The organism is Nostoc mirabile CHAB5784 (assembly GCF_020829645.1).
GTDB lineage: Bacteria > Cyanobacteriota > Cyanobacteriia > Cyanobacteriales > Nostocaceae > Nostoc > Nostoc mirabile.
The window spans coordinates 57,672-112,995 of sequence record NZ_JAIVFS010000020.1 but is presented as its reverse complement, the minus strand read 5'-3'; the positions used below and the strand labels follow the sequence as shown (position 1 = coordinate 112,995).

The following is a 55,324-nucleotide window of genomic DNA, read 5'->3' as shown; positions in this document are numbered from 1 at the left end:
CAAGTTAGCCAAACTCAAGCTAAATAAACTTGAAGTTATGGCTGATTCCTACCTGCGGGCATTGGCTTTCGATTTCGTAGAAATCTAACAAGCCTGCTTTCACAGTTTTGGAATCAACGGAGCGCACAACTGGTATCTCGTCTTGATCCCAAAAACTTGCAATACTTGTATAGCTTTCTTCATTAACAATTACCTTTATTCCAGTTAGCTCTGCTTTATAGGTAATTTGATCAATAAACCTTGTGTGAGGTACTTGTACAAAATTTTGGTTATTTCGATTACCTATAGCAATTTTTTGTTTCCAGTTGTCGTTTTTACCAATAACTAAAATACCAATATTTAACTCAACTAGCTTGTTGATTAGATAACGACTTGCTTTGTGTAAATAGTCGTCAACTTTCAAGTTACGTTTAGTGCAAAGTTTTTTCAGTCTCTTAGATGTGCCAGTTTTAAGGATTGCTTGTAACTCAGCTTTTTTCTTGTTAAAAAATTGGTTGATAGATTTTAAAGGTCTGCCATTTATCAAGAACGGGACTAGTCCGGCTTGATTGAAAGTTACAGCCGCTAAATTATTCAACCCTAAGTCAACACTCGCAATTCTTGTGGTTTCTAATTGCTTTTCTTCAATTTCTTTGTGATAAACAACCTCAACAACGTAGTGGTCAAGTTTTGGCACTATCCTAACTTGGGCAATATCTTTTGCATTAGTAGGTATAAAAATATTTGTTTGACTTGGGTTGACAAAACCTTTTGCCAGAGCAGGTTTAGATAAAGCTTGGACTGTGTAGATTAGCAAATTCCTCCCATCAGTTTTGTGCTTGTATTTTGGTAATTTAGGTTTACCTAAAAACTTCGAGGGGTTTTTTAAATAAGACTTTGAAGCAGCTTGAAAAGCTTTCCAATTTTTATCTAAAACCATTAAAATCTGCTGACTTACTTTAGCTGGTATTGCTTTATAGTCAACGCTACCAGAAAATAGTTTTTGAACCTGATTGTAATTAAGAATTTCGCCTGATTGAAACAGCTTTTGTCTAATCAGATAGTTAGCTACGTTATAAAGATTTTTAGACAAAAAACATAGGTTGTCTATTTCTTGGTGATATTTGTGAGATTTCTTGATTACGTGCCTTTCAACTAGTTGCACTCGTCCTCCTTTAAGCATTTTACAATGCACTCAGTTTTACGAGTCCGTCTTATAATTGAATAAAGCGCAAAGTGCGGTCTTGGGGTCTCCCCAAGAGGAGCAACTTTGTAAGAGAGTCTTGCACAAAAAGAGGTTATTATTGACACAAAAAGCTCTTTGTATACCTCACATTCTATTAGATATTCTGTAAAAAATCTTTGATCGAGCCATACTCTTTGACACTCCTATCCTTCCCTGCCCTAGAACGACAGGGTTTCTCGGAGGTTTGCGATGAAAATGTTCTGTTAAAAATATTAATTTATTATGGTAGTTTTTGTTAGATGTAATACGCCGTAGGGTAGCACAGCCGTGCTACCCTACTTCTGAAATTCTGAATTTTGCGATCGCGTACCCGTCCATCGTAGGCGATCGCACCTTCAAATTTTACGCCACATCAGCCTGTGTCGTTTCCGAATCCGCGCACTGTAACTGTTGTGTACTCTCCTGTGCCAGAATTGCTGTTGCGTCTAATACGAAGTTGCCAAAGATAGTATTGTTACATTTCGTTATATTGAACACAACCAAGAAAATCCGACTTCTCCTTTAACAGTGGTTGGATTGTTCATCAACCACTGACACCGTTCAATCAAGACAGTCTCTAAAGAATCGAGTGTATCAAATACTTGATTGGCTAATCGTTCTCTAAGTAATGGCCAGATACACTCGGTGGGGTTAAGTTGAGGAGTATATGGGGGAATAGAGTAGAATAGAATTGAGACAATCAAACCCTTCGGGATTACTTTTTCTGCCGATGTTAAATGCACCATTTACGTCGGCATGAATTTTAAAACCATTCTTACTCACATACCAGGCTCTTTTGACGCGCCTTCCTGAGAAGGTGTATTTTACCTTGTTGTCGGGGTCATAAGTTGGGATATTGTCCCAATCAATAAACGAAGCGCGACTAGTGTACGATTCTTCGTTTACCACAACGATAATGCCAACTCGTTGGAGTTTATAAGTCAGCATTTCGATAAATTTAGCATGGGGTATTTGAGTAAAACTTTGGTTGGTTCGCTTACCTAAATCAAGATGTGTTTTCCATTGTTCATTTTTACCTATTGATACATGAGTGACACCCAAGCGTAAAAATTCATCCACAATCCTAAATGTGGATTGATGCAAATATGAATCCACAAAATTGTTGCGATTGCGAACTATGTTTGCAATTCGATGTGATGTGCCAACTTTAATGAATCCTCTATACTTGGCAATCTGTTTGTTGTAGAATTGGTTGATTGATTTTAGAGGCTTGCCATTTACAACAATTGGTTGAATGGTCGGGTCGTTAAAAACAATGGTTGCTAGGTTATCTAACCCGATATCAATCGCCGCATTAAGTTGTGGATTTAAACTGCTGCATAACTGCGATTGGTCTGGTACTTCATAAACTACTTCAATTACAAAGTAACCAGTTTTCGGCACAATTCGTACCTCACATAAATCCTGAAACCTTAATTCGGGCTTGACTGGAATTTTGATTGGTGACATTGACGGGATTATCCAGCCCTTGTTAAATTCTCTTTTACCAATTGCTTGATTATTGAACTTGACTAAATTTTTATCATCAATATAGCCTGGGGGTTTTGGTTTCCCAGTGAATTTACTTGGCTCTAGCTTATATTCTTTCAATGCTTTGTAGTAAGCAAGCCAGGCATCGGCATTTTGTTTTAATACAAGTTGTGCAACTTTTGCGGGAAGTGCTTTGTAATTTTCGTCTTGTTTAAATAGTAAGTCTAGTTTTGCTTGAGATTGTGTACTCCAACCAAAGAAAAAACCCTGGCGTTGAGTGAATTGAGCCGTGTTGTAAAGCTTGCGGGAAATTGTAGTTATTTGACTGCAATAATCAAACCAAGCATCACCTCTTTTAATAACGTGCTTCTCAACTTGTCGCATAAAAAATTGCTGCCTCAATTGCTAAATCTTACCACTTTTCTTCAATAATAAATAGGCGACTATTCTTGACTATATTTGACTATAAATTGAGTGAAGTTTTCCAATACTTCATTTCCCAGACTTTGAGCAAAATCAGATATTCGTAGAATGCCTGCAATGTACACCAAACAAATCCGGCGTGTCCATCTAAGCAACCGCCTAAGAAAAAATACATATATACAAACCGTAGCAGAGGTCTGGCGGGTAAACGCAAAGACAAATCTTTCAGGGCGCGGCGTTTTTCGACTTCCGATTTGCCAAAGAATAAATCTTGCCAGTTGAGCTTTCCCTCTTCTAGTTGATATAGCGTTTCTTGAGCTTCGTCTGTAGAATAACGGTTATGCTTGTCAATCCAGCGACTCAAGCCTTTGCTACAAGTGTAGTGTGGGTATGTCTCTTTTAAAAAGCTAGTTGCACCCTCACAAACTTCCCGTTCAGTATGACCGTAGTCTGTAAACCAGACCTTACCGTGGCGGAAGAGGCGCATTTGGTAACGGGGATACTGTGTACTGTAGCGAATCCAACGATTCATGAACATGACACGTTCAGCCACGTAGTAACCGATGTAGTCTGGACTCTGACTTGCCTTTTCGCATTCCGCGAACAGTTCTGGTGTCATGCGCTCGTCAGCTTCGAGAATATAAACCCATTCGTGCTTTGGAGGGATAGACTGTAACATCCAGGTGCGTTGGCGACCGTGGCTTTCAAAAGCGTGTTGAATGACGCGGATGGGATAGCGACTGGCGATTTCCACAGTGCGATCGCTACTGCATGAATCGACAACAATAATGTCATCCGATAGCATCGCCGATTCGATACAAGCAGCAATATCTAACTCTTCGTTATATGTCAGTATGTAAATTGAGAACATTACCCAAGTTTTATAGCGATTTTACTAACTGATAATTGCCTTTTTATTGTTATTAGCTACTAGGCGCATGGCAGTATCAGCCGTCAAGAATTTTTGGATACGTTCTACTGCCATGCCGATAATGGATTAGCGTGCGGTAGCTCTAGGTTTACCACCTTGTACAGCACCCCTACCTCTTAAGCCTGTCCAGCCGATGATAATGTAACCAATGGACAACAGCAAACTGCTAATACCAATCCGCAGCCCAGACTTCCAAGCAGTATCTTTAGCTTGTTTCTCTGCTTCGTCTCTGCGCTGGCGAACTTGGCTCAGTTGTTGAGTTTGCAGCGTCTGAATATCTGTTTGTTGTTCGATAGCTTTGTCAAGTACTTGGGGATCTGTTTTAGCTTTCTTCAGTAACTCTTTGATATTTGCGGGAATTTGAGAGCTTTCAAGCGCTTGCTTATATTTTTGATCATCTTTGAGGATTTCACTAAACTGAGCTTTGGTTTGGTTTCGCAGTTGATTTAGTTGAGCTTTTCCTTGCTCAGTATTCAGTTGTGCTTGCAATTGCGATAACCGATTCTTCAGTTGAGTTTCTGCCTGATCTGCTTCTTGGGCGATGCGGTTAAGTGTTTGAGTCTTAGCTTGATTGACGTTATTAAGGTGCAGGGGAAAAATCAGCAAGAACATCAACCCTAAAATACTTGAGAGGATGACGGCGGGAAATCTTAAATCGATACCTTGGGGGCGATCTGCTGCATCAGCACTATCAATCCAATAGGCAGCAAACAGCAGCCCCAAACCTACGAGAGGCACAATTCCCCGATCAACTAGCGCTGTTGCTAAGTTGATTTGCCATACCCGATCTGTCGGTTGAAAGGGTAACAATAGAATAAAAAAGTCAACGAAAAACGACAAAATGCAAATTATTCCAACTACCTTAAGTGTGAGAGCAGTACTCACGGAAGTAAAACGGTTAACCATAATTTTTTGAACTGGCGGTGAATACGAGTGATTTTCATATTTCAACTTACTTGAATATTGTGCCCATGACTCTAACTGTTGTGTAGAAACATAAAGCAGATGCAGTACTGCTTAAGGCTCTCTGCCTCTTGGTTTTCAACTAGGCCACAGTAACATTTGTTATGTGCAGTGTCTTCAGGAAATTTGTGGTGTTTTAAGATACGAACATGATGCGGGGCTGTAAGAAAAGACTTATTAATTACCCGATTTACCTTATTACAGTTCTCAATGGGTCGTAATATAGGCATTTTGTAGGGGCGCACAAATATGCATTGGTGTCAACTTAACGTAAAAGTCATGTCTCGCAAGGAACTGAACTTCCTTGCTAATAGCGAAAGTTATCTGAGAGATGACTAAAATATAGCCAAAAATCTTTAGTCTACTTGAGTAGACTTTAGCTAAAAGCCAAAGAACTTTAGTTCGAGGCGGGTGAGTCAGCCCATGCGTGTCAACTTAACGTTAAAAGAGCGGTTATAAAACGCGTCTACACGAGACAAAACCTGCCTCCGTGGGTTAAGAATCAAAGATTTTGTATTAGTCCACGGAGGTGGACGAGAGTTTGTGTAGCCGCGAATTCCCTGAGCCAAGGCAAAAGTAGACACCAATGACAAATATGCGCCCCTAGTGGGTTTTGCATCCATATAAAAATCGCTATATCTCCCTCATTTTTCCATCTTTCTTGCAAGGGCTTGTTCCCAAATTGGCAGATCCTCCGGTCGGTCAACATCAGCTAAAGGCAACAAGTTCACGTATGATAAATTAAGTTTCTGGGCAATGTCCACGGTTTTCTGGAATACTTGAGCAGTTCCCCACTCGATGTTAACGAATAACTCCGGGATGGGTTGCCGCAACCCAATTAAGTAATATCCACCGTCGATCGCAGGGCCAAGTACGAGGTCAAAGGTGCGTAACTTTTCAAAGGCTGTCTCTAGAATCTGGGCATTGACTCCAGGACAATCTGTACCGATGATAATTACTTTTGTGGCATCAGATTGAAAAGCCTCGAAAAGCGATCGCGCCATCCGCGAACCTAAATCCCCTTCACCTTGAGACTGGTAAACCAAATCCAACCCCAGCCAGTTTTGCATAAGTTGCAAATCGCCACCTGCAAATCTCACTTCCACAGATATGGCAATGGCTTTTTGCAATTCTCGAACCTGAAATATTGTATGTTCAGTCATTTCCCGTTGAAGATTGGCAGCACCAACAGTTCCCAAAGCAGGTATCAGTCTGGTTTTAGTCTTCCCTGCTTCTGGATAGCGAGTGAAAATAATCAGGTGCTGTTTTGGGTTTGTTGGTAATTTCAGCATACAATACCTTATTTGAATAAACTAAAAATATCTTAATAGCAATACTTGTCGTTTTCGTTGGCTCTGAGATGAGATTTTCCAGTTTTTATTGCCCCTAAAATCGTAGAGACATAGACGCAACGCTTAGTCTTTACATTATTTTGGCTGTATAGAGTTATCTGTCCAAGTGTTCTTAGTGATGTGTTAATACACTCATCTCCAACTTCATAGATAGGACAACCTTGGTAGTTAAATAAAACTCGCCATACTTGCTGTGAAGTCTGTTTTCGTAAAGTTGTTTCTTTTTTTCCTTTATTATTTTCCTCTTCATCAATGCGAGTACTTGCGTCAAGGTTATACCATAGGCTGCTATTGTTTTTAACAGCATCAGGAATGAATTGTCCTGTTTCTGCTTGATGAACTGCCCATTGCACGACACCATTTTGTATGCGAAAACTGGCTTGCCTAGTTAATTTTTCCTTGGTGGCTTGGCTTCGAGCTTGGTGCATAGCAAGGTAAACTTGGTTTTGGGCAGTGTTGAGACGGCGAGTTTCCACAAAAGCCAGCCAGTTAGGTATTGCCAGCGTGGCTAATATACCAATTAATGAAACAACTACTAAAGTTTCTAATAGTGTAAAACCACTACTGGAATCCTTATTCAAGATATTTTTTGAATTAACTAGAAACGGTAACTGCACCCGGATATCCATTTTTGTCTTCTGATCGCTTTTCAACTACCCAGTCGTTGAGCAATGTTTCAGCTTTTTGCCTTCTTACTTCGCGCTGGTTAGTAATACTGTCTAGCAAGGTAGGTACTATAAGGACTATGACAATTTTCAATGACAGTTTTAAGGTGAAATTTATATTCTGAAGTCTTGAAGGGTCATAAAGAAAATACTTCCACAAAAATATAGCAGCTGCTAAACCTTTTTTTCTGTTAAATGGCTTTTGTAGCGCTTTGCAGGTCAAGTATTTGTATAAATTTGCTAGGCTCATATTCCAACTATGCTTTAGTGTCGTTCGCGTAGCATCTCCTAGAGAGGGTCTTTCCTTGTAAGCTTTTTCAAGCACTTGCAGGCAGGATTTTTCCTGTCTGACAAGATTGGAAGAAACAGAATTAGCACTTATACGATATAAGATTTGTACAGATGGCACACATATAAAATCAAACTTAGAAGCTAATCGCAGCCACATATCCCAATCCTGAGCCGCACTTAGAGATTCGTCAAAGCCACCTAATTTAATTAAAGCTTTTCTACAAATTAAAGGATTGGAACCATTCTCTAGGAAGTTATTTATTAACAAACTTTCATAAACATTTCCATTTAAATTAACGCGCTTGCCTGAAAGTATGAATTCACCATTTTCATCAATATAATCAGTCCAACTGTAAGCAACTTTCGCAGTAACATTTTCTTGCAGAGCCTTTAACTGAGACTGAAGTTTATCAGGTGTCCAAAGATCATCTGCATCTAAGAAACTAACAAATTCTCCAACTGCAAGGTGTAGACCTCGGTTACGGCTGACATTCCCGCCAGCATTAGGGTAAGAAAATACTTTTATTAGTGAGTCTTGAATTTCTGCAATAACTTCTATTGTTGAATCTTGCGAACCATCATTAATTACAATTAATTCTAGGTCAGAAAAAGTTTGATTTAAAACAGATTTAATTGTATGCTTAATAGTTTTTTCACTATTATAAGCAGGGATGATTACAGAAATTTTTGGCAATTTTCTGCTCGTAGATTTAATCATTCTATTGAGCTATTTTATTTTTTAATACTCTGTCTAAATTACATTTAAAGTAGTAAAAAGGACTCATCATACTAGCCAAATAAAACTCCATCTCAAAAATGGGAATTAGATTATTTTTAAATTGCCCTCTATACTGAATGAGATGCTGTAATACTCGGCGTAAATTCCCTAAGATAGTTTTCACAAAAACTATCGGTTTTTGCCACTTTTTAGTATTTATCAAGCGTAGCTGGAAAATACACAACCCACAGCCGCGGGCCAAAGTTAGGAGATAATCTCTCTCAAGTCGCCAATGTGGTATTTGATGATAAGTATGCATAGCAGGGTTATACCAAATTTGCCAGCCTGCATAATGTATATAAAGTAATGGTTCATAGTCATCACCCTGCACCAAAATACCGGGTAATTTACCACTTAAATTAGGTCGTTGTGGTACATTTTCACGCCATGCTTTTTTCCTGACAACAAGCGCTGCACCAGGAGGAAGCCTTAAATTATCTGCATCAAATAAATGTGGATTTGAGCCATGTTCTCTGATAGCTAAGAAAGCTTGAATTCTTTCAAAGTTTTCTGGCGGCTTTACTTCAAAATCACCATGAATCTGTCCACTCCAAGCACCTGCTTGAGGATGCTCTAATCCAAAGCTATATGCTTCTGATAACCAATCAGGAGCAGGTAAGTTATCATCATCTAAAAATGCGATTAGCTCCCCTCTTGCTTCACGTACTGCCCTCAGTCGTGCAAATGCTGCTCCCTGTTCGGTTTCTAAAAAATATCTTAAATGACAGTTTCCATCATATATTTTTTGGTATTTCTGGATGATTTCAGATGTGTTATCAGAACTATTGTTATCTACAATAATAATTTCCCAGCTAAGTTGTTCTACTCCTGTCTGGCTTAAGAGTTTATCTAAAATTTTAGGTAAGCGAGTTGCCCCATTATATGCAGGAATGGCTACGCTAACATCTAAATTTTTAACGGCTAATTCAGTCATAATATCTAATATTTTGATAATTTATTTCTTAAAATATCCATTTTTCCAAAGATAAAAAGGGCTAAGGAAACTACTTAAAAAAAGTTCCATTTCGCAAGCAAGTACTAAATCTTGCTTTAGCTTAGTTCGATATTTGAGTAAATGTAAAACAATTTTACGCAGGTCATTTATCATATAAGTTAAAAGAGCAACAGGTCTATAGACCTGTTTTATATTTACCATTCTAGTTACATAACGGCTAAGTCCAATACCTCTAAAAAATGGAATTAGATAGTCTTTTTGTAACCGGAAGCTTGGTATTTTATGAAAAACTTCCATTTCAGGGTTATACCAAATCTCCCATCCTGATTTTTGGATGTAAGACAACATTTCTAAGTCTTCACTGGTAAGCATATTGCCTTTAACTCTGCCAGTTAAAATAGGATTATCTGGTACACTTTCTAACCAGGCTTGTTTACGGACAACAAGTCCGGCAGATGGGGGTAGTAATTTTTTAGCTGCTTCATATAATAGCGGTAAATTACCTCGCTCTGTAATTGCCAAGAATGGAGCAATTCGCTGAAAGTTTTCTGGTGGTTCTACTTCCCAGTCAGGATGAATTTGGCTGGCATAAGCTCCCGCCTTGAGATACTTTTCACCAAAAGCATAAGCTGCGGATACCCAATTTGATACTGGGTAGTTGTCATCATCTAGAAAACCTATTAATCTACCTTTAGCTTCTGCAATTGCCCTTTTTCTAGCATAAGCTGCTCCTTGTTTTGCTTCAAAGCAATACTTTAAAGGGTAAGGACACTGCCAATTTTGTTGATAGGTTTCAACAACTTTAGCTGTGTTATCAGTGCTGTTGTTGTCTACAACTATAATTTCCCAAGATAAATTTTCGGTGTGAAGTTGTTTTTGTAGCCGTTCTAGTAGTTCAGGTAAACGACTTTCACCGTTATAAGTTGGGATAGCTACAGTAAAATCAAGGTTTTCAGTCATTTGACAAAAGGAATATTTTGATTAGGACGCTTTTAATATGTTCAGCCAATGGCTAATTTATCAGCGATTCTTAAATAAATTTATCAAACATTAAAACTGCACCTAATGTTTTAATTTTGCAATCAATGTGCAGTTTTATATACAGTACTATCACGTATCTTTAAATAAAGATTACTACATAAGCTTAACTGCATTCATTGTCTTTTGCTGTGAGCAATGATCCTAAAAGAGTTTTCACAATGACGCATCGTTTTACACTACTAGGCGATGTAGAATTTGCAGAACTTAGTACAGCTACCACTATTTTTAACCCAGGTGGCTCTGTCGAAGGGGCTATAGCTGTTCCAAAGCTTGCATTGGGTAAAGCCCCCATATAGTCAAAGGTAATTTTTTTTGATGCACTTAAAGTGTAGGATACAGATGAAGCAGCAGTGTTTTCGCCACTGAGATTTGTACCTAGCAAAAATTGATCAGAGCTAACGCCTACATCCGCCCCTAAAGGTTTCCATGTCCATGTGCTAATTACAGCATCGGTACGATAAATAGCAACCTCTACATTTTGGGTTGTGTTGTTTTTCTGAAAACTGACACTATAGCTAAGTTTTTTGTTTTTAGCTTCGCGCTGTGCTTCTTGCAGTGCGGCTAAAACGGCGTCGTTAGCTTTATTTACCTTCTGTCTATTTACAAAGGCAACCCAACTAGGTGCTGCGATCGCTGCTAAAATTCCGATCATTAGCGCTACTACGATCACTTCTATTAAAGTAAAACCAGCATCGTCTTGAAAATGAAATCGCTCTTTGGTATTTTTATTACACATCCTAGTGTGGAATAACTTTAAAGTTAGGTTGCCCATAATGCCCCACTATTAGTTGTGTTGTTTATTCTGAAGTTTATTTACTATATAAATATCCACGTCCCTGCACGCGGACACTTGCTGTCGGAAAGTAAGTTTGGTTATTTGAAGAGTAATCGAAATTGCTATTTTGCAACCGAGCTAGTGCATTGCCTCGTAAAAACACCTGTGCTGTCGTGTTGGCAACATCAACGCAAGTATAAAAGCCCATAAAACTACCTGAGTTAAGTGTTGTTCCAGTGGGGCAAGTAAGAGTTGTTGAACCAATAGAAGTTTGATCAATAAAATCAATTAATACTAAAGGTTGTTGAGTGTAAGCTGACGAGGCTGTTTTCCATGAATTCATTTGATTTTTTATACCTGCGGCACCTGGTAAATTCAGGTTAAAACGCTGAAAACCTTTATCGGGGCAGTTGGTGAGGTTAATATATTTATCATTGGGATAGTCAGTACCACAACTGACACCGCCAGGAGCCAGAACTCCATCACTAATTTCAAATCTGGCAATACGAGCCGCTTTTGACCAAGTAGTATTACTATCTTTGATTAAATAGTAGGCAACTAGTGAGTAAACAAAAGTATCATCTTTTGTATCTGTTGTAGTGCTGCTGGAAAGTATAACCCCATCTTGGAGAAACTTACGTTTCCAAAATACGAGAATTGGTTTACAAGTAACAGTAGTATCAGAAGAATCGCAAACACCAGCTTTTTTAACAGGTGGTATTTGGTCTTGAATTCCTGAGCTTGCTGGGACAGTGTTTGAATTGGTAGTCAGTGCAGTTTGATCATATATGTAGACAGCTTGTTGTAAATCATTGGCAATGTAATTAACTGCTGTCTGGATTTCTTGTTCAGAATTTGCTTTTGCTTGCTCCTTCTGATCTGTACTGAGAATATTAACCATGAATCCTAGCAGTGGTGTAATCACAAGGAATGCCAGCAATAAGGCTACCAAAAGTTCTATCAGGGTAAAACCATGAACTTGCTGAACAAACTTAGAGTGTTTCAGCTGAATGCTGAGAATAAATCTGAATACATTCTTCATAACTACGGTCTGCTTCTTAGTAATAGAAATACATCTAGTGAATGGTGGTGTACTGGTATACTATATATTCAGAATGTTAACCATTACGGTTATAGAATGATCACCGTCTTGAAAGTTATATCTTTACAATCCTGGCTTTTCACGGGATCTGGAAAACCTCTCTCCAAACCTCTCTCCTAAAAGGAGAGAGGCTTTGAATTTTCCCCCCTTTCCTTGTAGAGAAAGGGGCTAAGGGATTAGATTTCACGTTGGTTTTCCATCCACATAACGTGAAAAGTCAGCTTCCAACCTCACTGCACAGGAATTAATTACAAGTGCTGTTACTAGTAGTGCTGCTAGTAATAGCAAGACGCTGACACAGAGCATTGAAGGAAGTATTTCTAGAACCAATTTCAGTGGTCATTTCCACTAATGGGGATTGACGATCGCCCAAAGTTCCAGTGAAAGTGTTTTGTGTTTTTCGGTTACTACTGTCGCTAGGATAGATAGGTTTAGTAAAGTCAATATCTGACCGATAAATCCGAATTCCTAGACGATAACCATCCTTTGGTATACCTGTGCTATCAATTGGGGTGCTTGTGGTTACTGTAATTGTTTTAGCCTGAATGTAAAATAGGATGTTTGTACAGGCTGTTGTACTAATAATTAGGTTGTTGCTTGCGTTTTTTGTCACGCAATATAACGATGTTGATGATGTAGGAGGTGGCATATTTGTGTTAAGTAAATTGCCAGCTAATGTTCCATCGGGTGCAGTAGTGGTAGTAGGGGCTGTCACTGCTCCCGTTTTTACACCGTCAATGAAACTTCTTGCAGCTTGTGTGGCTTGTTCTACGCGTTTTGATTGGACGCGAGTTGCTGTTGCAATGACGATGGTAGGTGCGATCGCTGCTAGTAAAATAGTAACTAGTAGCATTGCTACCAACGACTCAATGATCGTGAAACCAGACTCATCACATAGTTGACTTACTTGCTGTTGTTTGTGCTTAATCATAGTTACTCACCCTTTCTAGGAATTAAAGATTAACTACAGCTAGGACGTTGATCGGCATCGACGGCATAACTACTGTCGGAGACTTTTTTGGCACACAACAATGTTTGCACCCATGCATCATCTCGACCAACTTCCCGGAAGTATTCATTGGGTTTGTCATCTGGTGTTATCGCTAACTTTTGCGAAAATGCGTCTGGTGATTGCGACAGCAAGCCAACATCGTAACCCCACTGCCGTTTAGGAGCTTGATAAAAAGGTACTTGACCACTAGCATTAGCGATCGGATATGGTGCGATAGATGAGCCAGAACTTAAGTATGCTACAAATGGTGCAGTAGCATAGACACTACGAGTTCTTTGGATAAAAGAGCCATTAATTATAGCTGGAATAGCTGCGTTTAGGTCGCCAGTTGGGTTCCAATTTTCCAAAAGGCGGACAAAGTTGTGTAAACCACCATTATCTTCTGTAGGACGAGCTGGGGTGTCTCCGCCTGCTGCGGCTAAGTTAAAGGTGGTACTTTTTGCATGTTGTATCCAGTTACTATCCTGTGTATTACTAGGGCCTATTCTGCTAATTGATGTTGGTGATGCATTTTCATCAGTGCCAAAAGCCACTTGAATTTGTAAAACTGGCGATAAAATTGGTTGATGAGCGCTTGGATCTGAGCTTAGAGTAACCTTTGGCGGTTTAGTATCGTCATTAGTAGCAGTTGTTCGGAACCATAGAGCATTATCTTTGGAATCTGGTCTATTAGTATCAAAACTACTCAATGGAAATTGAGTTATTGCGCCACTCTTGATACCTATAATGGTTGGTTTATTACCATCAACCGTCAGTACTCCAGATGCATTACGGAGAAAGGCAACACGTCGAGGATAGCCTAGATATTTAGAATCAGTCGGTAATTGTACAGTTGTACCTGCTTTATGGGTAGCAAGAGAAAAACTGACAGTAGCGTTAGGAATATCAGAGGCTTTTAGACCACCATCAGCGGGTACTGTTACATACCAATCAGTACCCGGATCGCAAGCTGAAACAGGCAGTTTCGGACAGACCTCCATTAAATACTCTGGGGCATTTTTCCTTCGCTGGATGGGTGTAACAAAGTTATTGAGGTAAGAACTACCTTGCATACCATTAGTTGTATTACCATCAAGGTCTTTGGGCAAGCCGTCAGTACCATACCAGGAAGCATTGACGACATTAGCGTTGTTGGTAGCAAACCCATTGTTTTGAAATGCGGTAATGGAATTAGTATCACCCAAGTTATTATTTAGGTCATAGTCTCCATCGCTGCGGTAGCCTAACGTGAAGTTATTAGAAAGAAGTGTGATGGCATCTGACAACACGCTGGCAGGTCGCCATTCGTCCCCAGTGGTACAGTTTGGTAGTCTAGCGTCACCACTACGACAAGCAAAGTTTTTATTACGGTCTGATGCAGTGCGAGAGTAGAAATTGCCCAAATCACTAGCTAGAGCTGTATTAAACTCTTCTCCGGTATGTTTATTAAAATCGCCTTTAATATATACAGGCAAGTTAGAGGCTAAAATCAAGCCTTTTTCTGCATCTCTGTAACCCTGAACACGCCAGATTGGGTTGCCATTGATTAACATGATGGCGTTGGGACGGCGAGTTGGGTCAAGCTTGAAGTCTACAGGGCTACTTGTTTTTTGTGCATCTGTGCCACTACTAGAACTGGCACTTAAATCCAAAAGTGCATCATCACGAGTAGCGTAAATAATACCGCTATTGGGAATTAAGTATTCTTGTATTGTTGCTGTGCCATAAGTTGTTGTCCGCAACTTATTAATATCTAATACAGTGGCGCGAATTTCCAGGGGCTGGCGGGTTTCTTTGGCGAGTTCATAGTCTGGAGCCGAGGAACCAGCAGATGGATCTGGTACGTTTGCTATTGTCCCAGTAGTTCCATCTCCGTTTACACCATCACGGTTGGTGAATGTTTCTACACCAGCTGTTGATGCATCTTTATGAATTGCCTTAATCTGTCTCGCATCTAAAAAAGCAGTTTCGTAAATTGCGCCGTGAGGGATGACAGTAGCATCTGGATTGCCGATAGTACCGTCTAATATTTGGATGGCACAAATAGCAGTATGAATAGCAGACTGCTCTGAGAGTATCAGTGTCTTAGAGGAAGCTATTTTTGACAGAGCGGTACTTAGTACTTCATTTACCAACCGACCATTGGGATACCTTAAACTAGCTTGGTAGTTTAGTAAATCTGAATAGTCAGAAACAGCCTTTGTTGGAGCTGCATAGACAATACCATTATGGGAATTACCACCCGTATTGTTATATGGAAGAGCAGCAAGGTTAGTAGCTTTAGTGCTGTTTGTAGGGTCGTAGAAACTACTTATACAAGCAATGGGTGTAGGGGTTGCCGCATTGTAGCCACTAGCTTGGTAGTGATAAACTGCTGTAGCCCGCATCCGTAAATACGGCGTATAACTAGTATTGGGTAATACTATATTGCTATTTTGGGTATCTTGGATTGATTTATCACCATTAATGCCAATACTATTAGGCACGGGCATCATATCTGACCAAATTCTATTTGTAGCCGCCGCCGCCGTGTCTAAATCAGCTTTGGGACTACTAACAGTGTAATTGTGAGGCAAATAAATCCCTGCACCAGTGACTACCCGTAAGCCACCCACAGGATCTTGGGGAGTAGTTGGCACTGTAGCAGCAGCTGATTCCCAGTCTCCATCTCGCTCAACAGTTCCTAAATCAGCTAGTTGCTGTACACGACTGCGGCGATTGCGAGTTCCAGTTCCATCGTCCCAGTTAATATTTGTAAGATTTTGGGTATCTGTGCTATCTGAGCCAATAAATGTCGTCTCATTCCACCATAATGCAGGTAGGTTGTTACCAAGCAAAATGCGATCGCCAACGTATTGTTCTTTACCCAGTTGTTGCTGCTTACTTGTTTCTGTAGCACTAGGTAATAGCTTAGAATTATTAATGTTAAGTGTTAAATTGGAATAATTAGTTTTAGTTTGACCATCACTAGGATCAAAAGGATAAACCCAAGTGTCTGGTGGACGCAGTGAGTCACCACTTCCTTGTAGCAATGTAGTACTATTAATAGTATAAGTTCCTGTTCCATTTACACCAAAAGGAACTTCAGCATAGGGTACACGACGGGTACGTTTTTTAAAGTAAAGTCCTAGCTGGTTATTACGGATAGTAGTTTGTTGCGTTGTAGTGACAGTAGATGTAGTTAGATTTAATACTTCTAGTTGCTGTGTAATACCATCTTTGACTTCCTGTGGGTCAGTAGATGGAGCGTTAGTTATCTGCTTTTGCACTAAGAGATTGATGCGCTCTACATAAGCTAGGCTATTATAAGCAATATTCTTCGGTGTTTCAGTTATTGATTTGTTATCTTTAACACCAAGAGTTTGGGTAGGATCAATTCCTTGTCCTTGGAATAAATGCACTCCAGTAGTGTTGTTAAAATCACCATCAGCGGTGAAACCGCCTCCTGATAAATTGCCACCTACAATAATTTTGGCATTGTCATCATCGTAAAAACAGGAATTTTTACTACTAATCTGATAAAGTGTAACATATTGAAAACCGCTACCAGTCAGGAAGTTACTATTAGTTAAAATCCGTCCATTTAGGTTAAATGCCGGGCCGGGGGTAAGTTGTATATCATCGTCAAAAACCACCGCATTGTTAACTAGCGGTAATTGTACACGGTCTTGTTGATATTCTAAACCTGAAAAGCCTTTATTTCCTTTGAAAGCTTCGTAATTTGTAGGTGGGTTAGTGTTAGTGATTGGAACATTAGCAGTGTAGACAAAAAAGCTTTTTTTGAGCTTACTAGCAATATTAAACCAGCCTGTACTCCCTACCAAAGTAGCACTTGTTCCCAGAGTATCTTCACAACCGTTGCTTATACTACCAGAGGTCATGGGCGGAGTTCTGGCCTCTAGAGGATTTCTAGCGCGGCTGTATGTGCCACTACTTATAGGCGGATTTCGGAAGTAAATTCCATAAAGAGTATAGCTGTCAAATTTCCCATTGTTATCTGTATCAATGGGGAACATCCAGGCAGTTTGTAGTGCTGTTTGACCGGTATAATTCAGATTTAGTTGAGTTTCATCCCCAAAAGTATATTCCTTCAAAGAATTTGTTAAAGTACTCTCCAAAGCTATATCTGAAGGTGTGGCTCGTGGGAGTTTGGGGTCATTAAATAGTTTGTCTAATTTCGCTCTAGCTCTGTCAATAGCTGGTGCTGCGGCGTTAAATACAGCTTCATTGACCCGGACATTACTAGCATTTTTGGAGCGTTCAAAAGAGCGAAATAAAATTGCAGTTGTTAACAGCACGACTACTAAACTTACCATCGCCACTGTCGGCAACAAAAACCCAGCATTCTCCGAGCCGCGTCTTCTTCGAGTGCCGAAAACAGTCCGCAGGAGCCAAATTATTTGCCTGTTAATTGCCGATAACAACTGCTTGCTAATTTGTTTAAAGGTTTTTTTAATTGCCTTGACTGGCTGATTTTTCCGAGACATAGCTGCTTCCCTGTCAAGTGTTTTTATTTTTATAAACATCCTTAACTATGCCTGTAAAGTTTTTTGTAGGCATAAGTTGAGGTTATATTTAATTACTGCATCTTGTTTGACTAACTTCCAAATAAAGTAGCTACAACAAAAGAGAATTTATTAAATTTATACCATTTATTAATTGTTCATTTTATCCGGTAAATACTGATTTTTTGAGAATTATTTAATTAAAGCCCGATAAAGGTAAGAGCAGAACTTCACAGTAAATTTGCGTAAATGTATTTTATCTAAAAGCAAATTTATGAAGATGTTGTTAAGAGAGTAAGCTTATAATACCCATCTGTTAAAGGAAAGATATCAGTTGGGTGCAAAATAATCAGATATAGGGGTTCTAACTTCGGTGCAATACTGTCGGAACCTCAGCCTATCTTGACTTTAATCCCTCTCCTTATTAAGAAGAGGGACAGGTTTTGCATACCATAACCAGGGTGAGCTTTTCTTGAGCCATTCGATAAACCGTAAATTTCGTCGAGAGAGACTTGTGTGTAGACCGTAGCTCTTTTCATAAGCAGCGGGGCTGGGGGTGAGGTTCAACTACTATCCCCTTAAATTTCGTATATTCTGAACAATACTTTCCAGCACCCCAGACAAATTAGCATACACATCATTATTCGTAAATCTAATAAATTTAATTCCTGCTGATTTAATAAATTCTTGCCTTGCCTTATCATATTCAGCAGCACCTTCCTGAAAATTGCTTTCGCCATCAATTTCTATAGCTAACTTAAATTCACAACTATAAAAATCTATAACAAACTTATACCATTTCAATTGATGATTGCAACACATCGTTGGGTAAAGACGCGATGAATCGCGTCTCTACAAATGGTCTATTTGTCGCATTCTTTTTTCAAATTGGTATTATCTACACTATATTGTCGGCGAAATTTACAGTTTTCCAACTGTCTATCTCTGATTTTATCCCAAATAAGTTTCTCGGCTTTTGTTATATTTTGGCGTAATAGTCGCCTTTTATATATTTCACTACTTTTGTTATAAAGTTTAGTCATTTTTATTTACGATTCCAGCCCCCTTTCCTTTATCAGGAGAGGTTTAGGGTGAGGCCAAGCGATAACTATAAATGTTTATCCCGCCTTGATTGAATTGCTCACAATATAATAACTTCACCCCGCCCTTCGGGCACCCCTCTCCTTATTAAGGAGAGGGGAAGGAGATATGGATTAAGCGCTAAAGTATTTTGCTAATGGGTGGTAAGCAATAATTGCAGTGGTAGATTGTTCTGGATAAAGTTGTTCACTTTCATCCATATACAAGTTAATTCTGTCAGTCTGCAATAACTCAAGTTGCTTGTATTGGTCTTGGATATTTGGGCAAGCTGGATAACCAAAGCTATACCGTGAGCCACGATAGCGTTGTGCTAATATATCCCGAATATTGTCGGGTTCTTCAGCAGTAAAACCTAACTCTCGGCGGATTCTGGCGTGTGTCCATTCAGCCACAGCCTCTGCCACCTGCACTGCCATGCCGTGAAAATACAGATAATCTGTATATTGATTATTGGCAAACAGCTTTTGGGCGAACTCTGTGGCAATCTCCCCTACAGTCACCGCCTGCATCGGGAAGACATCAATAATTCCCGACTCCTTCGGTGCAAAGAAATCTGCTATGCACAACCGCCTTAAAGACTTCTGTCTGGGAAACTCGAAAGTTGCAACCTGTTGTGATTGGTTTTCTGAGTCATATATATGTAGAGAATTCCCCTCAGATTGACAAGGGAAATACCCATAAATCACCTGGGGATGCAACAAATTCTCTTCAATAATCCGGTGTTTCCAAGTTTCTAAAATTGGGTACACTTTCTCAGCTAAGAAAGCTTGATATTCTTCCTTAGATTGTTCCTTTGGTTTGCGGAATTGCCACTGTCCAGCAACTAAAGCTTGTAAATCCAAGTGCCAGAATATTTCTTCGATGGGAATATCACTAGGCTGCAATAACTGCGTTCCCCAGAAAGGCGGTGTCGGACGTTCAATATCTATCGCCACTGCGTCCGAACGTCTTGTATCTACTTCTTTTGGTTCAGTAGATGTTTCTTCAGCAGTTGTAGCTTTTGGTTCTTTGTGACCATTGGTCGAAAGTTCAGCAGTTTCGACTTCATCCAAAAATCCCTGCAAATCTTCCCAGTTACCAGCAGCTTTTGCTGGCATTAATTTATCCATGAAGTGCAAGTCAGAAAAGGCATCTTTGCCATAAACAACTTTACCTTTGTAGGTTTTTTGGCAATCTTCATGCACAAACTTGGGAGTCAACGCCGCACCACCTAATATGACGGGGACACTAATTCCCTTTTCGTTGAATACCTCCAAGTTCTCTTTCATAAAGGCGGTGGATTTTACCAGCAAACCACTCATGGCTATACAATCAGCTTTGTGCTGTTCGTAAGCGTTGATGATGTTTTCCACTGGCTGTTTAATTCCCAGGTTAATCACCTTGTAACCATTGTTGGACAAGATTATATCTACCAAGTTTTTACCAATGTCGTGGACATCGCCTTTTACTGTGGCAATGATAAAGGTTCCCTTGGCATTGTTGCCTGATTCTGATTTTTCCATGAACGGTTCTAGAAAGGCAACAGCCGCTTTCATGGTTTCCGCAGATTGCAAGACGAAGGGTAGTTGCATTTGTCCAGAACCGAACAATTCCCCGACAACTTTCATGCCATCTAGCAGGAAGGTGTTGATAATTTCTAAGGGGGGATGTTCTTCTAAGGCTTTTTTCAGATGTTCTTCTAAGCCTATGCGTTCACCGTCGATGATGTGACGTTTGAGGCGTTCTGGGATGGGGAGACTTTCATCTAAGGAGCGATCGCGTTTTGTTGTCACCCCAGCAAACTCTGTGGTAAGCTCTCCCAAAGGATCGTAAACGCAAGCATTACCCTCAAACTTCCGCTGATCATAAATCAACTGGCGACAAATTTCTTGATGGCGTGCCTCAATCTTAGAGAGCGGTAAAATTTTGTTAGCACTGACAATGGCTGCATCCATTCCCGCCGTCGTTGCTTCGTGCAAAAACACTGAGTTCAGTACCATCCGCGAGGCTGGATTCAAACCAAAGGAAATATTGGAAACACCCAAAATCACATGACATCCAGGCAATCCTTCACGAATGCGCCGAATGGATTCAATTGTGGCTTTACCGTTTTCTCGGTCTTCTTCAATCCCGGTGGAAATTGGTAACGCTAAGGTATCAAAGAATATTTCTGTGGGTGGTATGCCATATTCTACAGCTTGACGGTATGCGCGTTGTGCAATCGCAAACTTTTTGTCTGCTGTCCGCGCCATCCCATCTTCATCGATAGTACCAATGATTACACCAGCACCGTATTTTTTCGCTAACTCCAGCACTTTCAAAAAGCGGGGTTCCCCATCTTCGTAGTTGGTGGAATTCAGCAAACACTTACCACCGGCAACCTTTAAACCCGCCTCCATCTTTTCCCATTCGGTGGAGTCAAGCATTAAAGGCAATGTCACATTATTAACAATGCGCGAAACTAATTCGTGCATATCCCGTACACCGTCGCGTCCCACATAATCGACGTTGACATCGAGGATATGTGCGCCTTCTTTTACTTGCGCCCTCGCCATTGAAACGAGTCCATCCCAATCTTCGGCATTTAGCAAATCGCGGCACTTCTTGGAACCACTGGCGTTAAGACGTTCGCCAACAATCAAAAAGGAATTATCTTGGTCGTAGGGCTGAGTGGTGTAAATTGATGCTGCTGCTGGTTCTAAACTAGGATGTCTAACTTTTGGCTTCAGGTCTTTGGCAAGTTCTGCCAATTGTTGAATGTGTTCTGGACGCGTCCCACAGCAACCCCCAATCACTTGGACACCCAAATCTTCAACAAAGTGCATCAATGACATCCGTAATTCCAACGGTGTCAGGCGGTAGTGCGCTTGACCGCCGACGTTCTCAGGTAAACCCGCGTTGGGAATACAGGAAACGATGAAAGGCGAATGTTCTGCCAGATACTTGATATGTGGTTTCATCAAGTCTGGGCCTGTGGCACAGTTTAGACCGAGAATGTCAATTGGGTAATGTTCCAGAATTGTCAGCACAGCGCTGATTTCTGAACCAACCAACATTGTGCCCATGCTTTCCATTGTCACAGACACCATCAACGGACGGCGATCGCCTTTTTTGGCAAACACTTCTTCAATGGCATTCAGCGCCGCCTTAATTTGCAGCACATCTTGGCAAGTCTCCACCAGAAATAAATCGACACCACCATCCCATAGCGCTTCTGCTTGTTCGGCAAAGGTAGCTTTCATGGTGTCAAAGTCAATATGTCCCAAGGTAGGGAGTTTCGTTGTGGGGCCGATGGAACCAGCCACAAACCGGGGTTTTTCTGGCGTGGAAAATTCCGCAGCCACACGCTTCGCCAATTCTGCGGCTGTCTTGCTGAGGTAATAGGCTTGGTTTGCCAAGTCATATTCTGCCAGCACCAGGGACGTACTGCCAAAGGTATCGGTTTCAATTACGTCTGCACCAGCAGCGAGAAAGTCTCGGTGAACCTTAGCGACAGCTTCAGGTTTCGTGTGGACTAAGTATTCGTTACAACCTTCATACTGTGGGCCGCCGAAGTCTTCAGCAGTCAGGTTTTGGGTTTGTAAGTTGGTTCCCATCGCCCCGTCGAAGACGAGGACTGGGCTATCTGGACTACGCAGGCGTTCAAGGAAAGGATGAGTCATATTTTCCTAGAATAAATGAGGAAATCAAGTGAGTCATGTGATACTCGACTTACTTTATTATTTTCCAAGATTGTGATATTTTCGGCACGTTTTAATAAAGTCTGTTTTGCTGAAACTCACCATCCGCTCATTTTGACCTGATTTCTCAAGGTTGGCGATGACAAAATTATGCAAAAGCGTCCTCATATCATGTCCGCTTGATTGCTTAATTAAACTCGAAGAACCCCACCCCGCCAAAGCTACGCTTTGTCTCCCCTCCCCGCTTGCGGGGAGGGGTTGGGAGTGGGGTGTACACACAGGTGTTGCCGCAGCCATATCTTTGTTAAAAAATCTCGCACTGCGTTTCTATCCCGCCTCGGAATGAATTCCGAGTCTGATAGCTAAAGTCCACGCTTAGTGGACTAAGGGATTTTCAAGAAATAAATTATCCAAAAAAACGTAGACGCTGCATCGGCTTGCCGCAGGCTACCACTCCAGACGCAGAGAACACAGAGAGAGAAAAAATAGAGAGAATTTTTGTGTCAGTTTTGGGATATTTTTTATTTGGAAGTCCCTAAATGATCAATTCAGTCTACGCTTAGTGGACTTTAGCTATGAGCCGCTGAACTTCAGTTCTGGGCGGGATGTCGGTGAGTGTGACAGTTTCACTCTGACAAAAATGTGGGTAGAGAATTTTTCGACTTGTGCGTACACTGTAGCCCGCTTGCGGGGAGGGGTTGAAGGTCGTGAAACCCAACAAAGCCCTGAAAATGTTGGGTTTTGTTCTTCAACGCAACCTACATTGGAGTTATTTTTTAGGCAAAACCTACGCAATATTGACACAGGTGGGGTTTCACTGAATTCTACACATAGTAGGATGAAATATTTTCGCCAAGTTTCTTATCTTGGGATCACAGCTTAGAGTTGTTACTCCGTTCAGCTCAAAGATGGAAAAAACACCAGGAGTATAACTTGAGTCTTACTATGGATTTAAATTCTTTGTTCAATCTAAATACATTTATTGAATTATTATTGGGGATTAGTTTGAGCGCGGCGGCTGGCTTTCGAGTATTTGTACCACTGCTAGCATTGAGTGTGGCTTCAGTTTTTGGACATTTTGATTTGCCGACTAACTTTGATTGGCTGGAAACACCTCAAGCTGTAATTGTATTTGCAGTCGCTTGTTTACTAGAAATTATCGGTTATTACATTCCTTGGTTGGATCATCTGCTAGATATTGTTGCCACTCCTGCGGCATTTATCGCCGGGACAATCGTAACAGCATCTGTTGCTCCAGAGATGAATCCACTTGTGCAATGGACGTTAGCTTTAATTGCTGGTGGTGGAACCGCAGGATTAACTCAGGGATTAACGAATACATTGCGGATAAGTTCTACTGGCGTTTCAGGTGGATTAACCAATCCAGTTGTGTCAACCATTGAGTTGGTCATTGCAATCGGACTGTCTGTGCTGGCGCTAGCTTTCCCAGTGGTAGCAGGAGTGATTGTGATTGGTTTTCTAATAATAGCTATTCAAAGAATTTGGAATTTCTTCTTCAATAAACCATCTTCTCAAACTAACGAAACCGTCTCTCCATCAAGAGAATTGGGATAAGTACTTATGGAGTTTCATAGCTGCGACGCCGAATAGCCCGTCGTAGACATCGCAATTATAAAGCGATCGTAGTCGTAAGACGTGTTAGCGCGAAAGTTAAGGAGAATCGTATTGCTACCTAACCCGCCTGGAACTCAAAGTTCCAGGCTAATAGCAAAACTCCACTAAAGTGGACTAAAACCGCTTCTCAGTCTTCTTTAGAAGACTTTAGCTATTAGCCTCAGAATTCATTCTGAGGCGGTTGTTGGGAATGGGCGCGAAAGCGTAACGCACCTTTGATACTCGTGAACGAGTCTTTAATACTCGTGAACGAGTCTTTGATACTCGTGAACGAGTCTTTAATACTCGCCGATGAGTCTTTAATACTCGTGAACGAGTCTTTGATACTCGCCGACGAGTCTTTTATACTCGTGAGCGAGTCTTTGAACTCCGTTAATGAGTCTTTGATACTCGTGAATGAGTCTTTGATACTCGCCGACGAGTCTTTTATACTCGTGAACGAGTCTTTGATACTCGCCGACGAGTCTTTGATACTCGCCGACGAGTCTTTGATACTCGTGAATGAGTGAATATTATTGCGAGGTTAGCGATGTTTACGACGGGCTACGCCTACGCACCCTGCTAATTTAAACATGACAGCCGTTTTTGTGCACATGAACACACTAATCCGGTCTCTAATGCTTAGTTGCGATATACTACTTTAGTAAATATCACTACAAAGTTAGTGAGGTTTGCAGGTGACAAACGAAGAACTGTTGCAAATTATTGAACAAGCTGTCAGGGAAAAGGCAACGGAGCTAAACCTCAATCACAATCAACTCAGCAGCCTGCCGCCAGAAATCAGCCAACTCTCCAGCCTGACAACGCTAAACCTCAATCACAATCAACTCAGCAGCCTGCCGCCAGAAATCAGCCAACTCTCCAGCCTGACTGAGCTATCCCTCGATAACAATCAACTCAGCAGCCTGCCGCCAGAATTCAGCCAACTCTCCAGCCTGACTGAGCTATACCTCGATAACAATCAACTCAGCAGCCTGCCGCCAGAATTCAGCCAACTCTCCAGCCTGACTGAGCTATACCTCGATAACAATCAACTCAGCAGCCTGCCGCCAGAATTCAGTCAACTCTCCAGCCTGACTGAGCTATACCTCGATAACAATCAACTCAGCAGCCTGCCGCCAGAATTCAGTCAACTCTCCAGCCTGACAACGCTATCCCTCCGTAACAATCAACTCAGCAGCCTGCCGCCAGAATTCAGCCAACTCTCCAGCCTGACAACACTATACCTCGATAACAATCAACTCAGCAGCCTGCCGCCAGAATTCAGCCAACTCTCCAGCCTGACAACACTATACCTCGATAACAATCAACTCAGCAGCCTGCCGCCAGAATTCAGCCAACTCTCCAGCCTGACAACGCTATACCTCTATAACAATCAACTCAGCAGCCTGCCGCCAGAATTCAGCCAACTCTCCAGCCTGACAACGCTATCCCTCCGTAACAATCAACTCAGCAGCCTGCCGCCAGAATTCAGCCAACTCTCCAGCCTGACAACGCTATCCCTCCGTAACAATCAACTCAGCAGCCTGCCGCCAGAATTCAGCCAACTCTCCAGCCTGACTGAGCTATACCTCGATAACAATCCATTAACCTCGCCACCACCTGAAATTGTCGAGCAGGGAACACAGGCAATTTTGACCTATCTTCGAGAAAGGTTAGAGGGTAGCCAACAGCAGTGGGTTTCTAAACTGCTGGTCGTCGGTGAAGGAGGTGTGGGTAAAACATCGTTATTAAGAGCATTGCGCGGTGAAGAGTTCGACACCCAGGAATCCACCACCCACGGCATTGAAATTAAATCCCTGGAATTAACCCATCCCACGCAAGCAGTCACCATGCAGCTGAACACCTGGGATTTTGGCGGACAGGAAATCTATCACGCTACCCATCAATTCTTCCTCACCAACCGCTCTCTATTCTTACTCGCCTGGAATGCCCGACTGGGATTTGAGCAAGGTAAACTCTATTACTGGCTGGATACTATCAAAGCCTTAGCCCCGGAATCTCCGATTTTACTCGTCGCCACCCACATCGATGAGCGAGATGCAGACCTTCCCCTCAAAGAGTTACGCGACAAGTACCCCCAGATTATCGAACATTGTAAAATTAGCTCTAAAAGCAGCAATGGCATTGAAAAACTTCGGCAAGGAATTGCAGAATCAGCCGCTAAGTTGCCTTTGATGGGTGAAATCTGGCCTACTACCTGGCTAGATGCTGCCAATGTCATCCGTACCCAACTAAAACAATACATTACACCGCAGCAGTTGTGGAACATCATGGCTAACTCCCAAGTTGTTGACATCAGCAAGGAAGTGCTGGCGCGATGGCTGCATGAATTAGGTGAAATTCTCTACTTCCAAGACAACGAAGAACTTAACGATACCGTTATCCTCAAGCCAGAGTGGGTAACTGAATATATCAGCAAAGTTTTGGAAAGCAAAGACGTAAGCGATCGCTTGGGCATTTTCACCCGTCAGGAAATGAATCAACTTTGGCGCGACCTAGAGCCATCAATGCGGGATCACTTTTTGCACCTCATGGAGCGTTTTGACCTTTCCTACCGCACTCAAGAAAACCGGGATCTCAGTCTGGTGGTGGAACGTTTGCCCCTCGACCCGCCTAATTATGAACACAAATGGCAGCAAATTAAACAAGCAGGTGAGTGCCTTGAAATTTCGATGAAATTTCAACTCAATACCATTCCTGCGGGGATTCCCACTTGGTTTATTGCGCGTCAACACCGCTTCACAACTGGCATTCATTGGCGTAACGGTGTTTTATTTACTTATGAGCAAGAACAACATTTAGCATTAGTGGAAGCTGTTAAAAGCGATCGCTATATTAAATTAACAGTGCGAGGCCCTAACCCACTGAATTTCTTTGTCCTGCTTCGAGATGGCATGGAAGTCACTCTCGCCAGGTTTCCCGGATTAGATATTAAACGCACAATCTCATGTCTTGGTCATAATGGTCAACCATGTACTCACGAATTTGACTATAAACAACTATCGCAACGCTGGGAAAAAAAGAAAAAAACAATTGAATGTCCAGAAGCTATGGAAGATGTATCAGTGCCAGAACTCTTATATGGCTTAAACTGGAATACCGAAAATGCTGTGCTAGAACGCATTGACCAGTTAGAAAAAACAGTTGTTGACACAGTTGTTGACGGACAAGCAGTAATTCTCGATGAATTTAAAAATCTCCGAGAACTGGCGCAACGGGAATTTACCAATGCATTCCGCCGCGAACAAGCAAAAATCGATTCTCACTGTCCCAATGTCTTTGTGCTGCGTCCCCGTGGCGCTAAAGCTTGGCAAAAGAATCTAACTGGACAGAAATTAGAATTACAACTTTATTGTCAAGCACCGGGCTGTTGGCATCCCACCCAAGAAGGCGGTTTATATGAAATAAATGAACCTGCCAAATGGCTGAGAGTAACAGCACCCTATCTTGGTAGGTTATTCCGAATCTTGAAATATGCTGCACCCATAGTAGGGCCGTTTGTAAGTTTGGTAAACGAACAAGAATTTGAAAAAGTCTTTAAAAATGATCTCGAATTCACCAAAGAACTAGCAGCAAAATTACCTGAACTCAAACAATCTGAAGATTTAGAATTAGCAAACAAAATTGCTAGAGGTGAAGATTTAGATCCAGAACGCGCTGATGGTGCAGCTTTGCGTGCCTTGCGTCAACTTTTAGAAGAAAAAGATCCACAGCAGCACTGGGGTGGATTAAAGAATATCTTGACTCCAGAGGGACATTACCTATGGCTATGCGAACACCACGCATCAAAGTATAAACGCTAACCATTTTAGATTTGAGATTGCGATCTTGAATTGTAGAGACACAATTCATCAACTATTCGCTCAAGCACTAGCAATGGTTTTGATAGCATTTGAAGAAGAATGCAAAATTTAGAATTCAGAATCAATAATTAAGGTATTATAGCGATTCTCGTTTGGATACCATAGGCAGTAGAGGTTTACAGCTGTGCGCCCTACGAAGGACACGCCAGTTTAGCTATAAGTTAATATCTACCGTTTTACGGGTATTAGAAAAATGAGGTTTAAAGACTGGGCGACTAGGGTGCTATTAATCTCGCTGATGTTCATGGCTTTAATTGTAGTGCTGCTAATTGGACGAGTGACAAAATTACAAAATAATCCGACTACATCAAAACCAGAGGTTACAGCCTGGAGTCAATATCCACAGGCGCAATTTCAATCAGCGAAAAACTTAGAGGAGAAGAAATCTCAAAATGTTATCAAGTCCCCAGTCAAGATTAACAAGCCTGTAGCAAGGTACGTAACCACTCAAGCTTTTGCACAGTACAGACCTAATTATCAAGTTGTCTCAGTTAACCCAACTAACTATGGAGAACGGTACGCCCAAGATGTTAACGGCGTTCCTCTCAACAACCAACCAATTATCGTCCTCCATGAAACTGGTTATTCTGCTTCTAGCGCCATCAATTTCTTTCAAGTAGCCCATGACGATGAAAATGTGCAAGCAAGTTACCACGCCTTAATCAAGTTAGACGGAACGGTGGTTTATCTAGTACCGCCAGAAAAGCGAGCTTTTGGTGCAGCTAACTCAGTATTTGAGACTCCACAAGGAGTGGAAACTGTGCAGACTAATCCGAATTTGCCTGCGTCTGTGAATAATTTTGCTTATCACGTTTCTTTGGAAACACCGCCAGATGGTTATGACGGTAGCAGTCAACAAACCCATAGCGGCTATACGGAGGCTCAATATAATTCTCTTGCTTGGTTAATTGCTCAAAGTCAAGTGCCAGACGATCGCATCACTACGCACCATCTAGTAGACCGTTCTGGTAAAAAAGTTGACCCGATAAGTTTTGATGGTAATAAATTTCTGAGCTTACTTAATACTTATCGTCAAATTAAACCAATCTATAGAGTGAGTAAATAAAAAATGGTGCGTTACGCTTTTGCGATAACACACCCGACAAAATTTATTCAACTAAGCTATTTGCTAAAGCTATAAATTTGTTGTGTTTCCAGGCGATCGCTAATCGATGAAGGCAGTGTACCATTCGAGAATGTCTGTCGATCCAGTTGGACTTGTAAATTACTCAAGGGATCGCAACCAGAAGAAATCAGAAATTCTAGTTTCTGGATGTAAGGCAAAGTTGCTAGGTTGTCCAGAATTTGGAAGATAGCCTGTATGTAAGGATGACCACTTTGGCTATACCAATCACAGCTAGCAACTTTTGGCTGATCAAAACCCAAGTGTACTGTCAAAGATGGCTCGTCAAATATAGCGATCGCTAATGGACGCGCTTCTTCCTGTAACAATAAATCATTACTTTTCGCTAAGTGTCGCAGTTTCTCCAAGCGTTCATAACGTTCCGTCACAGCTTCCGGGTCATCTTGCCAATGGATTGCTACTGTTACCAGATAAGTCTGTAACAGCATGTGACCCAGCTTTTTCGCTTTTGTTGCCAGGTAATAGGAATTGTAGTCATTGGCCTCAATCAATAACGGTAAGCGATCGACTACTTCCATCCCATAGCCCTTAACTCCAGCGATTTTACGAGGATTATTGGTAATCAAACGTATCTTTTTAATCCCCAAATCCATGAGCATTTGTGCCCCCATCCCGTAGTCTCGCAAGTCAGCGGGAAATCCTAAACGCTCATTTGCCTCTACTGTATCCAGTCCCATATCCTGCAATGAGTAGGCTTTCAGCTTGTTAATCAAGCCGATTCCCCGTCCTTCTTGACGCAGGTATACAACTACACCTTGACCAGCAGACTCAATCATTTTGAGTGCAGCTACAAGCTGCATCCGACAGTCGCAGCGCAAAGAACCCAAAGCGTCACCAGTTAAGCATTCTGAGTGCATCCGCACCATTACTGGCTCATCTTTGAAGTTAGCTGGATCGCCCTTGACAATTGCAACGTGTTCTGTATTATCTAGGGTGTGGCGATAAGCGTAAATTTCAAACTGGCCAAATTGACTAGGCAGCTTGGTAATCACCTCACGATATACTAGGCGATCGTGCTGTAGCCGATAACTGATTAAATCCGCAATACTAATGATTTTTAAATTGTGAAGTTTCGCATATTCGACTAACTGCTGCAACCGCGCCATTGAACCATCGGAGTTTTGAATTTCACAAATTACTCCTGCTGGGTATAGTCCTGCTAGTCGGGCTAAGTCCACAGCCGCTTCCGTATGTCCTGCGCGTTTGAGTACGCCTCCAGCTTTAGCCCGAATCGGGAAAATATGACCAGGACGACGTAAATCAGTAGGTTTTGTCGCTGGGTTGAGAGTAACCTGGATAGTGCGGGCGCGGTCTTCTGCTGAGATGCCTGTGGTTACACCCAATTCTGGGCCGGCATCAATACTTACAGTGAAGGCAGTTTGGTTAGTATCTGTAATGTTGCTTACCATCAAGGGTAAGTCTAGCTCGTCTAGGCGATCGCCTGTCATTGCCAAACAAATCAGCCCTCTAGCTTCCACCGCCATGAAATTAATCATGTCGGGTGTGGCAAATTGGGCGGCACAAATTAAGTCGCCTTCATTTTCTCTATTTTCATCATCTACCACTACAATGACGCGACCAGCTTTTAGGTCTGCTAAGGCGGCATCAATCGAATCAAATTTAAAAGCTTGGTTAGTATTAGGCTGTGACACAGAAAGATTTCCAGCTACCAACGTAAATTTTTTTAACAATTTCTTCTTTTAGATTGTAGCTCCTTTATAAGGCAGAGGAGTAGACTAGCAATGATTTGATAACCTAGCAAAAATTTCTGCCCCTAAAATCGGGGTTTATTAGTAGAGTGCAACGACAATCAAGGATGAACAGGACAAGGGAGACAAGAGAGACAATTAACAATTCAAAATTCACGCATTCACGCATTCAAACATTTTAGACATTTTCAGACGAACGCGAATGCGTCTCTAAGAGTTGAGAAGTGCCAAGCGATAGGTTAAGAGCGTTGTGGCAACTACGTTCGATTTAAACCCCGACTGAAAATGATCGGAGGCGGAGTGGCTCCGACTCCGCACTACGTGTAATGGTTGGGGTCTTAAACCCTTTGATTGACGATAAAATATTTGACAATTTCGCCGCGTCACTCCTTTCCGGCATCTGAAAAAAGTAGAGGGGTTTCATGTGTTTTGTACGCTGTGCGTCTAGTCGCTGATATTGTTGATAGCTGATAACGAATTCACCATTCATGGGATAAGGATTTCAGATCATGGGCAAATTTAGACGCGTACCCGTTGGGATTGTTGGCGCGTCGGGCTATGGAGGAGTACAGTTAGTACGGCTACTGATGGATCATCCAGAAGTCGAACTGGTTTATTTAGGCGGTGAGAGCAGTATCGGAAAATCCTTCGGGGATCTCTACCCGCATCTGGCTCATGCAACTACCCTGCTAATAGAAGCAGTAGAACCAGAAATAATTGCTCACCGATGTGAAGTAGTTTTCCTGTCTTTACCAAATGGTCTAGCTTGCCAAATCGCGCCCAAATTGTTGGAAAAAGGATGTAAAGTACTAGATTTGAGTGCAGACTATCGGTTTAGTAATTTGACAACTTATACAAATTGGTATGGCATTGAGAGAAGCGATCGCACAATTGCAGCTACAGCAGTTTATGGATTACCAGAACTTTATCGCGATCGCATTGCCGAAGCTCAACTCGTTGGCTGTCCTGGTTCATATCCCACCGCTAGTCTTCTTGCACTTTCGCCACTCTTAAAGCAAGGCTTAATCAGACCAGAAACAGCTATTATCGATGCCAAATCTGGTACATCTAGCAGTGGACGGCAAGCTCAAACTAATTTATTACTAGCTGAAGCAGACAACTCTATAGCAGCTTTCAATATTGGCCGTCACCGTCATACCCCAGAAATTGAGCAAATTTGCAGTGACTTAGCTGGTCACGAACTCATGATCCAATTTACACCGCACCTTATCCCAATGGTACGCGGTATTTTGGCAACGGTATATGCCACAATGAGCGATCCCGGTCTAGTGCGAGATGATTTAATTACAATTTTCTCAGCCTTCTACCGCAACTCTCCTTGGGTGAGAGTCTGCGGTAGCGGCGTTTACCCTCAAACCAAATGGGCTAGTGGTAGTAATCTTTGTTACATCGGTGTAGAAGTTGACCCGCGCACAGGTCGCGTGATTGTCATGTCAGCAATTGACAATCTAATTAAAGGACAGGCGGGACAAGCGATTCAGTGCCTAAACCTAATGATGGGCTGGGATGAAACTTTGGGGTTGCCCAAGTTGGGGTTTTATCCATAATTAGGGGAAAGGGTACAGGGTACAGGGGAAAGGAAATACCTGTAACCTGTAACCTAGTCCCCAGTCTCTACTTCGGCCCTAAACCCACAGCACCAGCATAAACGGCGCGATCGCCTAGTTCATCTTCAATTCGCAGCAAGCGATTGTATTTTGCTACTCGTTCGCTGCGACAGAGAGAACCTGTTTTGATTTGACCGGCACGGGTTGCTACGGCTAAATCAGCGATCGTTGTGTCTTCTGTTTCACCAGAACGATGGCTAATTACTGAACGGATACTGTTGCGAGTTGCTAAATCAATTGTTTCCAAGGTTTCAGTAAGAGAACCAATTTGGTTGAGTTTAATCAAAATGGCATTAGCAGCTTTTTCCTGGATGCCTCTTTGCAAGCGAGTAGCGTTGGTAACAAATAAGTCATCGCCTACCAATTGCACCCGCGAACCTAACTTCTGGGTGAGCAATTGCCAACTTTGCCAATCTTCTTCATGCAAGCCATCTTCAATTGACACAATTGGGTATTGGTCAACTAGTTGTCCTAAATAATCAATAAATTCAGCCGGGGCGTGAGGTTTACTATCGTAAACATACTGACCATTCTTGTAAAATTCGCTAGCCGCTACATCCAACGCCAAAGCTACTTCTTCCCCTGGCTTGTAACCAGCTTTCTTAATGGCAGCAACTAGCAATTCCAAAGCCACCTGATTAGACTCTAGGTTAGGCGCAAAGCCACCTTCATCGCCTACACCAGTGAGCAAACCCTTTTCATCTAATACTTGACTGAGGGTGGCAAACACTTCTGCACCCCAGCGTAAGGCTTCCCGGAAGGAAGTTGCGCCAATTGGCACAATCATAAACTCTTGAAAATCCACGTTGTTTGATGCGTGTGCGCCACCGTTAATCACGTTCATCAACGGCACTGGTAGCAAATTCGCTAAAGGGCCACCCAAATAGCGATATAGAGGAATTGCTAAAGACTCAGCACTAGCTTTAGCAGCTGCTAAGGAAACCCCCAAAATCGCATTAGCTCCCAAATTGGATTTGTTAGCAGAACCATCTATGGCGATCATTGTCCGGTCTAGGAGTTCTTGGTTGAGGACATCCAAGCCTAACAATTGAGGTGCAAGTGCTTCCTTGACGTTTTGTACTGCTTTGAGTACGCCTTTGCCCCCATAACGGCTTTTATCGCCATCACGCAGTTCGTGAGCCTCAAAAGTGCCAGTTGAGGCACCACTGGGAACCTGCGCCAGTCCTACAACACCATTGGCTAAATGCACTTCGGCTTCAATTGTCGGTCTACCGCGTGAATCAAGAATTTCACGGGCTGCGATCGCAACAATTGCAGTATCTAGAAATTTACTCATCTGTACTTTATCCTTTGTTCGAGTCTGTTACGCATACAGTCCATCTGCCTAACCCAATCGCTAGCATAGGCGGTTAAGAGACTTTATTGGCTGAGATTAAAGAAGATTTCCATTATATGGATAGGGATCAACGCCAAAAATGGGCAAGAGAATGTTTATCCTGTCCTTGATCTTTTAATTGTTTCCCTGATGGCATTTCTACCTTCAGACTTTGAGCTAGGTAAAATATTGGCAGAGAATAAGACTAAATCAATTACAGAGAAAAGGTCAATATGCGATTACTACATACAATGCTACGGGTGGGCAATCTTGAAGAATCCTTAAAGTTCTACTGTGAACTTCTAGGAATGAAATTACTACGCCGAAAAGATTATCCCGGGGGAGAATTTACCCTGGCTTTTGTTGGCTACGGCGACGAAAGCGACAACTCAGTGATAGAACTAACCTACAACTGGGGGGTAGAAAAGTACGAATTGGGTAATGCTTACGGTCACATTGCCCTTGGCGTTGATGATATTTACGCTACGTGTGAGGAAATCCGCAATCAGGGCGGTAAAGTCGTGCGCGAACCAGGGCCGATGAAACACGGTTCGACAGTAATTGCTTTTGTGGAAGATCCAGATGGGTATAAAATTGAACTGATTCAACTGGGAACTCAAGGATCAGCAGTCAAACAGGAATCGCAAGAGCAACTTGTGAGTCAGTAATTCTCATAATTAAGAATATTAAGTCAATACGCTTGGGTTAAGGCTTGATCCTGCTTAAAAAGGCTTGTCATGAGCCACATTTTTGTAACAGTCAAGGTATGGCATTGGCCAACATCCCGCCCAGAACTTAAGTTCTGGGCTGATAGCTGAAGTCCACTTAAGTGGACTGAAATTTTCCCTAACACAAATTTAGCCATCGACATCGCTTAAGATCTTATATTTAGTCCTCTTGAGAGGACTTTAGCTATTAGCCTCGGAATTTATTCCCAGGCGGGTTAACAACGAAGCGTCAGATTTGATTTATTTGATGTTGGTAATGATAAGCCTTAAAAAGGAGCGAATTAAGCCACCCAGTAAAACCCTATCAAAGGCAATAAAGTTGTAGGGAAATTTACACCGATGTCTTGAAAAGTTGAGCTACATAGGGCGAAATTGCTTCTTGCTGCACACCGGCATTTCATGCAGGTAAACCCAGATGCGCGATACTTTTCGCTTTTTGCCTCCCCTTTTTAGGCGGGTTAGGGGAACTTCTCTGCATAAATCCTATTAATATTACGCCCATACTGTCGTTGATGAGCAACACTAATAGCTTAGGCGTAGCCCCTCGTAGACATCGCTCCAATATTACCATTTGGTAAAGTCCGTTCAGAACAGTGTTTTCGTTTTAAATTAGAAAATAGGTAATGGATTAAATTATCACCAATTACCAATCCCAAATTGCCACTGGAGATACACGCGGATATACGCCCAGAATGTTTGGATAATTAGGGACTAGGGAAGAGTTTCCAATACCCAGTCCCCAATACTTCGGCTCCTTTCGACTTCGCTCAAGGCAAGTCGCTCAGTACAAGTCCCCAGTCCCCACTCCTTAAACTAAAAATCAAAATTCCAAAATTATAAAGATGCAACCTACAGATCCAAATAAATTTACTGATAAAGCTTGGGAAGCGATTGTTAAATCTCAGGATATAGTCCGTGCTTATCAACAACAGCAATTAGATGTTGAACATTTAATTATCGCCCTGTTAGAAGAACCCACTAGTTTAGCAATACGTATCCTGGCTCGATCTGAGGTCGATCCAATCCGCTTGCAGCAGCAGCTAGAAGCCTTTACCCAACGTCAGCCCAAAGTTGGTAAAAGCGATCAGCTTTACCTTAGCCGCAATTTAGATATTTTACTAGACCGAGCCGAGGAAGCTAGAGCTAGGATGAAAGACTCCTACATTTCTGTGGAACACATACTTTTGGCCTTTGCTGAAGACGATCGCGTTGGACGAAAGATACTCAAAGGCTTTGGTGCGGATGCAGCTAAACTAGAAGCTACTATCAAAGCCATTCGCGGTAGCCAAAAGGTGACAGATCAAAGTCCAGAATCCCGCTATGAAGCCTTACAAAAATTTGGCAGAGATTTGACAGAACAGGCAAAATCTGGAAAACTCGACCCGGTGATTGGGCGGGATGACGAAATTCGGCGAGTAATTCAAGTATTGTCTCGTCGTAGTAAAAATAACCCCGTGCTAATTGGTGAACCTGGGGTAGGTAAAACAGCGATCGCAGAAGCTTTGGCACAACGAATGGTAAACGGTGACGTTCCCGAATCTTTGAAAAATCGCCAGCTTATCTCTTTAGATATGGGTAGTTTGATTGCTGGGGCAAAATATCGGGGTGAATTTGAAGACCGTCTAAAATCTGTTCTCCGGGAAGTTACGGAATCTAATGGTCAAATTGTCTTATTTATTGACGAACTACATACCGTAGTCGGCACCGGTTCCAATCAACAAGGGGCAATGGATGCCGGAAATTTGCTCAAACCAATGCTGGCGCGGGGAGAACTGCGTTGTATTGGCGCTACTACCCTCGACGAGTTCCGCAAACACATTGAGAAAGACGCTGCCCTAGAACGCCGCTTTCAGCAAGTATTTGTCGATCAGCCAACTGTGGAAAATACTATTTCCATTCTGCGGGGGTTGAAAGAACGCTATGAAGTGCATCACAACGTCAAAATTTCTGATTCGGCTTTGGTAGCAGCAGCAACACTGTCAGCGCGTTACATTAGCGATCGCTTTTTGCCAGATAAAGCCATTGATTTGGTGGATGAAGCAGCAGCACAGTTGAAAATGGAGATTACCTCCAAACCAGCAGAATTGGAAACCATTGATCGCCGCCTCATGCAGTTAGAAATGGAAAAGCTATCATTAGCTGGCGAAGAAAAGGGTATCCCCCAAACGAGAGAACGTTTGCAGCGCATTGAACAAGAAATCGCCAATTTAACCCAAAAGCAGCAAATATTTAATGAGCAATGGCAAGGTGAAAAGCAGATATTGGAGGCTATAAGCGCCTTAAAGAAAGAAGAAGATGCGCTGCGAGTGCAAATTGAACAGGCGGAACGCGCCTATGACCTAAATAAAGCTGCCCAACTGAAGTATGGCAAATTGGAGGGAGTGCAGCACGAGCGCGAAGCCAAAGAAGCGAGCCTTTTAGAAATTCAAAACCAAGGTTCCACGTTGCTGCGAGAACAAGTCACCGAAGCTGATATTGCGGAAATCGTCGCTAAATGGACAGGAATTCCCGTCAATCGCCTATTGGAATCGGAACGGCAAAAGTTGCTGCAACTAGAAAGTCATTTGCATCAACGAGTCATTGGGCAAGAAGAGGCTGTAGAAGCGGTAGCAGCTGCAATTCGCCGCGCCCGTGCGGGGATGAAAGACCCCTCTCGTCCCATTGGTTCATTTTTGTTCATGGGCCCCACAGGCGTGGGTAAAACCGAACTCGCCCGTGCTCTAGCTCAGTTTCTCTTTGATTCTGATGATGCATTGGTGCGCTTGGATATGTCTGAGTATATGGAAAAACACTCAGTTTCTCGGTTAGTGGGAGCGCCTCCAGGATACGTAGGCTATGAAGAAGGCGGTCAACTTTCCGAGGCGGTTCGTCGCCGTCCTTACTCAGTGGTGCTGTTGGATGAAGTCGAAAAGGCGCACCCCGATGTGTTCAATATTTTATTGCAGGTGTTAGATGATGGGAGAATTACTGACTCTCAGGGAAGGACGGTAGATTTTCGCAACAGCGTCATTGTTATGACTAGTAACATTGGTAGTGAACATATCTTGGATGTATCTGGTGATGATTCCAAGTATGAAACGATGCGGAAGCGGGTAATGGAAGGCTTGCGATCGCATTTCCGCCCGGAATTTCTCAACCGCGTTGATGATATTATTCTCTTCCATACCCTAAATCGCACGGAAATGCGGCAGATCATCCGTATTCAACTCAAGCGGGTAGAAAATCTCCTGCGCGAGCAAAAAATCTTCTTTGAGATATCCCAATCTGCCTGTGATTACCTTGTCGAATCAGGCTATGACCCTGTTTATGGTGCCCGCCCACTCAAACGGGCAATTCAGCGAGAAGTAGAAAACCCACTCGCCACCAAATTATTGGAAAATACTTTTATCTCTGGAGACACGATTATCATTGATAAAAATGAAAACGGTTTATCTTTTAGCAAAAAAGTCCTGGTGAAGGTATCAGTACCACAGATTGCTACATAGTTATTAATTGCGTGGAATATATTAGGGACGCACATTTGTGCGTCCCTAAGAGGATGTTTGAAAAGTCCTATTGTCGGTATCAAAAGTTTTAGATCCCCCTAAATCCCCCGATAAATTGGGGGACTTTAATTCCGATTCCCCCCTTTTTAAGGGGAGCCAGCGCGGTCTTGGGGTCTCCCCAAGTGGAGCGACTGGCGTGGGTTAGGGGGGATCTAAAAGTGCCTAAAGTCACAGCGAAACACTTTTCAAACAACCTCTAATGTGTGTTGTATCAATTTGCTTCTGATGAATTACGAATTAGAATGAGAAACTGTTATTTTCAAAGTTTTTCCGGGAATCCTGTAGTTGTATACCCATCACATTTGTTAGTCCATCAGCTTAGGTAGGCATTGTTTATGCAACTCATCACCTCTTTAGATATTAGAAATTCAGAATATTTATCAAAAAATCGGCTCATTAGTTACCACCACCAGTTGCGTCTAATTTTTTCGCTAGGTAATCAGGTAAAAAACGTTCTGGAAATTGGGATTTTTAATTCTTTGTTAACGGACATTTTGAAGAACAATGGATACAACGTCACTACCGCTGATGTTGACCCCAATCTCAAGCCAGAAATAATTTTGGATCTGACAACAGATTTTTCATTACCAAAAGATAAATTTGATGCGATTGTTCTGTTTCAAGTGCTGGAACATTTTCCTTACCCTGACTCAGAAGAAGCATTGAGAAAACTTGCCGAAGCAACCAAGAAATTTTTGGTAATTTCAATTCCCTATTGCACCCAATACTTGGCATTTCAGATCAAAACCTCTTTCTCCGGAAGACCAAGGCATTTATTACTCAATGTGCCAAAATTCTGGAGTACAAAACCAGTATGTGACGAACACTACTGGGAAATGGGTTTGAAAGGATATCCCAAAAAGCGGATTTTAAACTCTGTTGCCAAAGCTGGGTTAACTGTCAAGCAAGAATTTATCGATCCTACTTATCCGTACCACTATTTTTTAGTGTTGGAGAAGAATTCTAGCAATACTTAGTATACCTTTGCGGGAAATCGGAACATTTTTTTAAACGCAGAGGGGCGCAGAGTAAAGCGCAGAGGGACACAGAGGTTTGCCCAATTTATTCTCTACTAATTAATGAAATGTTGTATTTAGACAGCAGTCTCAACTAGGCTAAGAAACCTGCGGTGAAAATCGGGAGTAGGGAAATCCGAATCACAAAATGGGGGCAAACAATGCTTAGAAAAGGAGCGATCGCCTAAGTTATGCTTTTAAAATCCTAATTGGTATCATGCCCTTCTATGTTCTCCGGGTTTATCCTGGAAAGCAGAAGGCTAGGCTGTATTAGCCGCTATCATCATTTCAGATACTAACGTCGAAGATTACCAATTATGCTAGAACAAGGCACTATCAGTATTCATACTGAGAATATTTTCCCGATCATTAAGAAGTCGCTTTACTCAGATCACCAAATCTTCTTGCGGGAACTGGTATCCAACGCTGTAGACGCCATCCAAAAGCTGAAAATGGTATCCCGCGCCGGAGACTACGCTGGAGACATCGGCGAACCGGAAATTGAAATTGCCATTGACAAAGATAAGAAGACTCTCTCCATCTCCGATAACGGTATCGGGATGACCGCCCAAGAAGTTAAGAAATATATCAATCAGGTTGCTTTCTCTAGTGCTGAAGAATTTATTCATAAGTATGAAGGCAAATCAGATCAACCTATAATTGGCCACTTCGGTCTTGGTTTCTACTCTTCCTTTATGGTGGCGCAAAAGGTAGAAATTGATACCCTCTCATATCAAGAAGGAGCGCAGGCAGTTCACTGGACTTGCGATGGTTCCCCAGCATTCACTCTAGAAGAATCGCCCCGGACAACTCGCGGCACTACTATTACTCTCAGCCTGCAAGGAGAAGAGGAAGAATTTTTAGAATTAGCACGGATTAAGAATCTTGTCAAGACCTACTGCGACTTCTTGCCAGTCCCAATCAAACTGGACGGTGAAGTATTAAATAAGCAAAAAGCACCGTGGCGAGAGTCTCCGAATAACCTGAGTCAAGAAGATTATTTAGAGTTTTACCGCTACCTGTATCCTTTTCAGGAAGAACCGCTGTTGTGGGTACATTTAAACACTGACTATCCCTTTATCATCAATGGGATTCTGTATTTTCCCAAAATGAGACCGGATGTAGATGTTACTAAAGGGCAGATCAAGCTATTTTCCAATCAAGTTTTTGTTAGCGACAACTGCGAAGAAATTATCCCCCAATTTCTGATGCCGATGCGGGGTGTGATTGATAGTACCGATATTCCCCTAAACGTATCGCGCAGTGCCTTGCAAGGCGATCGCACCGTGCGAAGAATCGGTGATTACATTGCCAAAAAAGTAGGCGATCGCCTCAAAGAACTCTTCCGTGATAACCGCGAACAATACATTAGCGCCTGGAAAGACCTTGGCACCTTTGTAAAATTCGGCGTTCTCAACGACGAGAAATTCAAAAAACAAATCGAAGATATCATCGTCTTCCGCACCACCGCCAAGCTGACAGAAAAAGTTGCTGCCCAAACTCCAGTGGTTGAAGTACAATCTTCAGACGGGGATGCTTGGCAAGATGTGACTCCCTCACCCAGTTCTGAGAACTCAACACCCAGCGCTCCTTACACCACGCTCAAAGAGTATCTAGAACGTAACAAAGAACGTAACGAAAACCGGGTTTTCTACAGCACTGATGAAGCAACCCAAGCTACATACATAGAACTGCACAAAAATCAAGGCTTGGAAGTCCTGTTTATGGACTCCTTCATCGACACCCACTTTATCAACTTCCTAGAGCGGGAATATCAGGATGTTAAGTTTACACGGGTGGACTCCGACTTAGATAATACCCTGCTGGAACAAGACAAAGCTACGGAAATTGTTGATCCCAAGACGAATAAAACTCGGAGTGAGAGCATCAAAGAGTTATTTGAGAAATCCCTCAACAAACCCAAACTCAACATCCGCACCGAAGCTTTAAAATCAGACGATCCTCATGGGACACCACCTGCGATCGTTCTTTTACCTGAGATTCTCCGCCGGATGCGGGAAATGAACGCCATGATGCAGCAGCAGTCAGTAGAGTTTCCCGAAGATCACGTTTTGCTGGTGAATACTGCTCATCCGTTGATTCAAAATCTGGCAAATCTTAACCAAGGTAGTATTATTCAAGGTGACGGTCAATCGTCTACCGATCAGTTAGTGAACTTGATTTGCCAACACGTCTACGATTTAGCGCTGATATCTCAGAAAGGATTTGACGCTGAGGGAATGAAATCTTTCGTCGAGCGATCGAATGAGGTACTCACCAAGCTAACGGAACAAGCTAGTAAGTAAGAATAGTTAGGAGTAGAGACGCGATTAATCGCGTCTCTACAGGAGTATTGAGTAGAGACGCGATTAATCGCGTCTCTACAGGAGTTATTTCTCCCCCTGCTCCCCCTGTTCGCATCTCCTTTCCTACTTCTGTTGCCTAAGACCTAAAATGGAAAGGCTGTATTAAAATAACAATCTGGAGATACTTGCTATGTCCCGTCGCTGTCAACTAACTGGTAAGAAGGCAAATAACGCTTTTGCTGTTTCCCACTCCCACCGCCGTACTAAACGCCTTCAGCACGCTAATCTGCAAAACAAGCGTGTTTGGTGGGAAGGCGGAAATCGCTGGGTGAAGTTAAAGCTGTCTACCAAAGCAATCAAAACCCTACAAATTAATGGGTTAGAAGCAATGGCAAAAGAAGCTGGCATTAACCTGAATCATTACTAATTGACACTCCCACGGCTTCAAGCCGTGGGATTCTTGGTTCACCGAGCCGACTTGTCTTAACTTGTTGCCAGATCAAAATAGAGGTCGAAGTTAGGCAGATATCTACCTAAAATTAATTACGAATTACGAATTACGAATTACGAATTATTCAGTCATTGCTGTTGTATCTGTTTTTGTACCCAAAGACGAAAAGCCTTGAGCGTTGCATTTCTACCTGCTGTTGTACTTTGCTCCAAATATTGGGGAATCGTTTCAATTAGTTTAAATTTAGGAAAATTTAGGCTTTGCTGAGACTCTACATAATGCCCGTCTTGCAGAACATTAATTTGGAGCTTTCCTTTATCAAAACGCCAAAGTTCAGGTACTTTTAAAGCTTCATAGATATTAGGATGAGTGCGAGAAGTAATATCAATTTCTAGAGCTAAATCTGGAGGTGGATCTACTGTTAAATCTAGTCGCTTCTTGCCGCGAATCTTGGATTCATTTTTGATATAGAAACACTGGTCAGGTTCTATACCTTGAGCCATTACTTGATTTTTGAAAGTGGTAGAACCAAGGCTGATAAACTCAGTATTTAGCTCTTCCAGAAGGGCTTTGACTAAATCACCAATAATTTCTTTGTCATATTCATGTTCTGGCAGTGATGCCATAATCTCCAGTATTCCGCTGTCATAAGCAATTCGTGCAGCACGGTGTTCCCCTAAATCCTCTAAAATTGTTTCCAATTCCTGCCAGGTTACATCTCGCAGTAACACCCTTTGCCCTGGTGGAACATGGATGCGCTTTAATTCCAACAACATCATCTCCACTCCCGTTAGCTCAAACCTAAATTTAGCTTACTCCAGTTAAGGCGACAATTGTTTGCTGCTTCATCACTAAATTGTCGGATGCTTGGACACGCAGCAGTTTGTCGTCGCATCTCGCCTGCTTAATAAACCCCTTTATTGAAGTGTATGGGGCGATCGCTCCTAGAAAAGCGTAATTTAAAGAAAAAACCTCTGGAGTTTCCAGAGGCTTTGGTTCCTGATTTAGTTTCTACTGCTTACTACAATTTTTCCTCAGTCATTTCCCGATAATGAAGGAAATTATTTGATTTGAGTAGTTACTCAAGTACTCATTAGAACTTACGCAAGAGTTACGGAATAAGGTAGATGCAAAGCGGCTTGCCGCAGCTACCACAGAGGAGACGGAGAAATAAGAGTTTGAGAGATACTTTGCGTAAGTCCTACTTATAAGTAGTAGGACAAAAATATTTACAGTCATTGCGAGCGTTCGCAATGACATTGTCTAATTAATTCTGTCTGACTACTTAACTAAACGCTGATTACCAGGAAATCCTGAGAGGGATACCTTGTTGATAGCGCAATCAGGGAGAAGAGAGACGCGAGAAATCGCTTCTCTACTTATGGTTTTAATCGCAATATGTGATTAATTCTTCACCTGTGGCTGTGAACCAGGAATAGTTACATCTATTGCTGTCACCTGTACTGCTAGCTTCGTCAATGGCGGTTGAATAGCGGTTTGATTCCCCACCACTAGAGTCACTATCTTTTCTGGCTTGAGGTATTCTCGTGCTACTCGTTGCACATCAGCAGCTGTGGTGGCGGCGACGGCTTTTTGATAGCGAAAGAGAAAATCAGCAGGATAGCCGTAATATTCGTATCGCATCAACCGTGATAAGGTTTGACTAGGGTCTTGAAAGTTGAATACAAAGGAGTTGAGTGTAGACTCTTTCGCAAAAGCGAGTTCTTTTGCTGTAACTCTTTGAGTTTGGATGCGCTTGATTTCATTTTGTAAGGCTTTGACAAACTGCACAGTAGCATCCGATCGCGTTTGTCCACCAGCAATAAACATGCCAGGATAGTCGAAACGGGGACTCCAGTGGCCATATACAGAGTAAGCTAAACCTTGACGCGATCGCACTTCATTAAATAAGCGTCCACCAAATCCACTTAACACCCCATTCAATACATCCAGCGCCGCATAATCAGGACTGTCAAACCGTCCGCCTAAATGCCCGATAAGCACACTACTTTGCGTCAGTTGTGGCTGATTGACAAAAAAGACTCCACCTCTATTAGCTGGCGAAACATTTGGTAATTTGGGTTTAGCAATACCTGGGTTGCGCTTCCAGTCGCCAAACTTAGCTTGAATGAGCGATCGCATTTTCTTGGTCTCAAAATCTCCCACAATCCCCAAAATCATATTATTGGGGTGGAAATATTGCTGATAAAAGTTGAGCAAATCCTCACGCTCAACCTGATTTACTGTTGCATACTCTATCGTGCGAGCGTATGGACTATCTTTCCCATAGATCAATTTCTTAAATTCTCGGCTAGCAATACTATCTGGATCGTCATTGCGACGAGCAATGCCACCCTTAGCTTGTGTCTTAGCCAAGTCTAGCTTTTCTTGAGCAAATACTGGCGATCGCAGCACCTCGGCAAACAGCCCAAACACCGTTTCTAAATCTTCACTCAGTGCGCCAAAGCTAGCACTACCAGAAGCTTCACTAATACTGGTTTCTACAGATGCCGCGCGTTGTTCCAACATCTCATTAAGTTCATCAGCCGAATGCTTCTTAGTTCCTCCAGTTCGCATCACCGCGCCTGTAAAACCAGCTAAACCAACTTTCTGTTGTGGTTCCAAGCGATTTCCTGTCCGTACAAACGCCGTCCCATTCACCAACGGCAATTCGTGATCCTCCATTAAATAGACAACCAAGCCGTTTTGGAGAACAAACCGCTCATACTTGGGTAACTTGATCTCACGTAGCGGTGGTAACTGCAACTCTGTGTAATGCTTTGCCTCAGCCGTCGCCGCTAGAGAAAAATTACAAGTTAAAAGTAAACACGCAAAAACACCAACCAAAGCATAAATAAGCCTCTTCCCATTTTGGATTTTAAGTCGCACCTTTGGTGCGCTTCCAGCGCAACTTAGATTTTGGATTTTGAATGTGATCTGCTTTTTACCCTTCACCTTAAACCTCTGCATATCTCTCTTCCTTTGCGCCCTTTGCGGTAGCCTACGGCAGCCGCTTCTCTACGAGACGCTTTGCGAATGCGTCTACGTTGTTCATCCTTCTTTCGACAACAGCTTACCAATCGTGCGATTTTTCGGCGTAAACGTTTCCTTTGCCACCCGTTGAATATCAGCCGTCGTCACCGCCGAAATATCATCCAACTGCTTAAACAAATTCCGCCAAGAGCCAGTTTTCACCTCATATTCCAACAATTGTTGAGCCATCCCCATATTGGAATCGAGGGTACGTAACAAACCCGCCCGTGCTTGGGTTTTCAACCGTTTCAAATCAACCGTCGCTACAGGCTCAGTTTTTAATTTGTCAATTTCTTGGCGCAAAGCCACAGCCAACTCATCAACCGTATGACCAGGAGCCGTGAGAGCATAGAATAACATGACGTTTGGGTACTTATCTCCAGGAAAACCGCTGAAACCTTGGGCATTTAGCGCCAAACGCTGCTTTTCTACCAAAGACTTATACAACCGCGACGTGCGCCCATCACTTAATAAACTGCCAATGATTTCATAGACTGCATTATCTGGATGGGTAATTGCCGGACGATGATAACCTTCTAAATACCAGGGTTGAGAAGGTAGCTGTAAAGTAACTTCCTGTGTTTTTTGTTGTGGGGGTTCCACCGGAATTTTTTCAACAGCTTTGGTTCTTGCCAGATAGCGGCCAAAATAAGTTTGCGCCAGTTTTTTCACCTCAGCCGGGTTAACATCTCCGACAATAGCAATGGTCAAATTACTTGGTACATAGTGAGTATCAAAAAACTTTTGGACATCTTCTGGTGTCAGATTACGGATATCTTCGTCATAACCAATCACTGGACGTCTGAAGGGATGAACTTTGTAAGCAGTATCAAGAAATTTCTCCACCATCAGTCCAATGGGTGAATTTTCCACCCGCATCCGTCGCTCCTCTAAAATTACATCTTTCTCTTTATAAAACTCACGACGAATTACAGGATCGAGAAATCGTTCCGACTCCAGCGACATCCAAAGTTCCAGCTTATTGGCAGGAAAGCTGTACAAATAACGGGTAGCTTCGGTTGAAGTATTGGCATTTAAGTTTACACCTCCCGCTTGTTCAACAATTTGCCCCAATTCGTTTTGCTTGACAAGCTTGGCTGCTTGCGCTTCCACTCGCTTAAACTCAGCTTCTAACCGGGCAACCTCATCTTTTTTGCCATCGGCTTTCGCTGTTTTAATTTGGCCATCTAATCGTTCTAAGGTTTCTAATAGAGGTTTTTCTGCCTTATAGTCTTCTGTACCAATGCGCGTTGTGCCTTTAAACGCCAAATGTTCTAGAAAGTGAGCTACACCAGTTTTGCCATCTGGCTCATCCACACCACCGACATTCGCATAGGTAAGAAAAGAAACCACAGGCGCTTGATGTCGTTCTAAAACAATGAATTTTAGACCATTGTCGAGGCGAAACTCCGTTAACTCCTTGATAACTCGATTCAGATAAGGTTGGATCGAACTTTCAACTGGTGGAGTTTGAGTTTTTGTAGGTTGTAGAACTCTTTGGGGAGGAGGTGCTGTCTGAGTTTGAGCCAGAGCAATTTCTGGCAGCAATCCCCACCAGAGGATGATCAAAGCCAACAAAGCGACGAACAGCCGCCGCAATATGAAAGACACCTTATCTGACCAATCCAAAATCGTTCGACTGAGCGTACCCCTACTCAAAAGCCAGCTACGCGTAGCGTCTCGTAGAGAAGTCGTACTCCTTCGGAGAAGCAAGCTACGCGTAGCGTTCCGTAGGAAAGTCCCCAATCTAAAATCTAAAATTGACTGACTGTTCTGGTTCATAAGCACAAATTAAGATAAAGTTACACTACCTAAAAAACAGGTTACTTAGCAAAATGAGGTTAATCTTGTATTAAGCATGTTAGGCTTTTTGTTCTTGACGTTAGACAATAATGCTACAAATCGTGTTCCGCAAATTTCACCATAACTGTTATGCGAGTTTTTAATTCTTCCCCACCCTCAGAGGCTCAGACGCGCACCCGGATTTTACAGGCAGCACAACGGTTGTTCGCTGCTCAGGGATTTGACGGCACTACCACCCGTGATTTAGCACATGCGGCAAGTGTAGCTGAAGGCACTCTATTTCGTCATTTTCCCAATAAAAAGGCAATTTTAGTGGAAGTAGCGACGAGTGGATGGGTGGAGATTCTCACAGATTTGCTGACAGAATTAAGTGAAATGGGCAGCTATAAAGCCGTAGCTCAGGTGATGCGTCGCCGGATGTGGAACTTCCAAAAAAATGCCGATTTAATGCGCGTTTGTTTTATGGAGGTGCAGTTTCACCCCGACTTGCGCGATCGCATCCAGTTAGAAGTCATTACCAAAATGACCGACGTGGGCGAAGCATTCTTTCAAACAGCGATGGATAAAGGCATTTATCGCAAAATGGATGCAAAGCTGGTAGCCAAAGTTTTCTTAGGAATGTTTGCGATCGCAGGTTTTTCTAACAACACCCTCATGGAACCTGACGCCTCCCCCCAACAAATGCAGGAAATGGCAGAAGGACTCGCTGATATCTTCCTTAATGGTGTTTTAGCTAAAGATTAGGGAGTAGGGAGTAGGGAGTGGGGAGTAGGGAAAAAACAAGTGAGACACTTCTTCAATAGACCTATTACAAAAATCCCTAACACCCCACCCCCAACCCCTCCCCGCAAGCGGGGAGGGGAGCGTTTGCGTTAGCAAATGCGGGGTGGGGTTCTTTATTTTTGATTTATGCAAGAGGTTTAATAATGATTCCTTGTCCCCTTATCCCCTTGTTCCCTTTCCCCACTCCTCACTCCCTAATTCCCACTCCCCACTATTTTCGCTTGCTGGCTCCACTGTTGTACTAATTCAATTGCTGGACACAAATCTCGTCGCTGCATTGTTGCCACTTGCAAGCGCATGATTTGTTGGTGCAATCTGTGAGTGGGAGTCTGAGCTAACTGCGCCACAGAACCAATACCCGCATGGAGCAATAAACCACAATATTGTATGCCTACACTGGGAATACGCGCCAAGTCAGCTAAAGCCATCCATTTATTTACATAGTGAAGATGAATCTGTAGTTTATTTGCTAATGCTAGTCTTTCCTCTAGAGTTTTGCCTTGTTTGATTAGCGCTACTGTGCTAAGAATTCCACAATTGTGCAGTTGAGATTGTTCCTCGTGGCTTAGTCCAGGTAATTGCTCGATTGGCCAGTCACGAGATTGGATACGACTCTGATTATTTGTATTTTTAGCAGACATTTTTGAAATTAAAATATAGGCTTGTTTAGATATTGTGAGAGTCGCTTCTTTGCAAAATAGGACTTACGCACGGGTAACGGAAAACGAACCACAGAGAAGCCAGTGCGCCCTTGCGGTTCCCCGACTTGAAGCAACTGGCGCGGCGCAGAGGTCACGGAGGAATGAGAGTTTGAGAGGGTTTTTGCGTAAGTCCTAGCAAAAAATAGAGGTAATATCATGTCTGGGTAATTGCTTATGATAAAACAAGTGAGTGTAAAGATGACTAATTGGAGTTTAATCGTAACTAATTACCAGGACATGATATTAGCCTACGGCATAACACACCCTACAGCTTATATTCCGCAGATTGGCGATCGCTAATTGTAGATTAAAAATTTCATGCGAGTAGGGACGTTGTTTAGTTTACAGCAGCACTAACTAAACCATTGTGCCTGAGCAAAGCGATCGTACTTGGTTCACGACCCCGGAAAGTTTTAAACACCTCCATTGGATGCTGACCACCACCAAGTGCCAGCACCGTATCTCGATAACGCCGACCTGTAGCTTTTATAGCCTCTTCATCTTCTAGCCCAGCTTCTTCAAAAGCGGCAAAAGCATCAGCACTTAGTACCTCGGCCCACTTGTAACTGTAATAGCCTGCTGCATAACCACCCTCAAAAATATGTCCAAAAGCACATAAAATTGAATCTTCTGGAAGTGGTGGTAAAACAGTAGTAGTCTTGGCTATGCGATGACGCACATCTGAGGGAGTTTCATTACTACTAGGGCGATAGCGATAGTGTAGTTCTAAATCAAGGCTGCTCAGGTGGATCTGCCGCAACGTGGCAGATCCACTCATATAATTACGCGCCGCTAGCAGCTTTTGATAATAATGCTCCGGTAGGGCTTCACCAGTTTCGTAATGCTTCGCCATTCCAAAGAAAGTGGTTCGCTCATAACACCAGTTTTCCATAAACTGACTAGGTAATTCCACTGCATCCCACTCCACATTATTGATGCCTGCGGCTCCGGTATAGTCAACCTTAGTGAGCATGTGGTGCAATCCATGACCAAACTCGTGGAATAAAGTCTCTACTTCATAGAAAGTCATCAAACTAGGTTTACCATCTACGGGAGGACTTTGATTACAAACCAAATAAGCTACAGGTAAGCGGATGGCAGTCACACCATTTTCAGTGATTTTGGCCCGATTGATGCACACATCCATCCAAGCACCACCGCGTTTCTCGGCTGGACGGCTGTAAGGGTCTAAGTAGAAGTACGCTATGGGAGAACCAGTTTCGTCAGCAATTTGGAAATAACGGACATCTTCATGCCATACTGGCGCTTGAGCATCGGCAGAGGTGACAGTGACGCCAAATAGCCGCTTGACTAGTCCAAATAAGCCGTCTAACACTTGGGGAAGAGGGAAGTAGGGACGCAATTCTTCAGCGGTAAAGGCAAATTTTGCTTCTCGTTGGCGTTCTGCCCAAAAGCTGATATCCCAGTGTTTTAAATCCTCAGCTTCTGCTGCTAAGAGTGCTGCTGCAAAAGCTTTGAGTTCTTCCAAGTCTTTGACAGCAGCATCATAACTAGCGCGGCGTAGTTCTTCTAATAGAGCGTTGACTGCCTCAACGTTGGGAGCCATTTTACTAGCTAGGCTCAATTGGGCAAAACTTTTAAAGCCTAGTATATCTGCGAGTTCTTGGCGCAACTTTAAAATCCGCTCAATTAAGGGGTTGTTATCCAAATCGCCACTAGAAGCGCGGGTGATATGAGCTTTGTAGAGCTTTTCGCGCAAATCTCGACGGGTACTGTGCTGCATGAAAGGGCCATAGCTGGGGAAGTCCAAAGTAATCCGCCAGGGGCCATTTTCTGGTGTAGCATTGCTTTCGCCAGATGCACGAGCCGCTTGGGCTGCTAAACTCACTAAGCTTGGTGGTAAACCGTCAATTTCCGCTTGTGTTGTTAGGGTTAAGCTGAAGGCTTTAATGGCATCAAGTACATGGTTAGAGAATTTGGTAGAAAGTTCTGCTAACTCCATTTGTATGGCGTTGAAACGCTCTCTTGCCTCTCCTTCTAAGCCAACACCAGAAAGTTCTGCATCTCGAATGGCGGCTTCTACAATGCGCTGTTGGGCTAATTCTAAAGTTGCCCAACTATTACTGGTACGGAGTGCCTTAAAAGCATTATAGATAGGTTTGCTTTGACCAAGCTTGTTGATAAATTGTACAACTAGTGGCTGTACAATTTCATGAGCTTCGCGCAGTTCCGGGCTATTTTTAACACCCATCAAATGATTCACCACCGCCCAACTCCAGGTAAGCCTTTCAGTCAGCTTTTCTAAGGGTTCTACTAAACCACTCCAAGTAGGCTGTACATTAGCCTCTAATGTGGCAAGCTGCTGGTCAAGTTCTGCCAACAACTGATTGAAGGCTGGTACTACTCGTTCTGGTTTAATCTCTGCAAAGGGAGGTAAACCAGTGCCTTGAAGTAAGGGATTGTCGGAAATAATGGTACTTGCACTCATAATTTTGTGTGAACTGCGAAGGAATAAAAATCATTGTTGATTTTTATATATATATCTTCTAATGTAGCGATCGCTGTGCTAATTAGTCTTGCCATTATGACAAAAAGGCAAAAAAAGCGAGAATTACTCAGAAAATTATCCTAATACAGCTATTTTGTTTGCTTTGTGAACAATATCTGACGGCGTGACAGTTACAGAAATATCAAAGCGATCGCCATTTACGTAGTGGACGCACCATCGCAGAGTGCATTCACCTACCTCAACTTGACCAAAGGCGATCGCTAAAAGACATCATAATGTACTATGTCAGACAGGTAGCTCGTCCACCAGCATAAGCTTTATCCTGAAAGCGCAGTTTCAGCCCAAGAATCCCACGCTTTCAAGGCGTGAGAGTGTCAAATTAACTGAGTGCAAGCCAGCATCCTTGCCGAACCGAAAAAGGAAGCTCTATATTTATGATTTTATTTGGCAACTCATCTTTTTACTCGTAAAATCGAAAACAAGATCAAGGTCAGTAGAAAAGAGTCCCTAAATTAATGAATACGTTAATCAGTCAGGGTGGAAGAGCTATCACTAAATTTCAGGTGGTAGACCGGATAAATGATATCGTTTGGCAAGCTCACCAAGGTAGCGTTGCTGCGATTATTCAGCTATTGAACGAAAAGCTAGCCAAGTCTGGTGTCAGAACTAGAGCCATTTTTTCTGATGGTGTCTTACAACTTCTGTGCGAGGCGGCTAGGATAGAGCAACTTGAGCAATCTCCCCTCGTAGAACAAATCCAGCAAATTCTTGATTCCATCGCCCCGCGTCACATTCGGCGAGTCAATATCAACAGTCGGATTGTTCGGGAACAACAATTATTGTGGTTAAAGGAAATAGATAGCGATCGCGACAACCAATTGCTTTGGTCGCAGGAAATTACGTTAATTCAGCCTAATATTGTAAAGCAATTAATTACAGATTTCACAGAAGCTCAAGCTGAACTAGGAAAGCCAAATTTTCCTAGAACTCAAGTCTCTCGTCCTTTAGTACTTATTAACAAAGAAAAACAAAAAAAGAAGCCTAAAACAAAGATATTAGCTGCGGCTGGTTTATGCTCACTGTTGTTGCTTAGTTGGGTTATTTATGCCCAGTTAGGTAATAATCTGATAAACCTAATGCAATTACAAAGTTCTAAATCTATAACTCCAGAAAATACGATCTATAGGAAAGTTCAAACACCACTTAGTCCTGCTAAGAATAACCTTTTTGACCCGTCTAATGACCAATTTGCCACAGCCGTGCGAATTGCCAACCAAGCTTCTGCATCTGGTAAAACAGCCACAGTCTCAACTCAATGGTTAGAGATAGCTGCTAAGTGGCAACGGGCTTCAGATTTAATGAGTAAGGTGCCACAAAAACACAGCCGTTATCAGGAAGCCAAGATTCGTACTCAACTTTATAAGAAATACAGTGAGGCGGCGCAGAAAGAAGCAAATAAGAGTAAATCTTAGTTTTTTGTTATGAGAAAACTTCGATTACTGAGCGGGCAGAATTCAGTAGACAATGATTTTTACTTAAAATCTATTATCACATATTGTATACATCATGACTGGTGGCTTAGAATTTCGATTTTTGTACCAAATACTGTTGGGGACAATTAGAAAAAAATCGACTTTATTGTGTTGTCAATAAGGCCGATTTAATCAAGCTGATTGATTCGTGGAGCAATACGCTTGGGTTAAGAAGAATGCTACGTTGGGTTGAACATTCGTGTTATCCAACAAAGGCTTGATAAGGTTGGGTTTCGTTCCTCAACCCAACCTACACAGGACTTACGCAAACAATAGCCGAAACCCTTATTTCACGTAGGGGCAATTCATGAATTGCCCCTATAGCGCAATACAGTTCAGTTAAGCAATTTTTCCTTCTCTCTCTTCTCTCTCTTCTCTCTTCTCTCTGTGTCGCGCCAGTTGCTTCAAGTCTCTTAACCGCAAGGGCGCACTGGCTTCTCTGCGCCTAATAAGGTTCGTTAAAAAAAAGAGTCCTAGCCTTAACCCAAGCGTATTGCCCTATAGCGTGTATTTTTGCGTAAGTCCTACTACACTAGTTTTATTTTTTAGCCTTAACCCAAGCGTATTGATTCGTGGAGTCAATCTAAAATCCAAAATGTGTATGTCCCCTAACTCAGGAGTTCTCCTGTTTCTTGCAGGGAGTGCAAGCGGCGGTAAATACCCTCGTGACGCAAGAGTTCATCGTGGCTACCCACTTCTACAATCTTTCCTTGCTCCAAAACCACAATTTTATCGGCTTCCCGCACTGTACTTAGACGGTGAGCAATAACAATGGTGGTGCAAGTACCCTGAATCGATCGCATCGCTAGCTGAATTGAACGCTCAGACTCATAATCTAAACTAGAGGTAGCTTCGTCAAAAATCAGTACGTCTGGTTCTACTAACAACGCCCTAGCAATTCCCAAGCGTTGTCTTTGTCCTCCAGATAGCCTGACACCTCGTTCTCCCACGACGGTGTAATAACCTTTGGGTAAGTGCTGCACTACTTCATCGACTCTGGCAATTCTACAGGCTTCTTGAACCTGCTCCAAACTAGCATTTGCTCTGCCGTAGGTGAGATTATCCAATATAGTACCGTTGAAAACGTCTACTTCTTGGTGAACGATCGCTAGCCTTCGTCTATACTTACCCACATCCAAAGTGCGAATATCTTGACCATCAATCAGAATTTGACCTTCTTGAGGTTCAAAATATCGCAACAGCAATTTCACTAAAGTAGACTTACCAGAACCGGAACGCCCCACTAATGCTACTGTTTGGTATGGCTCAATCAACAAGTTAATATCTTGTAAAACTTGACGCTTGGCATCATATCCAAAACTGAGGTGCGACAACTCAAGTTTTCCAGTAAATTTATAAGGTGATTCTGTCTGGTTACTTTCTTCTAAAAGACTAGCACAATCAGATGGAGTTGGCTCTTGGAGAAATTCGTGAAACCGCAGCATAGAAGAATAACGACGGGCAAAAACTTCTGCCAAGTTACTAATAGGTTCTAATTCGGCATAAGCCATGCTAGAAAGAGTTAAAGTCATGACAAAGTGACCAAGAGAAATTCGCCCATTTACTGTTGCTGCTAAAGTCAAACCCAGAATTGCAAACACACAAAACTGAATTACAGTTTTTTGCCAAGTAAACAGTATCGTATAACCTTTGTGGATGCGATAATCAAGCACCGTTAGTTCACGATCCAAACGTTGCTTTTGCCGTTTCAGTTCCCTAGATTCTGTAGCAAATGCTTTTACCGTTTTGATATTGGTGATCAATTCGGAAGTGCGGCTTTCGGTGTCCTCTGCATATTTATCCACACCACTTTCGTACCGAATTAACTGCTGTAATTTCTTCAAGCTGAAGCTGAGAATGATTACAAAGGAAATTAGATATAAAATCGCAATCCGCCACTCAATCACCAAAATAAACACAAAAATTCCCAATACACGAACCAGTTTAGGAATCAACTGTCCGGCGATTTCGGGATACGCCCAAGTGTGGTTCTCAACACCTCTAGCTACTTTTCCGGCGATGCGTCCGGGGTTATTTTCGTCATAAAATTCCAGTGGGAGAGTAAGAATTTTGGCGATCGCCGCTTCGGTTTTATCTCGACGCGCCCTGAGAGTTATATCCCAGTGAAACCAACCAGTCAACCAAGGTTGTGTCGGTGCTCTCACTACGGTGACAATGAATATTAAACCCAGTAATACTCCTAAAGATAGAGATTTATTAACTGGGTAATTGGTGATGTCAGAAAAACTGGCGATCGCACTTTGAAGTGGTTTATCCAAAGGTTGATTAGACAAAACGTTTAAAATCTGCCCGATCGCATAAGGGACAACCAAATCAATAACTTCGTAAATGCTAGATGCTGTAATACTGAAAACACTCAACTTCCAGTAAGGGCGAAAGTAATTGACGATATCTCGAAATTTTGCCATGATGCACACCGTCCAAGAGCGCGATCGTAAACTTGGAATTTATATACTACAGATGTATTACAAAGTAGTCAAGGGCTATAGGTTTAAATCACTCCTTTGGAGTAGTAGGCATTTGTGCGGGGATAAATTCTAGCCGATAGCGATAGAGAGCAACTGGTCGAGAACCAGCTTTAAAGTAATCTGGATCTTGGGGTGAAAGATAGACAGCAGTAACTTGATCTGCCTCAATTGCCGGATTAGCTGTTGGAAGTTTATGATAAGCGGTGGTAGATTCAACAGAGTTTAAATAAGGGCGTGAATCGCCTTTGAATAGTTGTTGAAACACTTCTGTAGTAATGAATTTGTCATCAGGGGTAGTTTCTGTAGCCCGTGCAGTCACAATAGAAACTAGTTGGCGACTGCTACGCAAGAACGTAATCTGACGATTAGGTGAATCTGGATCTACTTTGACTAATAACACAGCTTCATCCCCTAAATAAGCTCTTGCCAAATTCAAGCTATTAAACGCTCTATCTGCTACTAAAGGGGATTTTTCATCTATCTGAGGTAATATTTTTAACTTAGTAATAGATGGTTGCTCTTTCACAAATCTTACTACAAAACTCACAGGCTGATTTAATTGTCGGCGATTACCTTCAAAGCCTGGTGTTATGATATCTGGTGCTAAAGGTGCAGCTAAATCTGCCAAAGTACTTGTAACTTGCCAAGTACCAGCCATCCATTCAGGGTAAACCAAATCACCTGAAGCAGGTTGTACTGAAGTTAATTTTTCCCATTGAGGAAAATTTGCTAACCGTTCAGACAACTCTCCTGCTAGAGCTTCACCATCCCACAGGAAGAATAAAAGCAGCAAGCAAAAACTCCAAATTACCTTCATTGTAAGCATTAGTAGTTTTATATTTAATGTTTATTTTTTATCGATTAAAAATTAAGTAAGTTTGTGTAAAAAATTAAAAGTTGTAGTCATCGCTTTAGCGACAAA

The 55,324-nt window shown here is 42.4% G+C and carries 36 protein-coding genes and 1 pseudogene; 11 read left to right on the top strand and 26 right to left on the bottom strand.

The window, feature by feature from the left end; translation table 11 throughout:
• Positions 1–19 precede the first annotated feature (19 nt).
• The 17 genes and pseudogenes from LC653_RS15515 to metH form a co-directional block, all read right to left on the bottom strand.
• Positions 20–1,144, bottom strand: a complete 1,125-nt coding sequence (locus tag LC653_RS15515; protein ID WP_229495320.1) for an RNA-guided endonuclease InsQ/TnpB family protein — start codon at positions 1,142–1,144, stop codon at positions 20–22.
• A gap of 545 nt (positions 1,145–1,689) precedes the next feature.
• A pseudogene (locus LC653_RS15510) lies at positions 1,690–1,878 on the bottom strand (IS630-like element ISAva6 family transposase); the annotation flags it as partial.
• Positions 1,856–3,079, bottom strand: a complete 1,224-nt coding sequence (locus LC653_RS15505; RefSeq protein ID WP_229495319.1) for an RNA-guided endonuclease InsQ/TnpB family protein — start codon at positions 3,077–3,079, stop codon at positions 1,856–1,858. The pseudogene LC653_RS15510 and the gene LC653_RS15505, both read right to left, overlap by 23 nt.
• A 79-nt stretch (positions 3,080–3,158) precedes the next feature.
• Entirely contained in the window at positions 3,159–3,989 is an 831-nt protein-coding gene (locus tag LC653_RS15500) for a glycosyltransferase family 2 protein (protein ID WP_229495318.1), read from the bottom strand.
• 126 nt (positions 3,990–4,115) lie between these two features.
• A complete protein-coding gene (gene hpsJ-B / locus LC653_RS15495; protein ID WP_229495317.1) occupies positions 4,116–4,955 on the bottom strand; it encodes a hormogonium polysaccharide biosynthesis protein HpsJ in 840 nt (279 codons plus the stop codon).
• A gap of 701 nt (positions 4,956–5,656) precedes the next feature.
• Positions 5,657–6,304: a TIGR04282 family arsenosugar biosynthesis glycosyltransferase gene (locus LC653_RS15490; protein WP_229495316.1), complete on the bottom strand. Its 648-nt coding sequence runs from the start codon at positions 6,302–6,304 to the stop codon at positions 5,657–5,659.
• A 32-nt stretch (positions 6,305–6,336) separates the two neighbouring features.
• Entirely contained in the window at positions 6,337–6,993 is a 657-nt protein-coding gene (locus LC653_RS15485) for a pilus assembly FimT family protein (protein ID WP_229495315.1), read from the bottom strand.
• Positions 6,959–8,038, bottom strand: coding sequence for a glycosyltransferase (locus LC653_RS15480; protein WP_229495314.1), 1,080 nt, complete (start codon positions 8,036–8,038; stop codon positions 6,959–6,961). The genes LC653_RS15485 and LC653_RS15480 overlap by 35 nt, the downstream gene beginning before the upstream one ends.
• Before the next feature lies 1 nt (position 8,039).
• The gene (gene hpsE / locus LC653_RS15475) at positions 8,040–9,032 is read right to left on the bottom strand and encodes a hormogonium polysaccharide biosynthesis glycosyltransferase HpsE (protein WP_229495313.1); all 993 of its coding nucleotides are present in this window, start codon (positions 9,030–9,032) and stop codon (positions 8,040–8,042) included.
• Between the two features lie 21 nt (positions 9,033–9,053).
• On the bottom strand, positions 9,054–10,013 hold the full coding sequence (gene hpsE, locus LC653_RS15470) for a hormogonium polysaccharide biosynthesis glycosyltransferase HpsE (protein WP_229495312.1): 960 nt from the start codon (positions 10,011–10,013) through the stop codon (positions 9,054–9,056).
• 184 nt (positions 10,014–10,197) lie between these two features.
• Positions 10,198–10,866 carry a pilus assembly FimT family protein gene (locus LC653_RS15465; protein ID WP_229495311.1) on the bottom strand — a complete coding sequence of 223 codons (669 nt, stop codon included), beginning with the start codon at positions 10,864–10,866 and terminating at the stop codon, positions 10,198–10,200.
• Between the two features lie 37 nt (positions 10,867–10,903).
• Entirely contained in the window at positions 10,904–11,911 is a 1,008-nt protein-coding gene (hpsC, locus tag LC653_RS15460) for a hormogonium polysaccharide secretion pseudopilin HpsC (protein ID WP_229495310.1), read from the bottom strand.
• 304 nt (positions 11,912–12,215) lie between these two features.
• Positions 12,216–12,902 (bottom strand): hormogonium polysaccharide secretion pseudopilin HpsB, encoded by a 687-nt coding sequence (hpsB, locus tag LC653_RS15455; protein ID WP_229495309.1) that lies wholly within the window; start codon positions 12,900–12,902, stop codon positions 12,216–12,218.
• 29 nt (positions 12,903–12,931) lie between these two features.
• Positions 12,932–17,449, bottom strand: a complete 4,518-nt coding sequence (hpsA, locus tag LC653_RS15450) for a hormogonium polysaccharide biosynthesis protein HpsA (protein WP_229495308.1) — start codon at positions 17,447–17,449, stop codon at positions 12,932–12,934.
• Positions 17,450–18,037: 588 nt separating this feature from the next.
• Positions 18,038–18,271 (bottom strand): endonuclease domain-containing protein, encoded by a 234-nt coding sequence (locus LC653_RS46235; protein ID WP_267923073.1) that lies wholly within the window; start codon positions 18,269–18,271, stop codon positions 18,038–18,040.
• Between the two features lie 59 nt (positions 18,272–18,330).
• The gene (locus LC653_RS46230; protein ID WP_267923072.1) at positions 18,331–18,510 is read right to left on the bottom strand and encodes a DUF559 domain-containing protein; all 180 of its coding nucleotides are present in this window, start codon (positions 18,508–18,510) and stop codon (positions 18,331–18,333) included.
• Between the two features lie 171 nt (positions 18,511–18,681).
• Complete coding sequence (metH, locus tag LC653_RS15440; protein ID WP_229495307.1) at positions 18,682–22,209, bottom strand: methionine synthase; 3,528 nt, start codon at positions 22,207–22,209, stop codon at positions 18,682–18,684.
• Between the two features lie 963 nt (positions 22,210–23,172).
• Here metH and LC653_RS15435 point away from each other — a divergent pair.
• The 3 genes from LC653_RS15435 (at position 23,173) to LC653_RS15425 (ending at position 28,794) form a co-directional block, all read left to right on the top strand.
• Positions 23,173–23,802: a DUF4126 domain-containing protein gene (locus LC653_RS15435; RefSeq protein WP_229495306.1), complete on the top strand. Its 630-nt coding sequence runs from the start codon at positions 23,173–23,175 to the stop codon at positions 23,800–23,802.
• Positions 23,803–24,539: 737 nt separating this feature from the next.
• A complete protein-coding gene (locus LC653_RS15430) occupies positions 24,540–27,668 on the top strand; it encodes a leucine-rich repeat domain-containing protein (RefSeq protein WP_229495305.1) in 3,129 nt (1,042 codons plus the stop codon).
• 253 nt (positions 27,669–27,921) lie between these two features.
• Positions 27,922–28,794, top strand: coding sequence for an N-acetylmuramoyl-L-alanine amidase (locus LC653_RS15425; protein ID WP_229495304.1), 873 nt, complete (start codon positions 27,922–27,924; stop codon positions 28,792–28,794).
• 56 nt (positions 28,795–28,850) lie between these two features.
• On the opposite strand, the gene ribBA is transcribed toward LC653_RS15425, so the two are convergent.
• Positions 28,851–30,524: a bifunctional 3,4-dihydroxy-2-butanone-4-phosphate synthase/GTP cyclohydrolase II gene (ribBA, locus tag LC653_RS15420; protein ID WP_229495303.1), complete on the bottom strand. Its 1,674-nt coding sequence runs from the start codon at positions 30,522–30,524 to the stop codon at positions 28,851–28,853.
• Between the two features lie 566 nt (positions 30,525–31,090).
• Between ribBA and argC the strand changes: the two genes are divergently transcribed.
• Positions 31,091–32,149, top strand: coding sequence for an N-acetyl-gamma-glutamyl-phosphate reductase (gene argC, locus LC653_RS15415; RefSeq protein ID WP_229495302.1), 1,059 nt, complete (start codon positions 31,091–31,093; stop codon positions 32,147–32,149).
• Between the two features lie 67 nt (positions 32,150–32,216).
• Here the strand turns inward: argC and eno are convergent, their stop codons facing one another.
• On the bottom strand, positions 32,217–33,506 hold the full coding sequence (gene eno, locus LC653_RS15410) for a phosphopyruvate hydratase (RefSeq protein ID WP_229495301.1): 1,290 nt from the start codon (positions 33,504–33,506) through the stop codon (positions 32,217–32,219).
• Positions 33,507–33,778: 272 nt separating this feature from the next.
• On the opposite strand from eno, the gene gloA reads away from it, so the two are divergent.
• From gloA to rpmB, 5 genes are all read left to right on the top strand, one after another.
• The gene (gene gloA / locus LC653_RS15405) at positions 33,779–34,213 is read left to right on the top strand and encodes a lactoylglutathione lyase (RefSeq protein ID WP_229495300.1); all 435 of its coding nucleotides are present in this window, start codon (positions 33,779–33,781) and stop codon (positions 34,211–34,213) included.
• Between the two features lie 902 nt (positions 34,214–35,115).
• Positions 35,116–37,758, top strand: coding sequence for an ATP-dependent chaperone ClpB (gene clpB / locus LC653_RS15400; RefSeq protein ID WP_229495299.1), 2,643 nt, complete (start codon positions 35,116–35,118; stop codon positions 37,756–37,758).
• Positions 37,759–38,153: 395 nt separating this feature from the next.
• Positions 38,154–38,795: a class I SAM-dependent methyltransferase gene (locus LC653_RS15395; protein ID WP_229495298.1), complete on the top strand. Its 642-nt coding sequence runs from the start codon at positions 38,154–38,156 to the stop codon at positions 38,793–38,795.
• 356 nt (positions 38,796–39,151) lie between these two features.
• Positions 39,152–41,140, top strand: a complete 1,989-nt coding sequence (htpG, locus tag LC653_RS15390) for a molecular chaperone HtpG (RefSeq protein ID WP_229495297.1) — start codon at positions 39,152–39,154, stop codon at positions 41,138–41,140.
• 190 nt (positions 41,141–41,330) lie between these two features.
• Positions 41,331–41,567: a 50S ribosomal protein L28 gene (gene rpmB, locus LC653_RS15385; protein WP_229495296.1), complete on the top strand. Its 237-nt coding sequence runs from the start codon at positions 41,331–41,333 to the stop codon at positions 41,565–41,567.
• 152 nt (positions 41,568–41,719) lie between these two features.
• Here rpmB and LC653_RS15380 read toward each other — a convergent pair whose 3' ends face one another.
• From LC653_RS15380 to LC653_RS15370, 3 genes are all read right to left on the bottom strand, one after another.
• Positions 41,720–42,367: a Uma2 family endonuclease gene (locus LC653_RS15380; RefSeq protein WP_229495322.1), complete on the bottom strand. Its 648-nt coding sequence runs from the start codon at positions 42,365–42,367 to the stop codon at positions 41,720–41,722.
• Positions 42,368–42,995: 628 nt separating this feature from the next.
• Positions 42,996–44,561 carry a M16 family metallopeptidase gene (locus tag LC653_RS15375; protein ID WP_229495295.1) on the bottom strand — a complete coding sequence of 522 codons (1,566 nt, stop codon included), beginning with the start codon at positions 44,559–44,561 and terminating at the stop codon, positions 42,996–42,998.
• Between the two features lie 81 nt (positions 44,562–44,642).
• Complete coding sequence (locus tag LC653_RS15370; protein WP_229495294.1) at positions 44,643–46,235, bottom strand: M16 family metallopeptidase; 1,593 nt, start codon at positions 46,233–46,235, stop codon at positions 44,643–44,645.
• A 321-nt stretch (positions 46,236–46,556) separates the two neighbouring features.
• On the opposite strand from LC653_RS15370, the gene LC653_RS15365 reads away from it, so the two are divergent.
• On the top strand, positions 46,557–47,171 hold the full coding sequence (locus LC653_RS15365) for a TetR/AcrR family transcriptional regulator (protein ID WP_229495293.1): 615 nt from the start codon (positions 46,557–46,559) through the stop codon (positions 47,169–47,171).
• A gap of 233 nt (positions 47,172–47,404) precedes the next feature.
• Here the strand turns inward: LC653_RS15365 and LC653_RS15360 are convergent, their stop codons facing one another.
• Entirely contained in the window at positions 47,405–47,851 is a 447-nt protein-coding gene (locus LC653_RS15360) for a DUF4332 domain-containing protein (protein ID WP_229495292.1), read from the bottom strand.
• A 397-nt stretch (positions 47,852–48,248) separates the two neighbouring features.
• On the bottom strand, positions 48,249–50,360 hold the full coding sequence (locus LC653_RS15355; RefSeq protein ID WP_229495291.1) for a M3 family metallopeptidase: 2,112 nt from the start codon (positions 50,358–50,360) through the stop codon (positions 48,249–48,251).
• Between the two features lie 536 nt (positions 50,361–50,896).
• Between LC653_RS15355 and LC653_RS15350 the strand changes: the two genes are divergently transcribed.
• A complete protein-coding gene (locus LC653_RS15350) occupies positions 50,897–51,853 on the top strand; it encodes a hypothetical protein (RefSeq protein ID WP_229495290.1) in 957 nt (318 codons plus the stop codon).
• A 668-nt stretch (positions 51,854–52,521) separates the two neighbouring features.
• Here LC653_RS15350 and LC653_RS15345 read toward each other — a convergent pair.
• Together LC653_RS15345 and LC653_RS15340 are read right to left on the bottom strand one after the other, a co-directional pair.
• Positions 52,522–54,342: an ABC transporter ATP-binding protein gene (locus LC653_RS15345; protein WP_229495289.1), complete on the bottom strand. Its 1,821-nt coding sequence runs from the start codon at positions 54,340–54,342 to the stop codon at positions 52,522–52,524.
• Between the two features lie 88 nt (positions 54,343–54,430).
• A complete protein-coding gene (locus LC653_RS15340; protein ID WP_229495288.1) occupies positions 54,431–55,228 on the bottom strand; it encodes a DUF6816 family protein in 798 nt (265 codons plus the stop codon).
• Positions 55,229–55,324: the final 96 nt, after the last annotated feature.

Coding starts and splice junctions, on each gene's coding strand:
- LC653_RS15340 (WP_229495288.1), bottom strand. CDS start 55,228: ATGCTTACAATGAAGGTAATTTGGAGTTTTTGCTTGCTGCTTTTATTC.
- LC653_RS15490 (WP_229495316.1), bottom strand. CDS start 6,304: ATGCTGAAATTACCAACAAACCCAAAACAGCACCTGATTATTTTCACT.
- LC653_RS15355 (WP_229495291.1), bottom strand. CDS start 50,360: ATGAGTGCAAGTACCATTATTTCCGACAATCCCTTACTTCAAGGCACT.
- LC653_RS15360 (WP_229495292.1), bottom strand. CDS start 47,851: ATGTCTGCTAAAAATACAAATAATCAGAGTCGTATCCAATCTCGTGAC.
- hpsC (WP_229495310.1), bottom strand. CDS start 11,911: ATGAAGAATGTATTCAGATTTATTCTCAGCATTCAGCTGAAACACTCT.
- LC653_RS15345 (WP_229495289.1), bottom strand. CDS start 54,342: ATGGCAAAATTTCGAGATATCGTCAATTACTTTCGCCCTTACTGGAAG.
- hpsJ-B (WP_229495317.1), bottom strand. CDS start 4,955: ATGGTTAACCGTTTTACTTCCGTGAGTACTGCTCTCACACTTAAGGTA.
- htpG (WP_229495297.1), top strand. CDS start 39,152: ATGCTAGAACAAGGCACTATCAGTATTCATACTGAGAATATTTTCCCG.
- metH (WP_229495307.1), bottom strand. CDS start 22,209: ATGACTCATCCTTTCCTTGAACGCCTGCGTAGTCCAGATAGCCCAGTC.
- LC653_RS15375 (WP_229495295.1), bottom strand. CDS start 44,561: ATGCAGAGGTTTAAGGTGAAGGGTAAAAAGCAGATCACATTCAAAATC.
- LC653_RS15380 (WP_229495322.1), bottom strand. CDS start 42,367: ATGTTGTTGGAATTAAAGCGCATCCATGTTCCACCAGGGCAAAGGGTG.
- hpsE (WP_229495313.1), bottom strand. CDS start 9,032: ATGACTGAATTAGCCGTTAAAAATTTAGATGTTAGCGTAGCCATTCCT.
- clpB (WP_229495299.1), top strand. CDS start 35,116: ATGCAACCTACAGATCCAAATAAATTTACTGATAAAGCTTGGGAAGCG.
- LC653_RS15480 (WP_229495314.1), bottom strand. CDS start 8,038: ATGATTAAATCTACGAGCAGAAAATTGCCAAAAATTTCTGTAATCATC.
- hpsA (WP_229495308.1), bottom strand. CDS start 17,449: ATGTCTCGGAAAAATCAGCCAGTCAAGGCAATTAAAAAAACCTTTAAA.
- LC653_RS46230 (WP_267923072.1), bottom strand. CDS start 18,510: ATGACTAAACTTTATAACAAAAGTAGTGAAATATATAAAAGGCGACTA.
- hpsB (WP_229495309.1), bottom strand. CDS start 12,902: ATGATTAAGCACAAACAACAGCAAGTAAGTCAACTATGTGATGAGTCT.
- eno (WP_229495301.1), bottom strand. CDS start 33,506: ATGAGTAAATTTCTAGATACTGCAATTGTTGCGATCGCAGCCCGTGAA.
- LC653_RS15465 (WP_229495311.1), bottom strand. CDS start 10,866: ATGGGCAACCTAACTTTAAAGTTATTCCACACTAGGATGTGTAATAAA.
- rpmB (WP_229495296.1), top strand. CDS start 41,331: ATGTCCCGTCGCTGTCAACTAACTGGTAAGAAGGCAAATAACGCTTTT.
- LC653_RS15425 (WP_229495304.1), top strand. CDS start 27,922: ATGAGGTTTAAAGACTGGGCGACTAGGGTGCTATTAATCTCGCTGATG.
- LC653_RS15500 (WP_229495318.1), bottom strand. CDS start 3,989: ATGTTCTCAATTTACATACTGACATATAACGAAGAGTTAGATATTGCT.
- argC (WP_229495302.1), top strand. CDS start 31,091: ATGGGCAAATTTAGACGCGTACCCGTTGGGATTGTTGGCGCGTCGGGC.
- LC653_RS15485 (WP_229495315.1), bottom strand. CDS start 6,993: ATGGATATCCGGGTGCAGTTACCGTTTCTAGTTAATTCAAAAAATATC.
- LC653_RS15435 (WP_229495306.1), top strand. CDS start 23,173: ATGGATTTAAATTCTTTGTTCAATCTAAATACATTTATTGAATTATTA.
- LC653_RS15505 (WP_229495319.1), bottom strand. CDS start 3,079: ATGCGACAAGTTGAGAAGCACGTTATTAAAAGAGGTGATGCTTGGTTT.
- hpsE (WP_229495312.1), bottom strand. CDS start 10,013: ATGACTGAAAACCTTGATTTTACTGTAGCTATCCCAACTTATAACGGT.
- LC653_RS15350 (WP_229495290.1), top strand. CDS start 50,897: ATGAATACGTTAATCAGTCAGGGTGGAAGAGCTATCACTAAATTTCAG.
- LC653_RS15365 (WP_229495293.1), top strand. CDS start 46,557: ATGCGAGTTTTTAATTCTTCCCCACCCTCAGAGGCTCAGACGCGCACC.
- LC653_RS15395 (WP_229495298.1), top strand. CDS start 38,154: ATGCAACTCATCACCTCTTTAGATATTAGAAATTCAGAATATTTATCA.
- gloA (WP_229495300.1), top strand. CDS start 33,779: ATGCGATTACTACATACAATGCTACGGGTGGGCAATCTTGAAGAATCC.